General features: G+C 64.4%; 52 protein-coding genes and 5 tRNA genes (2 of these 57 running past the window's edge). 33 read left to right on the top strand and 24 right to left on the bottom strand.

Annotation, left to right across the window (positions count from 1 at the left end; translation table 11 throughout):
* Together HNP71_RS01700 and HNP71_RS01705 are read right to left on the bottom strand one after the other, a co-directional pair.
* On the bottom strand, nucleotides 1–82 hold the 5' end (the start) of the coding sequence (locus HNP71_RS01700; RefSeq protein WP_183265105.1) for an OmpA family protein. The gene continues 989 nt to the left of window position 1, outside the view; 82 of the gene's 1071 nt are visible here — the first part of the coding sequence; its start codon is at nucleotides 80–82; the stop codon falls past the left edge of the window.
* A gap of 342 nt (nucleotides 83–424) precedes the next feature.
* Nucleotides 425–706, bottom strand: a complete 282-nt coding sequence (locus HNP71_RS01705; RefSeq protein WP_183265106.1) for a PilZ domain-containing protein — start codon at nucleotides 704–706, stop codon at nucleotides 425–427.
* A 321-nt stretch (nucleotides 707–1027) separates the two neighbouring features.
* Here HNP71_RS01705 and HNP71_RS01710 point away from each other — a divergent pair, with 321 nt between their 5' ends.
* Nucleotides 1028–1348, top strand: a complete 321-nt coding sequence (locus HNP71_RS01710; RefSeq protein WP_183265107.1) for a hypothetical protein — start codon at nucleotides 1028–1030, stop codon at nucleotides 1346–1348.
* A gap of 426 nt (nucleotides 1349–1774) precedes the next feature.
* On the opposite strand, the gene HNP71_RS01715 is transcribed toward HNP71_RS01710, so the two are convergent.
* From HNP71_RS01715 to hrcA, 3 genes are all read right to left on the bottom strand, one after another.
* Nucleotides 1775–1850 (bottom strand) — tRNA-Thr (locus tag HNP71_RS01715).
* 50 nt (nucleotides 1851–1900) lie between these two features.
* Nucleotides 1901–2782: an NAD(P)-dependent oxidoreductase gene (locus HNP71_RS01720; RefSeq protein WP_183265108.1), complete on the bottom strand. Its 882-nt coding sequence runs from the start codon at nucleotides 2780–2782 to the stop codon at nucleotides 1901–1903.
* A gap of 47 nt (nucleotides 2783–2829) precedes the next feature.
* A complete protein-coding gene (hrcA, locus tag HNP71_RS01725) occupies nucleotides 2830–3897 on the bottom strand; it encodes a heat-inducible transcriptional repressor HrcA (RefSeq protein WP_183265109.1) in 1068 nt (355 codons plus the stop codon).
* A gap of 49 nt (nucleotides 3898–3946) precedes the next feature.
* On the opposite strand from hrcA, the gene rph reads away from it, so the two are divergent.
* Both rph and HNP71_RS01735 read left to right on the top strand, forming a co-directional pair.
* Nucleotides 3947–4660, top strand: coding sequence for a ribonuclease PH (rph, locus tag HNP71_RS01730; RefSeq protein WP_183265110.1), 714 nt, complete (start codon nucleotides 3947–3949; stop codon nucleotides 4658–4660).
* 109 nt (nucleotides 4661–4769) lie between these two features.
* Nucleotides 4770–4946 carry a hypothetical protein gene (locus tag HNP71_RS01735; RefSeq protein ID WP_183265111.1) on the top strand — a complete coding sequence of 59 codons (177 nt, stop codon included), beginning with the start codon at nucleotides 4770–4772 and terminating at the stop codon, nucleotides 4944–4946.
* On the opposite strand, the gene HNP71_RS01740 is transcribed toward HNP71_RS01735, so the two are convergent.
* Entirely contained in the window at nucleotides 4943–5347 is a 405-nt protein-coding gene (locus HNP71_RS01740; protein WP_183265112.1) for a CoA-binding protein, read from the bottom strand. The genes HNP71_RS01735 and HNP71_RS01740 overlap by 4 nt on opposite strands.
* 46 nt (nucleotides 5348–5393) lie before the next feature.
* On the opposite strand from HNP71_RS01740, the gene HNP71_RS01745 reads away from it, so the two are divergent.
* Nucleotides 5394–7016 (top strand): glycoside hydrolase family 17 protein, encoded by a 1623-nt coding sequence (locus HNP71_RS01745; RefSeq protein WP_183265113.1) that lies wholly within the window; start codon nucleotides 5394–5396, stop codon nucleotides 7014–7016.
* On the opposite strand, the gene HNP71_RS01750 is transcribed toward HNP71_RS01745, so the two are convergent.
* Together HNP71_RS01750 and HNP71_RS01755 are read right to left on the bottom strand one after the other, a co-directional pair.
* Nucleotides 7004–7414, bottom strand: coding sequence for a GFA family protein (locus HNP71_RS01750; protein WP_456304176.1), 411 nt, complete (start codon nucleotides 7412–7414; stop codon nucleotides 7004–7006). The genes HNP71_RS01745 and HNP71_RS01750 overlap by 13 nt on opposite strands.
* 2 nt (nucleotides 7415–7416) lie before the next feature.
* Nucleotides 7417–7995, bottom strand: a complete 579-nt coding sequence (locus tag HNP71_RS01755) for a cupin domain-containing protein (RefSeq protein ID WP_183265115.1) — start codon at nucleotides 7993–7995, stop codon at nucleotides 7417–7419.
* A 231-nt stretch (nucleotides 7996–8226) separates the two neighbouring features.
* Here HNP71_RS01755 and HNP71_RS01760 point away from each other — a divergent pair, with 231 nt between their 5' ends.
* The 8 genes from HNP71_RS01760 to HNP71_RS01795 all read left to right on the top strand — a co-directional run bounded on the left by HNP71_RS01760 (nucleotide 8227) and on the right by HNP71_RS01795 (nucleotide 17483).
* Nucleotides 8227–9339, top strand: a complete 1113-nt coding sequence (locus HNP71_RS01760) for an ABC transporter ATP-binding protein (RefSeq protein WP_183265116.1) — start codon at nucleotides 8227–8229, stop codon at nucleotides 9337–9339.
* On the top strand, nucleotides 9336–10253 hold the full coding sequence (locus HNP71_RS01765) for an ABC transporter permease (protein WP_183265117.1): 918 nt from the start codon (nucleotides 9336–9338) through the stop codon (nucleotides 10251–10253). Before HNP71_RS01760 ends, HNP71_RS01765 begins: the two co-directional genes overlap by 4 nt.
* Nucleotides 10250–11089 carry an ABC transporter permease gene (locus HNP71_RS01770; RefSeq protein ID WP_183265118.1) on the top strand — a complete coding sequence of 280 codons (840 nt, stop codon included), beginning with the start codon at nucleotides 10250–10252 and terminating at the stop codon, nucleotides 11087–11089. The genes HNP71_RS01765 and HNP71_RS01770 overlap by 4 nt, the downstream gene beginning before the upstream one ends.
* Complete coding sequence (locus tag HNP71_RS01775; protein ID WP_183265119.1) at nucleotides 11086–12144, top strand: polyamine ABC transporter substrate-binding protein; 1059 nt, start codon at nucleotides 11086–11088, stop codon at nucleotides 12142–12144. The genes HNP71_RS01770 and HNP71_RS01775 overlap by 4 nt, the downstream gene beginning before the upstream one ends.
* Before the next feature lie 54 nt (nucleotides 12145–12198).
* The gene (locus tag HNP71_RS01780; RefSeq protein WP_183265120.1) at nucleotides 12199–13551 is read left to right on the top strand and encodes a glutamine synthetase family protein; all 1353 of its coding nucleotides are present in this window, start codon (nucleotides 12199–12201) and stop codon (nucleotides 13549–13551) included.
* Between the two features lie 15 nt (nucleotides 13552–13566).
* Complete coding sequence (locus HNP71_RS01785) at nucleotides 13567–14823, top strand: NAD(P)/FAD-dependent oxidoreductase (protein ID WP_183265121.1); 1257 nt, start codon at nucleotides 13567–13569, stop codon at nucleotides 14821–14823.
* 69 nt (nucleotides 14824–14892) lie between these two features.
* Nucleotides 14893–15762, top strand: coding sequence for a universal stress protein (locus HNP71_RS01790; RefSeq protein ID WP_183265122.1), 870 nt, complete (start codon nucleotides 14893–14895; stop codon nucleotides 15760–15762).
* Nucleotides 15763–15926: 164 nt separating this feature from the next.
* Entirely contained in the window at nucleotides 15927–17483 is a 1557-nt protein-coding gene (locus HNP71_RS01795; RefSeq protein ID WP_183265123.1) for a Do family serine endopeptidase, read from the top strand.
* 155 nt (nucleotides 17484–17638) lie between these two features.
* Here the strand turns inward: HNP71_RS01795 and HNP71_RS01800 are convergent, their stop codons facing one another.
* The 3 genes from HNP71_RS01800 to HNP71_RS01810 are packed head-to-tail and all read right to left on the bottom strand — an operon-like array spanning nucleotide 17639 to nucleotide 21574.
* Entirely contained in the window at nucleotides 17639–19027 is a 1389-nt protein-coding gene (locus HNP71_RS01800; RefSeq protein WP_183265124.1) for an aldehyde dehydrogenase family protein, read from the bottom strand.
* A complete protein-coding gene (locus HNP71_RS01805) occupies nucleotides 19024–19983 on the bottom strand; it encodes a UPF0104 family protein (RefSeq protein ID WP_183265125.1) in 960 nt (319 codons plus the stop codon). Before HNP71_RS01805 ends, HNP71_RS01800 begins: the two co-directional genes overlap by 4 nt.
* Before the next feature lie 19 nt (nucleotides 19984–20002).
* Nucleotides 20003–21574 carry a lysine--tRNA ligase gene (locus HNP71_RS01810; RefSeq protein WP_183265126.1) on the bottom strand — a complete coding sequence of 524 codons (1572 nt, stop codon included), beginning with the start codon at nucleotides 21572–21574 and terminating at the stop codon, nucleotides 20003–20005.
* Nucleotides 21575–21670: 96 nt separating this feature from the next.
* On the opposite strand from HNP71_RS01810, the gene HNP71_RS01815 reads away from it, so the two are divergent.
* Complete coding sequence (locus HNP71_RS01815; RefSeq protein WP_183265127.1) at nucleotides 21671–24388, top strand: ATP-dependent DNA helicase; 2718 nt, start codon at nucleotides 21671–21673, stop codon at nucleotides 24386–24388.
* Nucleotides 24389–24456: 68 nt separating this feature from the next.
* On the opposite strand, the gene phbB is transcribed toward HNP71_RS01815, so the two are convergent.
* From phbB to HNP71_RS01855, 8 genes are all read right to left on the bottom strand, one after another.
* Nucleotides 24457–25179: an acetoacetyl-CoA reductase gene (gene phbB / locus HNP71_RS01820; protein ID WP_183265128.1), complete on the bottom strand. Its 723-nt coding sequence runs from the start codon at nucleotides 25177–25179 to the stop codon at nucleotides 24457–24459.
* A 176-nt stretch (nucleotides 25180–25355) separates the two neighbouring features.
* A complete protein-coding gene (locus HNP71_RS01825; RefSeq protein WP_343062175.1) occupies nucleotides 25356–26918 on the bottom strand; it encodes an MDR family MFS transporter in 1563 nt (520 codons plus the stop codon).
* Nucleotides 26915–27928 carry an efflux RND transporter periplasmic adaptor subunit gene (locus tag HNP71_RS01830; RefSeq protein ID WP_183265129.1) on the bottom strand — a complete coding sequence of 338 codons (1014 nt, stop codon included), beginning with the start codon at nucleotides 27926–27928 and terminating at the stop codon, nucleotides 26915–26917. Before HNP71_RS01830 ends, HNP71_RS01825 begins: the two co-directional genes overlap by 4 nt.
* A gap of 60 nt (nucleotides 27929–27988) precedes the next feature.
* Entirely contained in the window at nucleotides 27989–28519 is a 531-nt protein-coding gene (gene nusG / locus HNP71_RS01835; RefSeq protein ID WP_183265130.1) for a transcription termination/antitermination protein NusG, read from the bottom strand.
* A gap of 12 nt (nucleotides 28520–28531) precedes the next feature.
* On the bottom strand, nucleotides 28532–28726 hold the full coding sequence (secE, locus tag HNP71_RS01840; protein WP_183265131.1) for a preprotein translocase subunit SecE: 195 nt from the start codon (nucleotides 28724–28726) through the stop codon (nucleotides 28532–28534).
* Nucleotides 28727–28770: 44 nt separating this feature from the next.
* Nucleotides 28771–28847: transfer RNA gene (locus tag HNP71_RS01845), tRNA-Trp, on the bottom strand.
* 92 nt (nucleotides 28848–28939) lie between these two features.
* Nucleotides 28940–29013, bottom strand: a tRNA-Gly gene (locus HNP71_RS01850).
* A 107-nt stretch (nucleotides 29014–29120) separates the two neighbouring features.
* Nucleotides 29121–29206 (bottom strand) — tRNA-Tyr (locus HNP71_RS01855).
* Nucleotides 29207–29275: 69 nt separating this feature from the next.
* Between HNP71_RS01855 and HNP71_RS01860 the strand changes: the two genes are divergently transcribed.
* The 12 genes from HNP71_RS01860 (at nucleotide 29276) to HNP71_RS01915 (ending at nucleotide 42480) form a co-directional block, all read left to right on the top strand.
* A complete protein-coding gene (locus tag HNP71_RS01860) occupies nucleotides 29276–30196 on the top strand; it encodes a TrmH family RNA methyltransferase (RefSeq protein WP_246344014.1) in 921 nt (306 codons plus the stop codon).
* Nucleotides 30193–31113 carry a hypothetical protein gene (locus HNP71_RS01865; protein ID WP_183265132.1) on the top strand — a complete coding sequence of 307 codons (921 nt, stop codon included), beginning with the start codon at nucleotides 30193–30195 and terminating at the stop codon, nucleotides 31111–31113. The genes HNP71_RS01860 and HNP71_RS01865 overlap by 4 nt, the downstream gene beginning before the upstream one ends.
* Nucleotides 31114–31338: 225 nt before the next feature.
* Complete coding sequence (locus tag HNP71_RS01870; RefSeq protein WP_183265133.1) at nucleotides 31339–32916, top strand: 2-isopropylmalate synthase; 1578 nt, start codon at nucleotides 31339–31341, stop codon at nucleotides 32914–32916.
* A gap of 98 nt (nucleotides 32917–33014) precedes the next feature.
* Nucleotides 33015–34946 (top strand): molecular chaperone DnaK, encoded by a 1932-nt coding sequence (gene dnaK, locus HNP71_RS01875; RefSeq protein WP_281376862.1) that lies wholly within the window; start codon nucleotides 33015–33017, stop codon nucleotides 34944–34946.
* Nucleotides 34947–35032: 86 nt separating this feature from the next.
* Entirely contained in the window at nucleotides 35033–36157 is a 1125-nt protein-coding gene (dnaJ, locus tag HNP71_RS01880) for a molecular chaperone DnaJ (protein ID WP_183265135.1), read from the top strand.
* A 150-nt stretch (nucleotides 36158–36307) separates the two neighbouring features.
* A complete protein-coding gene (locus HNP71_RS01885; RefSeq protein ID WP_183265136.1) occupies nucleotides 36308–36838 on the top strand; it encodes a glycine zipper family protein in 531 nt (176 codons plus the stop codon).
* Nucleotides 36789–37724: an energy transducer TonB gene (locus HNP71_RS01890; protein WP_183265137.1), complete on the top strand. Its 936-nt coding sequence runs from the start codon at nucleotides 36789–36791 to the stop codon at nucleotides 37722–37724. Before HNP71_RS01885 ends, HNP71_RS01890 begins: the two co-directional genes overlap by 50 nt.
* 39 nt (nucleotides 37725–37763) lie before the next feature.
* Nucleotides 37764–39533 carry a single-stranded-DNA-specific exonuclease RecJ gene (gene recJ / locus HNP71_RS01895; protein WP_183265280.1) on the top strand — a complete coding sequence of 590 codons (1770 nt, stop codon included), beginning with the start codon at nucleotides 37764–37766 and terminating at the stop codon, nucleotides 39531–39533.
* Nucleotides 39534–39571: 38 nt separating this feature from the next.
* Nucleotides 39572–39647 (top strand) — tRNA-Glu (locus HNP71_RS01900).
* 564 nt (nucleotides 39648–40211) lie between these two features.
* Nucleotides 40212–40706, top strand: a complete 495-nt coding sequence (locus HNP71_RS01905; protein WP_183265138.1) for a hypothetical protein — start codon at nucleotides 40212–40214, stop codon at nucleotides 40704–40706.
* Nucleotides 40707–40796: 90 nt separating this feature from the next.
* Complete coding sequence (locus HNP71_RS01910) at nucleotides 40797–40988, top strand: YqaE/Pmp3 family membrane protein (RefSeq protein WP_183265281.1); 192 nt, start codon at nucleotides 40797–40799, stop codon at nucleotides 40986–40988.
* 535 nt (nucleotides 40989–41523) lie between these two features.
* A complete protein-coding gene (locus HNP71_RS01915; RefSeq protein ID WP_183265139.1) occupies nucleotides 41524–42480 on the top strand; it encodes an MYG1 family protein in 957 nt (318 codons plus the stop codon).
* 81 nt (nucleotides 42481–42561) lie between these two features.
* On the opposite strand, the gene HNP71_RS01920 is transcribed toward HNP71_RS01915, so the two are convergent.
* Nucleotides 42562–42975, bottom strand: coding sequence for a hypothetical protein (locus tag HNP71_RS01920; protein ID WP_183265140.1), 414 nt, complete (start codon nucleotides 42973–42975; stop codon nucleotides 42562–42564).
* Between the two features lie 488 nt (nucleotides 42976–43463).
* On the opposite strand from HNP71_RS01920, the gene HNP71_RS01925 reads away from it, so the two are divergent.
* From HNP71_RS01925 to HNP71_RS01945, 5 genes are all read left to right on the top strand, one after another.
* Entirely contained in the window at nucleotides 43464–46523 is a 3060-nt protein-coding gene (locus HNP71_RS01925; RefSeq protein ID WP_183265141.1) for a transglycosylase domain-containing protein, read from the top strand.
* A 228-nt stretch (nucleotides 46524–46751) separates the two neighbouring features.
* Nucleotides 46752–48815 carry an FUSC family protein gene (locus HNP71_RS01930; RefSeq protein WP_183265142.1) on the top strand — a complete coding sequence of 688 codons (2064 nt, stop codon included), beginning with the start codon at nucleotides 46752–46754 and terminating at the stop codon, nucleotides 48813–48815.
* The gene (locus tag HNP71_RS01935) at nucleotides 48812–49036 is read left to right on the top strand and encodes a DUF1656 domain-containing protein (RefSeq protein ID WP_183265143.1); all 225 of its coding nucleotides are present in this window, start codon (nucleotides 48812–48814) and stop codon (nucleotides 49034–49036) included. Before HNP71_RS01930 ends, HNP71_RS01935 begins: the two co-directional genes overlap by 4 nt.
* Nucleotides 49036–49935: an efflux RND transporter periplasmic adaptor subunit gene (locus tag HNP71_RS01940; protein ID WP_183265144.1), complete on the top strand. Its 900-nt coding sequence runs from the start codon at nucleotides 49036–49038 to the stop codon at nucleotides 49933–49935. The genes HNP71_RS01935 and HNP71_RS01940 overlap by 1 nt, the downstream gene beginning before the upstream one ends.
* Nucleotides 49929–51338, top strand: coding sequence for an efflux transporter outer membrane subunit (locus HNP71_RS01945; RefSeq protein ID WP_183265145.1), 1410 nt, complete (start codon nucleotides 49929–49931; stop codon nucleotides 51336–51338). Before HNP71_RS01940 ends, HNP71_RS01945 begins: the two co-directional genes overlap by 7 nt.
* Before the next feature lie 107 nt (nucleotides 51339–51445).
* On the opposite strand, the gene HNP71_RS01950 is transcribed toward HNP71_RS01945, so the two are convergent.
* Together HNP71_RS01950 and HNP71_RS14055 are read right to left on the bottom strand one after the other, a co-directional pair.
* The gene (locus HNP71_RS01950) at nucleotides 51446–52051 is read right to left on the bottom strand and encodes a LysR substrate-binding domain-containing protein (RefSeq protein WP_221246565.1); all 606 of its coding nucleotides are present in this window, start codon (nucleotides 52049–52051) and stop codon (nucleotides 51446–51448) included.
* 120 nt (nucleotides 52052–52171) lie between these two features.
* Complete coding sequence (locus HNP71_RS14055; protein ID WP_221246566.1) at nucleotides 52172–52294, bottom strand: LysR family transcriptional regulator; 123 nt, start codon at nucleotides 52292–52294, stop codon at nucleotides 52172–52174.
* 206 nt (nucleotides 52295–52500) lie between these two features.
* On the opposite strand from HNP71_RS14055, the gene HNP71_RS01955 reads away from it, so the two are divergent.
* The 3 genes from HNP71_RS01955 to HNP71_RS01965 all read left to right on the top strand — a co-directional run bounded on the left by HNP71_RS01955 (nucleotide 52501) and on the right by HNP71_RS01965 (nucleotide 55078).
* The gene (locus HNP71_RS01955; protein ID WP_183265146.1) at nucleotides 52501–52776 is read left to right on the top strand and encodes a hypothetical protein; all 276 of its coding nucleotides are present in this window, start codon (nucleotides 52501–52503) and stop codon (nucleotides 52774–52776) included.
* 132 nt (nucleotides 52777–52908) lie between these two features.
* A complete protein-coding gene (locus HNP71_RS01960) occupies nucleotides 52909–54063 on the top strand; it encodes a DUF47 family protein (protein ID WP_183265147.1) in 1155 nt (384 codons plus the stop codon).
* Nucleotides 54064–54073: 10 nt separating this feature from the next.
* The gene (locus HNP71_RS01965) at nucleotides 54074–55078 is read left to right on the top strand and encodes an inorganic phosphate transporter (protein ID WP_183265148.1); all 1005 of its coding nucleotides are present in this window, start codon (nucleotides 54074–54076) and stop codon (nucleotides 55076–55078) included.
* Here HNP71_RS01965 and eutC read toward each other — a convergent pair.
* Nucleotides 55075–55818, bottom strand: a complete 744-nt coding sequence (gene eutC, locus HNP71_RS01970) for an ethanolamine ammonia-lyase subunit EutC (RefSeq protein WP_183265149.1) — start codon at nucleotides 55816–55818, stop codon at nucleotides 55075–55077. The two genes, HNP71_RS01965 and eutC, sit on opposite strands and share 4 nt — an antisense overlap.
* On the bottom strand, nucleotides 55808–56460 hold the 3' portion of the coding sequence (locus HNP71_RS01975) for an ethanolamine ammonia-lyase subunit EutB (RefSeq protein ID WP_183265150.1). 748 nt of this gene lie beyond the right edge of the window; the window shows 653 of its 1401 coding nt (coding positions 749–1401); its start codon lies beyond the right edge, outside the window; it ends in the stop codon at nucleotides 55808–55810. The genes eutC and HNP71_RS01975 overlap by 11 nt, the downstream gene beginning before the upstream one ends.

Here is a 56460-nt window from a genome sequence, read left to right on the forward strand (position 1 = left end):
ACGGGCCCTTGACGGGCTGGGCCTGGGCGGCAAGCGGCAGGGCCAGGCAAGTGGCGGCGGCAAGCGCGAGACGGAGTTTCATTAATGGTATCCTTACCAAATTGGTTGCGCCGAGCAGTATAAGCTATTCCAAAACAAAAAGAACGCGCTCAGCGGGAAGCTGCCATGACACTCCGAGGACTGTAGTATTTCTGACATATTTGTTATCGGCGACCGTTTTGAGGTGTCGGAACCAGGCCTCAAATGCCAGATTTCCGCCAAAACAGCGCTCGCCGAAATGTTACCTTCAGCGCACCACCAAACCAGCGGGCATGCGGCCGCTGCAGTGCAGCATTGCACATTGCAGAAATGTGACAGGAGAGAAGGCTAGAGCGGCACTTTCACCCTCTTTGGGTGATCCCGGCAACCGCCAAAACAACTATCTTCAAGATATGAACTCGACGCCGATAAGATGCCCACGCGCCCAGCACCGCCGCACCTTACGCTGCGTATCGTCGGCAAAGCGCAAAACCAAAGTTTCCGGCACATCAACCATCACTTCTGTTTCGACACAGGCGCCCTTCGCCGACAGATCGCGAATAATGCAGTCCACCACAGTAGGACTGAACCCACCGTAAAACAGTTTTCCTGACTTTATCGCGCGCGTCCTATGCTCACTACGACGCTCCGGGTTGGTGGAATCGAATTGTGAGGTCATCGCACCCATGGCAAGCACCTCTTCCAAATTAAAAAACCTTATTAAAATCAAAGCATCAAATCAGAAAAAAATCCACATAATTCATTGTTAATTTGTAATACAGACTTTCCGTGCAGAAAAAATTTTCATTCTAAAAAGTTTATTAAAGCGGAAATTAAAATCCATCACTTTAGATCTTAATTGATATAATCAAAATATTTTAGAATGTTTTATACAAATAAATCTCGGTTGATATTTTTGCTGCGTTTGCGAAATACATATTAATGTCGTGATATTCTCATTCTCTTGTGATTATGTACGGTCATGTTTTCGTATTAGGCAGCGCATACCTTGGACAGCACAGATTCAAAATCCGAGCTTGGAAATACTGATGCCCCTTCCTCCACCTCTCCTGGCGGCGAGCAGCGTGGCGCGAAGCGGGAAAAGCTGTCTTCTTTAGGGCGCTTGGCCTATGGCGGCAATGAACCGCGTGTACTCAGTTGCGAAGTTCTCGACATGTCCAAAACCGGAGTGCGTATCGAGACTTATGTGCGCCCGTCTCAGGTGCCGGAACTCGTCTCGCTGGAGTTCGGTGGAATTTATTATCGCGCACGGCGTCGCTGGGTTGATGGCAACCAGATCGGCCTGGAATTGATCCAGGACGAAGCGTGAAGAATAGCCGCCTCCGAAAAAGGCAATCTAACCGTACAAGGGTCCGAAGCACACCTTCTGGGAAAGAAAGTGAAATTGTCAGAAATTTTAACTGAAAATTAAGTATTAACCGCTCTGTAATTCCAACTTTATTTGTTCTGATTAGCATTAGGGGCAATGCCAAGGTGGAATATTTCTGGCCGCAACCCATGCGCTATAGCCGCCGGCGCCAACCGAAGCGCCAACTAGCGCGGAACCAGCAACTCACGCCGCAACTGAACAAAAACATCCCGCCGGATTGCGGCTCCCTAAGTTACAAAGCAAGCAGCCCCACCAGGAATGGTATGGCCCACGTTGACCGGCGGCATCATCAGGTTCCGTTCAGGGCCATTGTGCCCTTCCAGAATCGACTTAAACTGCCGGAGGCGCATAAATGTTCGATTTTCCTGGTGCCGTCCGCCGGAATCGAACCGGCGACCTACTGATTACGAATCAGTTGCTCTACCAACTGAGCTAGGACGGCAAAGCCAGGGCGAGGGAGGCTATATCGAAGCCTGCGCCCCGCTGCAACCTCTATTGGCCGGAATCCCGCCTGGCGAGCGTGCTTATGGCCGACCAGTCCAACTCGGCGCCTTCCGGCTGGGCCAGCAGGGCCAGAAAACGGTCGCGCAGCAGGCTGGCCAGCGGCAGGGGCACGTTCAGCGTCTCGGCGGCGGCAAGCACCAAGCGGACATCCTTCTGCCCCAACGGGGCCGCGAACCCGGCCGGAGTGAATTTCTCGCCCACGATCAGCCCGCCATACGTTTTGTACACTGGGGCGGTGAACAGGGTGGAGGTTAGCAGTTCGAGATAAGCAGCCGGGTCGATACCGCCCTTGGCGACCAGGGCGATCGCCTCACTCAGCGATTCGATTACCGAGCCGATAAGGAAATTTCCCGAAAGCTTGACCAGATTGGCGCGTGACGGCGTCTCGGAGAGTACGAAGGTGCGCTGGCCCAGAACGTCGAAAACCGGCTGCAGCCGGGCGATCACCTCCGGCGCGCCAGCCGCCACGATGAACAGCTTGGCCGCCGCGGCGGCATCCGGCCGGCCGAACACGGGGGCCGAGACAAAATCCTGCCCGGCCTCGGCATGCGCCTGCGCCAGCCGCTCGGCCAACGCCACGCTGATGGTGCTGGCGGAAACATGCATTGCCCCGGGGGCAAGGGTGGAGATCAGGCCATCGGCGCCGAACACCACCGCCTCCAGCGCCTTGTCGTCGGCAAGCATGGTGAACACGGCCTCAACACCTTCCCCCGCTTCGGCGGGCGTGCGGGCCAGCTTTGCGCCTTGCGCCACCAGCGCGGCCGCCTTATCCGCTGAACGGTTATACACCGTGACATCATGCCCGGCCTTGACGAGATTGGCCGCCATGCCCTGGCCCATTTGGCCGAGGCCTATGAATGCGAGCTTCATGAAATCTCCCTGGAAAACTTCGCCCCAGAGATAGGCGCGCGGCGAGGCTATCCCAAGAGGCGGCCGATCACCCGCGCGGTGTAATCCACAACCGGAATGATACGGCCATAATTGATCCGCGTCGGCCCGATCACCCCAATTGCCCCGACGATCCGGTCCTGCGCGTTGCGTGCCGGGGCCACGACCATGGAGACGCCCGCCGCACCAAACAGCCCCGATTCCGCACCAATGAAGATCCGCACGCCATCCGACGTCTCCGCCAGCTCCAGCAGGCGCAGCATGGTCTCCTCGGCCTCAAGCCGCTCGAACAGCGCCTGGATAGCGGCGAGCTTCTCCAGCTGGTCCACATCCTCCAGCAGCCGCCCCTGGCCGCGCAGGATCAGCGAGCCGCCCCTGCCCTCGCTGCCCCAATCGGCCAGCCCGGCCTCGATGACGGCGCTGGTCAGCGCGTCCAGCTCCGTGCGGTCGAGGGCCATCTCGTCGCCCACCTGCTTGCGCAGCTCCGCGATGGTCAGCCCCGAGAGCCGGGCGTTAAGGTAATTGCTCGCCTGTTGCAGCGCGCTGGGCGGCAGGCCGGGCGGGGTTTCGATGATCCGGTTCTCCACCTGGCCGTCAGCCGAGACCAGCACCACCAGCGCCCGCCCCGGGGAGAGCGGCACGAACTCGATATGCTTCACCGCCCCCTCGCCCTTGGGCGCCAGCACGAGGCCCGCGGCGGCGGAGAGGCCCGAGAGCATGGAGCTGGCCTGGGCCAGCGTGTCCTGCAAGGATCGCCCGGAACCCGCCAGCGCCATGTTGATCGTCGCGCGTTCCTCCTCGGCCAGTTCGCCGAATTGCAGCAATCCGTCCACGAACAAGCGCAGGCCGCGCTCGGTGGGCAGGCGCCCGGCCGAGGTATGTGGCGAGAACAACAGCCCGGCATCGGTGAGGTCCGCCATCACATTGCGGATGGTTGCGGGGGAGAGCTTCTGCGGCAGCAAGCGCGAGAGTGTGCGGCTACCCACCGGCTCGCCGGTCTCCACGTATTGCTCCACGATCTCGCGCAGCACGGCGGCTGAGCGGATATCGAGCCCTGGCGGCAGGCGGGGCGGGGGAGATTTGCCTCTATGGTCCATTGTCACAGTCTCGGATAATAGCACCGAAGATCGATCAGGAGAGACTATCATGCGCCCCTCAGGCAGAAATTTTAACGAACTCCGGAAAGTCTCCATTGAGACCGGGTTCTCCCACCACGCCGAGGGCTCGGCGCTGATCCGCATGGGCGGCACCGAGGTACTGTGCACCGCCAGCGTGGAGGGCAAGGTGCCGGGTTTCATGCGCGGCCAGGGTGAGGGTTGGATCACCGCCGAATACGGCATGCTGCCTCGTGCCACCCATACCCGCGGCGACCGCGAGGCCGCGCGCGGCAAGCAGTCCGGCCGCACGCAGGAGATCCAGCGTCTGATCGGGCGTGCCTTGCGCGCCGTGGTGGACCGCAAGGCCATGGGCGAGATCACCGTCACCCTGGACTGCGACGTGCTGAACGCCGATGGCGGCACGCGCTGCGCCGCCATCACCGGGGCCTACGTGGCGCTGGCGCTGGCCTTCCGCAAGCTGCGGAGCAATAACGTCATCAAGGCCATCCCGTTCACCGGCCAGGTAGCAGCCGTCTCCTGCGGCATCTTCCAGGGCAACCCGGTGCTGGACCTCGACTATACCGAGGATTCCGCCGCCGATGCCGATGCCAATTTCATCCTCACCCAGGGCGGCGGCATTGTGGAGATCCAGGCCACGGCGGAGAAATCCACCTTCGACGACGCCTCCTTCCAGGCGCTGCTGAGCCTTGCCCGCCAGGGCACGGCGGAGTTGTTCGCGGCGCAGAAGGCGGCTCTGGGCTAAAATTCCGGCAGGGCCGCCTCAAGGCGGCCCATTTTACACTTATAGGCTGGCCCAAGCCCCCCGCTTCGTCCCCACCGCCACGGTGACACCAGATTGCGCAGTGCCCTCCGTGTTCGGAACCTCGGTGGAACGCCTGGCCCTGACACTGCTGACCCTTGCCGAACGGTTTGAGGTGGAGCCAGGCGTGGAGTTGCTCATCACTCCGCCCGTCACGCTTGACGAACTCGCCCCCCTGGCCGGCGGCACAAGCCACACCGCCGGGCTAGCCCTGGGACAGCCCGCCTAAAGCCCCAGACGCGGCATCTCGATCGCGGGGCAGCGGTCCATCACCACGGCGAGCCCGGCGGTGCGGGCCTTGGCCGCCGCGGCCTCATTGACCACCCCGAGTTGCATCCAAATCGTCTTCGCGCCCAGGCGGATCGCCTCCTCCACCGGAGCCTCCACCTCTTCCGCCCGGCGGAACAGATCCACCATCTCCAACGGGGTGGCTTCGGCCAAGCTCGCCACCACCTTGCGGCCCAGAATCTCCCGCCCTGCGAGGCCCGGATTCACCGGCGTTACGTCGAAGCCCTTCTCCAGCAAAAATTCCATGACATGGTAGGAAGCACGCTCCGTCTTGGCCGAGGCGCCTACCAGGGCGATGCGCTTCGTCTGCGTGAGGATGCGGCCGATCTCTTCGTCATTCATTTCGCGTCTCTTCCCCAAAAATCGCCGCCCGGCTAAGCCTGCGGCCATGATCAAAACGTTTCTGGCCTGCGTGCTGCTGAGCCTGCTGACCTTCGCCATGTGGGCGAATCCGAACCAGCCGCAGGCAGGGGATGTGACCATGCCGCCCGGCAAGTTCAACAGCCTCTCCTACGGGCCGTACCAGCGCTGGCAGAGCCCCTTCTCTACCGACTACCCCACAGGCGCCGAGGTAGCCAAGGACCTGAAGCTCATCGCCACCGAATCCAATGGCATCCGCACCTATTCCTCCAGCCATGGGGATTACGATATCGGCGCGCTGGCCAAGCAGGCGGGGCTGAAGGTTTGGCTCGGCATCTGGCTGAGCGGCAACACCGCCGACAACGCCAAGGAGATCGCCGCCGGGATCGCCGAGGCCAACGCGCACCCGGATGTCATCACCCGCGTCATCGTCGGTAACGAAGTGCTCCTGCGCCGCGACCTCTCGGTGGATGATCTGATCAAGAACATCGACTATGTGCGCGCCAGGGTAAAGCAGCCCGTGGCCTATGCCGATGTCACCGATTTCTGGAAGAAATTCCCCCAGGTGGCGCCGCATGTGGATGTGGTGATGATCCATTTCCTACCCTACTGGGAGGATACCCCGCTCAGCGTGGATGGCGCCCTGGCCGCAATCCAGTCCACCATCGAGCAGTTCAAAACCATGTTCCCCGGCAAGCAGATTTCCATCGGCGAGACGGGCTGGCCCTCGGCCGGACGCTGGCGCGGCCCCGCCGCCACGGGACGCGTGCAGGAGGCCGTGTTCCTGCGCCGCTTCGCCACGCTCGCGGCGCGCGATGGGGTGGATTACAACCTGATCGAGGCATTCGACCAGAATTGGAAGACCTCCGAGGGCGTGGCCGGGGCGAATTGGGGCATCTGGACCGCCGGACGTCAACCGAAATTCCCTCTCAACGGCCCGGTGGTGGAGAACCCGCAATGGCCCTGGTACGCGGGCTTCGCGGCTTTAGCCGGGGTGCTGCTGTTCGCCGCCGTGGGATTTCGCGATCTGCGCCTCGTTCTGCCCGCCTTCGCGCTGGGTAACGGCCTTGCCGTGGCCTGCGTGGGCACCCTGCCCTACCTGAATGTGTACTGGCATCATCTGGGCGTGCTGTTCACCCCCAGGGAAGCCAGCCTGCCCTACGAGACATGGATGCTGCTCGACGCGCTGGTGAACCTACCCTTGCAGGCCTTGTTCGCGCTGCTGGCCATCCGCCGGGTTGACGCCCTTCTGGCTGGGCGGGCGCTGCCGCCCGTGACCACCGGAGCCGCCGTGCTGGCGGGCCTTCGCCGGTTCCGTCTGGCCGTGAATTATGACAGCCTATGGTTCATTTTCCTCGTCTCCGCCGCTGTGTTCCAGTCACTGCTGGTGTTCGATGGCCGCTACCGCGACGCGCCGACGCCGGTTTTCATTGTTCCGGTCATCGCCGCCGTGCTGCGCTTCTGGAGCAAAGACAAGCCGCAGCAGATGGGTTGGGAGGAAATCGCCGCCGCGGCGTTCCTGGCCGTGCTGGCCCTGGCCGACATGGTGGTGGAAGGGCCGAGCAATCTCGTCTTCATCATCTGGAATATCGAAGCACTGGTGATCGCCGCCCCGGTGCTTGCCGCGCTCCGGCAGGCTCATAGGTCGTAAGGCGGGGCTTTGTCGTAAGCGGGCAGCGTTTCATCCTGCGCCTGCCAGGAGACGCGCTCGCAAACCCAGCCCTGCACGGTGGGGCGGATGGCCTCCGGGGCGTCAAGCGAGCCGAGGGTGACGCCGACCGACCGGCCTTCATCGTCGGTCATGTAAAGCGGGCCGCCGCAATCGGGGCAAAACCAGCGGGTGGCGTGTACGGATGAGGCGTAGCCCCTCGCCTGCCCCTTGGTGACGTGAAACCGCGATGGCGCCACTTGCACCCAGGGCAGCGATGCCGCGCCGCTCGCCTTGCGGCATGCGCCGCAGAAGCAGATATCGGCGACGTCTCCCGGCTCGTAATCCAGCCTGTAGGTCACGGCGCCGCAGAGGCACCCACCGGAGAGCCGCACCGCCACGGCTAGAACGAGGGCGGCGAGTTGGCGCTGATCAGCACACAGGGCTCCGGTCCCGGGTTGCGGAAGCGGTGCGGGATGTCGGAGCGGAAATAATAGGCATCGCCGGGGCTGAGCACGCGCTCCTGCACGCCCACGGTTAGTATCACACTGCCCGAGACCACGATGCCGCATTCCTCGCCATCGTGGCGGAGCATGGCATCGCCAGTATCGGCCCCAGGCTGATAGGTCTCACGCAACATCTGTAGCGAGCGGTCCTTCACCTTGCGGCCGATCATGCGCATCGAAATCGCCGGATCGTAGGAGATCTCAGTCAGTTCGTCGGCGGTGAAGAACACATTGTCCGACGGCGAGAAGTTGAGCGTGAAGAAATCGGCCAGAGAGAGCGGAATACCGTCCAAAATCTTCTTCAACGAGGAAATGGACGGGCTGACCCGGTTTTGCTCGATCAGCGAGATCGCCCCGTTCGTCACCCCCGCACGGCGTGCCAGCTCGCGCTGCGTCAGCCCGAAAATCTGGCGCACCAGCTTCAGCCTGGTGCCGATATCGTCCAACGTGTCATCGTTCTGGAGGGCTGCAGACATGATCTTCTTATGATCCGCACGTTTAGGATTTTCAACAATGCTACGCGGGCAATACTCTCACGCGCAACGAAAAAGGTGAATCCTCCGCAAAACATCATCCAATTATTCTTGACGGCCCAACGGGGCCTAAGCCACAATCCAGAAAGCAACAATTTTGGGGTTTTGCGTGCTGTGGATCGTCGAGCCGCCCGGAACTGACATCCTTAGCCAGACCACTCAGGCAGGCCCATAATGTCTGCCTCAGCCAGCCCCGCGGCCGCAGCAGCCGCTCCCTCCCCCAAGCGTGGCGCCATTTCCATTCGCGGTATCACCCGGATTTTCGCCGGCTCCGTGCCTGCCGTGGACCATGTGGACCTCGAAATCCACGCCGGTGAATTCTTTACCCTGCTAGGCCCCTCGGGCTGCGGCAAGACCACGCTGCTGCGCATGATCGCCGGGTTCGAAACACCCGACGAGGGCAAGATCCTGATCTCCGGCAGGGATATGGAAGACGTGCCCGCGCATAAGCGCGCGGTGAACACCGTGTTCCAGTCCTACGCGCTGTTTCCGCACCTGAACGTGGAACAGAATATCGGCTTCGGCCTGCGCATGAAGGGCGTGAAGACCCCCGAGCGCAAGAAGCGCGTCGATGCCATCATGGAGATGCTGCAGATCGGCCAGTTCGCCACCCGCAGCGCCGCCCAGCTTTCGGGCGGGCAGCGCCAGCGCGTGGCCCTGGCCCGCGCGCTCGTGAACGAACCGGAGGTGGTGCTGCTCGATGAGCCGCTCTCCGCGCTGGACGCCAAGCTGCGCAACGAGTTGCAGATCGAACTGCTGCGCATGCAGAAGCGCCTGGGCATGACCTTCATCTTCGTCACCCACGACCAGCACGAGGCGTTGGTGATGTCCGACCGCATCGGCGTGATGAGCAAGGGCAAGCTGGAGCAGGTCGGCCCGGTGCTGGATGTATACGAGAAACCAAAAAACGTGTTCGTGGCGGAATTCCTCGGCCTGTCCAATATCTGGCCGATCACCTCCTCCGGCGCGCACAGCGCCGCCTCGCCCATCGGCGAACTCAGCATCGACGCACCGCTGAACGGCGCCAACATGGCGATGATCCGCCCCGAAAAAATTTGGATCTACAACGACACGGCAGCGCCCAAGGACCGCGCCAACCTGTTCTTCGGCACAGTGCGCGAGGCCATCTACATGGGTGCCGCCACCCAGTACCGTATCGAGCTGGCGGGCGGGCATTCCGTGCTAGCCTTTGATACCAACAACCAGGCCACCGAGCGCAGCTGGCGCCCCGGCGAAAAGGTGGCCGTGGAGCTGAAGCCCGACAACATCATGCTGATCTCACCATGAGCGCCACGGCGCAAACCGAACAGGAGATCGAGGCCGGGCGGCAGCGCCTGCGGCTCTGGGTCACCTCCGGGCCGGGGCTGGTCTGGATCATGATCTTCCTGCTGATCCCCAGCGCCGTGTTGCTGGGCATCGCGTTCTTCTCGGCCGATGATTACGGCGCCCCGGTGCTGCCATTCTCCGTGCAGCCCTTCCAGCAGGTGGCCGGGTACTCGCTGCTCGGCTGGGATCCGGGCAATATCACCATCTTCCTGCGCTCGCTGGGGCAGGCCGGCATCGCCACGCTGGTTTCGGCCGCGCTCTCCTACCCGCTGGTGTTCTTCATCCTCAGCCGGCCGGAGGCTCTGCGCCCGCTGCTGCTGCTGTTCATCGTGCTGCCCAGCTGGACCAACCAGGTGGTGCGCACCTATGCCTGGCTGGAGCTGCTCGGCCCCAACGCGCCGGTCTCCTGGGTGGCGCATCTGCTGCACGCCGTGCCGCCCGATCTCGGCCTCGCCCCCGGCAGCTTCGCCGTCACCACCGGGCTTGCCTATAACTACCTGCCCTACATGATCGTGCCGCTCTACGCATCGGCGGAGAAGCTGGACTGGACGCTGGTGGAAGCCGGGCGCGACCTTTACGCCTCCGGCGTGCGACTGTTCTGGCATGCGGTGTTCCCGCAAACCCTGCCCGGCCTGCTCTCGGGCATCATCTTCGTCGCCATCCCGGCCTTCGGCGACTACGTGGTGCCGCAGTTGCTGGGCGGCGACAAGGCGCTGATGATCGGCTCGCTGATCGCCAACCAGTTCACCGAAACACCGGACTGGCCCTATGGCGCGGCGCTGACCATTATCATGCTCGTCTTCACCGGCATGGGTCTGGTGGGCTTCCGCATCCTCACCCGCAAGCTGGGCGGCGCCGAGGAGGCCACGATATGATCCCGCGCGGCGTACGCTACGCCCTCTCGGGCATTTCCTGGCCGCTTTACGCGTTGCTCTACACACCGCTGGCGCTGGTGGCGTATTACTCCTTCGCCCCCGCGCCGAATGAAGCCGGGCATTCGCTGCATGCCTATAACGTGCTGCTGCACGACGGCGCCGCATTCACCGCCCTGCGCCGCTCGCTGATCCTCGCCATCGGTTCGGCCATCACCTCCACCGCACTCGGCACATTGCTGGGCTACGGGCTGTGCCGCTTCCGCTCGCCCAACGCCAAGGGCGTGCTCGCGCATCTGCCCAGCCTGATCATCTACACGCCCATTATCATGCCGAGCCTCGTGTTTGGCATCTCGGAGCTGATTTTCTTCAATCTCGTCCACAACGCCACGGGCTTTCTCAGCGCCGGGCTGGAGACGATGATCATCGCGCATATCACCTTCCAGGTACCGTATGTCGCTCTCACGGTGTATGCACGCCTCGCCGGGCTCGACCCGTATCTGTTCGACGCCGCCAACGATCTTTACGCCAACGGGCTCAAGAGCTTTCTCTATCTCATCATCCCGGTGGTGCAGCCGGCGATTATCGGCGGCTTCCTCCTCGGCATCACCCTCTCCATCGACGATTTCACCATCAGCTTCTTCACCGCGGGGCCGGGCAGCGTTACGCTGCCGATCTATATCTACGGCGCCATCGCGCGAAAGGGCATCTCGCCCGAGATCAACGCGCTCGGCACGCTGATGATCGGCACCATCATCACGCTGGCGCTGGTGCATTTCTTCATCACACGGCACCGCGACCGCGCGGGCCAGTTCGCAGCAAGAGGAAATATAACATGAGGTTCCTGTCCTTCATCGCCGCGGGCGCGATCGCGCTTGGCCTCGCGGCCCCCGCCGCCCATGCCGAACAGCCGACGCTCAACCTGTTCATCTGGTCCGACTATATCGACCCCGGCCTAATCAAATCCTTCGAGGCACAGTGCAACTGCAAGGTCGTGGAGACCGATTACGAGAGCAACGCCGAGCTGGAAGCCAAGCTGCGCGCGGGCGGTGATTCGCAGTACGACGTGGTGGTGCCCTCCTCCTACTACGTGCCGGAGCTGCAGGATGAAGGGCTGATCCAAAAACTCGACCATTCCAAGCTGCCTAACTTCACCAATCTGGCGGCCAAGTTCCAGAACCCGGATTACGACCCGGCCGACGCCTACTCCATCCCCTATCAATGGGGCACCACGGGCATCGTATACGACCCAGCCAAGATCAAGGACCCCGGCACCGGCTGGGGCCTGCTGTTCGACCCGAAGATGAACCCGAACTATCCGTTCGTGATCCCCAAGGGCGAAGGGCGTGACCAGATCGGCGCCGCCTGCGCTTATCTGGGCTACGGCTTCAACTGCTCCGAGAAGAGCCAGTGGATCGCCGCGGCCAAGCTGATCGAGCAGACCAAGAAGCGCTCGAATTTCGCCGGGTTTGTCGATGAAACCCCGGCGCGCGACCAGATGAAGAGCGGGCTGATCGCCGCCGCCATGGCTTATAACGGCGATATCGGCCAGTGCTACAGCGATGGCTCCTGCAAAACCCTGAAGTTCTTCCTGCCCAAGGAAGGCGCCGAGATCTGGGTGGATACGATGGCCATCCCCACCCATGCGCCGCACCCCGAGCTGGCGCTACAGTTCATAAACTTCATCCTGGACGCGAATAACGGCGCGACCCTCTCCAACTTCAACCAGTACGCCAGCCCCAACCAGGCATCGCAGAAGCAGCTGACCGGCATTCTCGCCAGCCCGCTGCTCAACCCCAGCCCCGAGGAGATGCAGCATCTCGTCTTCCTCGCCCCGCTGCGCGGCGCCCAGTACAAGCTGTTCAACCAGATCTGGACCAGCGTGCTCCAGTAAAAACGAGGCCAGGCGGCGCTCAATTCCGGGCGCCGCCCGCTTATCGAGGACAACATGAGCAATGAACAAGTGGATTTAAAAGAGTGGTTCGACGAGCATCGGATTACTGAAGTTGAATGCCTGGTGCCGGATATCACCGGCATCCCGCGCGGCAAGATCATGCCCGCGCAGAAATTCTTCCAAAGCGGCGCGCCCCGCCTGCCGGAGGCGATCTTCATCCAGTCCGTGACCGGTGAGTACCCCGAGGACCCCGAGGACAAGCTCACCGATCCGGCGATCATCGACATCAAGCTGGTGCCGGATGCGAGCACAGTCCGCCTCGTGCCCTGGGCGCATGAGCCAACCGCGCAGATCATCCATGATTGCCAATACGCGAACGGCACGCCGGTGCCGATGGCGCCTCGGCAAGTCCTGCAGCGTGTGCTCAAGCTGTACGAAGAAAAAGGCTGGAAACCGGTGCTGGCGCCGGAGCTGGAATTCTACCTCGTCGCCCGCAATACCGACCCCGATTACCCGCTGGTCCCGCCCGTTGGCCGCTCCGGCCGCCAGGAAACCGGGCGGCAATCCTACTCCGTGGACGCGGTGAACGAGTTCGACCCGCTCTTCGAGGAAATGTACGATTTCTGCGATTTGCAGGAGATGGATCTCGACACGTTGATCCATGAGGAAGGTGCTGCACAGGTGGAGATCAACTTCCTCCACGGCGACCCGATGAGCCTTGCCGACCAGGTGTTCCTGTTCAAGCGCACGGTGCGCGAGGTGGCGCTGCGCCACAACATCTATGCCACCTTCATGTCCAAGCCGATGGGCGGCGAGCCCGGCTCGGCCATGCATGTGCACCAAAGCATCGTGAACCCGAAGACGGGCGAGAACCTGTTCGCCGGACCGGATGGCAAGGCCAGCCCGCTGTTCAAGAGCTACCTCGCGGGCTTGCAGAAATACATCCCCACGGTGATGCCGATCTTCGCGCCGAACGTGAACTCCTACCGCCGGCTCACGCGCTTCTCCAACGCGCCGATCAACCTGCAATGGGGCTACGACAACCGCACCTGCGGCCTGCGCGTGCCGTTTGGCGAACCCAACGCCATGCGCGTGGAAAACCGCGTGCCGGGGGCGGACGCCAACCCGTATCTCGCCTTCGCGGCGACGCTGGCCTGCGGCTATCTCGGCATGGTCGAAGGGCTGGCACCGACGGAACCGCAAATCGGCTCGGCCTATTCCGGCCAGTACACCCTGCCGCGCGAACTCTCCCATGCGCTGGACCTGATGGCGGCCAGCCAGCCGATGCGCGACGTGCTGGGCGAGAAGATGGTGGACGTGCTAGTGGCGGTGAAGCGCCTGGAATACGAGACGTATCTGCGCGTCATCTCCTCCTGGGAGCGTGAACACCTGCTGCTCAACGTTTAACCGGAGCGGCGGATCATGTTGAACAATTACTACCACGCCACGCGGCGTGTGGGTTTTGCCGCCGATAGTTTGGCGGGGGACGTAACCGTGGATGCCGCCATCATCGGCGGCGGCATCACCGGCGTTTCGGCGGCGCTGCATCTGGCCGAGCGGGGCTATTCCGTGGCCCTGCTCGAGGCGCAGGACATCGGCTGGGGTGCTTCCGGGCGCAATGGCGGGCAGGTGCTTCCCGGTTTCGGCTGCTCGTTGCACAAGCTCAAGCACCTCACTGGCGCCGCGACCACCAAGCAGCTCTGGGACATGTCCTTGGAAGCCGTGGACCTGCTGCACACGCAGATCGCACGCTTCGCCATCCCCGCTGATCCGGTGCGCGGTTATCTGCACGCAGCTATCAAGCCGCGCCAGGTGCGGGATTTGCGGCAGGAGCAGGAGGAGCTGGCGAGCCTCGGCGCCCCGGTGGGGCGGCTGCTGGAGGGGGCGGAGTTGCGCGCGCGCCTCAACAGCCCGCGCTATCTGGCGGCGCTGGAGGACAACATCTCCGGCCATATCCACCCGCTGAACTACACGCTGGGGCTGGCAAAGGCCGCGCAGGCGGCGGGTGCCAAACTCTATGCGGGCGCCAAGGTCTCGAACGTCGAGCAAGGCAGCACGCTCACCCTACAGGTGGGGGCGCATAAGGTACGGGCGAAATATCTGCTGGTGGCGGGCGGAGCGTATCTCAACGGGCTGCTGGAGGGGCTGGCAGGCTATATCATGCCGGTCGGCACTTACATCATGGCCACGGAGCCGCGCGCGGACGTGCCGGGCCTGATCCCCGGCAACGAGGCAGTGGCGGATCTCAACTTCGTGCTCGATTATTTCCGCCGCTCGCCCGACAACCGCATGCTGTTCGGCGGGCGCGTCTCCTACTCCACTTTGCCGCCGCCGAGCCTTGGGGCCTCCATGCTGCGCCGGGCCGTCCGGGTGTTTCCGCAACTCAAGGACGCCAAGGTGGAGTTCGTCTGGGGCGGGAATGTGGACATCACCGTCAACCGTGCCCCACATTTCGGGCGGCTCGCGCCGAACATATTGTTCACGCACGGCTTCTCGGGGCATGGCGTGGCGCTCACGGGGCTGGCTGGCAAGCTGGCGGCCGAAGCCATCTCAGGGCAGGCGGAGCGGTTTGACGTGTTCACCCGCATCCCGCATGCGCGCTTCCCCGGCGGACGGGCCTTGCGCACCCCTGCTTTGCTGGCCGCCACCACGTGGTTCCGCCTGCGGGACATGCTGTAGCGGGCAGACATTGCATTCCAACAGCAGGGCGCGCCAATATCAGGCAACCGAACCCAGGAGGGGGTAAAGATGTCGGTGCGCAAATTCCTGCTCCCGGTCAGCAGCCCGGCCTCGGCCCATGCCGCCCTACAGACCGGGCTGATGCTGGCCAGGATGTGGAGCGCCCATCTGCACGTGCTGCACATCCAGGCCGATGCGCGCGACATTGCCCCCTTCGCCGGAGAGGGGCTTTCCGGCGCGCTGATTGAGGACATGCTCACCGCCACCGAGCGCGAGGGCGGCGCGAGGGCGAAGCTGCTGCGCGAGATGTTCGAGCAGGCGACAGAAGAGGTCGGCATCCCCGTGGGCACCGCCCAGCGCGGGCGCGACGAGCCGAGCGCCTGCTTCACCAGCATCACCGGGCGGGAGGAGCAGGTCATCGCCCACAAGGCGCGACTCTCCGACCTCACCATCGTGCCGCATCCGCAGGTGGGCGAGGACGTCGCCTCGGCCGACGCCCTGCACGCCGTGCTGTTTGATTCCGGCCGCCCGGTGCTGCTAGCCCCCACCACGCCGCCGCAAACCATCGGCAAGCGCGTGGCCATCGCCTGGAACGGCACCGCCAATGCCGCCTCGGCCCTGGCCTCGGTGATGCCCTTCGTGCGCCAAGCGGAGGCCGTGCGCATCCTGGTCTCGGATGATTACGCCAAGCCCGGCCCCAACGGGGCGGAGGTGGCGGAATATATCTCGCACCACGGCGTCACCGCCGATGTGGCCCGCTTCTCCCCCATCAACCGCATTACCGGCGCGGGGCTGCTGGCGGCGGCGGCGGCGTTCGGGGCGGATCTGATGTCCATGGGCGCGTATTCCACCGCCTCGCGGCTGCGCCAGCTCATCCTGGGCGGCACCACCCGCCACGTGCTGGAAAACGCCCAACTACCAGTACTGATGAACCGTTGATTAAGCTCCAATCCGTCATCTTCGCTGGATTTTGCAGCCGGTGAAGAAATGTAACCCCTAGCTCCCAGAGATTGAGAGCCCATTTTTATTGTGGCATTTATGTCACAGTAAAAAATTTATACCGCGATAAGCTAAAGATTTTTCCGCAGGAGACAACACAAGATATGCGTACAACCTTCATCCGTGGCACCGCGCTCACGCTGGCCCTTTTCGGCGCTACCGCCCTGGCCGGCCTGCCCGCCTCCCCGGCACACGCGGCGGACGCATCGCTGGACGAAACCTCAGCCGTGCAGCAGGGCTTTACCCCAGTGCCGGATTTCTCCGGCCTCGTGAAGCATGTGGCTCCGGCGGTGGTGTCCGTCGATGTGCATCTGAAGCTCAGCCAGACCTCCGACGACCAGGCCGATAATGGCGGCGGCCAGGGCCAGCCCGGCCTGCCGCCCGGCTTCCCGCAGATCCCGGGCTTCCCCGGTTTTCCCTTCGCGTTCGGTACGCCGCAGCAGCCGCAGGCGGTGGAGGCCAAGGGCTCCGGCTTCCTCATCGACCAGAACGGCACCATCGTCACCAACAACCATGTGGTGAAGGATGCGCGCACGGTCACCGTCACCCTCTCGGACGGCAACACCTATCCGGCCAAGATCCTGGGCACCGACGCCAAGACCGACCTAGCCGTGCTAAAGATCAATGCCGGGCACCCACTGCCTTATGTCGATCTCGGCCCCTCCTCCTCGGTGCAGCCGGGCGAATGGGTGGTGGCCATGGGCAACCCCTTCGGGCTGGATGGCACGGTGACGGCGGGCATCGTCTCCGCCCTTGGGCGCGATATCGGCGATGGCCCGTATGACAAGTTCATCCAGATCGACGCACCCATCAACGAGGGAAATTCCGGGGGCCCGCTCTTCGACCAGAAGGGCGAGGTCATCGGCGTGAACACCGCCATCCTCTCGCCCTCCGGTGGCTCGGTGGGCATCGGTTTCGCCATCCCGTCGGACATGATCAAGCGCGTGGTCACCCAGCTCATAAGCAACGGCAAGGTGGTGCGCGGCTATCTCGGCGTCGCGGCGCAGCAAATCTCGCCGCAGATGGCCCAGGCGCTCGGCCTGCCTTCCGACAACCCGGCCAAGGACGGCGCGCTCGTGGCCGCCGTCTCGCCGGGCAGCCCCGCCGAGAAGGCCGGGCTGAAGCCGGGCGACGTGATCACCAGCGTCAACGGCCAAGCCGTCACCAGCCCGGGCGATCTCGCCAGCGACATCGCCAATGTGGACCCTAACCACAAGGCCGATATCGTGTATCTGCGTAACGGCAAGCAGAACACGGTCTCCATTTCGGTGACGACGATGCCGGCCAACCCGGATGCGGGCTTCCAGCAGAACGGCAGCGGCAACTCCGGCGCCGCGCAGCAGCAGGGCGCGCTGGGGCTTACCCTGGCGCCGCTGACACCGGATGCGCGCAACCAGCTCAACCTGCCCGACAGCGCAAACGGCGCCGTAATTACCGCAGTGAAGCCGAACTCGCTGGCGGATCAGGCTGGGTTGCAGCCGGGCGACCTGCTGGTGGGCGTGGGCGCCACCAACGTGAACACGCCCGACGATGCGGTGGCCGCCATCGCCGCCGCGCGCAAGAGCGGCAGCGGCGCGCTGGCGCTGCGCATCATCCGCCAGGGGCAGGCGCTGTTCGTCGGCATCGGGCTGAGCAATAACGGCGGCAATTCCGGCAACTGATCTGCCGGGCGTGTCCCATTAAAAAAGGCCGGAGGAAAATCCTCCGGCCTTTTGTTTTGAAAGTTTCTGCGTTCTTCACGGCTTTTCAAAGATTGCTGCCAAGCACGCTTAAACCAGCGGCACGCGCTGAGCAGACCAAAAACTTCTGTTAGTTGTTAAGCAGGCAAACGCAGGTGGTAGCTCTTGGGCCGCGTCAGCGTCTCATAGCCCCAGCGCGAGAGCGTGTAGCCTCGTCCGGTATCCTTCACACCAACCCAGGGGAGTGCGGGGTCCAGCGCGTCGCAACGGTTGAGAAACACGGTGCCGGTTTCCACGCGGTCGCCGATGCGCTCGGCGGCTTCCACGTCGCGCGTGAAGATCGCGGCGGTGAGGCCGTATTCGCTGTCGTTCATCAGTCGGATGGCTTCCTCGTCATCCTTCACCTTCATGATGCCAACCACCGGGCCGAAGGTCTCCTCGGTCATCACACGCATCGAGTGGTCAACGTTGATGAGGATCTGCGGCGCCATATAGGCCGTGCCGATCTTATCCGCCGCGAAGGCGGCCGGGTCGATGAGTGCGCGCGCCCCCTGGCTCACGGCTTCCTCCACCTGGCCCCGGATGAACGCCGCCGCCTTGGCCGACACCACCGGGCCGATATTGGTCTCAGGTAGTGTCGGGTCGCCCAGGCGATAGGTGTTGGTGAAGGCCACGGCACGTTCCACGAACTCGTCGAACACGCTCTCATGCGCGTAGATGCGCTCGATGCCGCAGCAGGACTGGCCGGAGTTGAAGAAGGCGCCGTCGATGAGATTGTCCACCGCGAAACCGACATCGGCATCGGCGCGGACATAGGCGGGGTCCTTGCCGCCCAGCTCCAGCCCCACACCGATAAACCGGTCCGCCGCCGCGCGGGAGACGGCATGGCCCACCGGCACCGAGCCGGTGAAGTTCACATGCGCGATGCGGCCATCCTTCACCAGCCTCTCCGCCGTGGAGCCGGCCACATGGAGGTGCTGGAACACACCCTGCGGCAGCCCGGCTTCGTCGAACGCCTGCTGGAAGCGCTCGGCGACCAGCTGCGTCTGCGCCGCGTGCTTCAGCACCACGGTATTGCCCGCCATGATGGCGGGGATGATGGAGTTGACGGCGGTGAGCAGCGGATAGTTCCACGGCGCGATGACGAAGATCACCCCGAGCGGCGTGCGCTTCACGTAGCGTTTGAAGCCGTCCTTCGGGCCGGGGTCGAGATTGGCGAGACCAGCCGGGGCCTCGGTGATCATGTAACGGGCGCGGTCAACGCAGGTGCGGACCTCATTGGGCGCCTGGGAGACAGGGCGGCCCATCTGCCAGGCCAGTTCCAGGGCGATCTCGTCGATATGCGTCAGCAGCGCGTCACAGAACTTGGAGCAGAGGGCGGCGCGCTGTTCCAGCGTGGTCAGCGCCCATTGCGCCTGCGCCTTCACCGCATTGTCCAGCACCGCGTTGATGTGGTTCTCGCCCGCGAAGGGACGCTCGGCATAGACCCGGCCATCCACGGGCGTGATCGTCTGTTGCATGCTCATTTTGTTTCTCCCGGCGCTTGTGTGTGCGCCCACAGCTCATGTGCGGCGTAGCAGAGTCCGCCTATGCACGCCGGCGCCAGAAAATACATGACCCTGAACAACAAAATAGCCCCCAGCGCGTCGGCGGTGGGCAGATAGGCGGAAAGGCCGAGCAGCAGCACGGAATCGAACACCCCCACCCCGCCCGGCAGGCCGGAATAAGCGCCGGAGGCAAAGGCTGCGAGGTAGAGGCTGAGTACCAGCGGGTAACTCAAGCCCGGCGTGGCGGGCAGCACGGCGTAGAGTACGGCGCTGGTGGTGGCGATGTCAGCGCAGGACAGGACGATCTGGATCGCGGCGAGACGCGATCCGGGCAGCGCGATCTCGCGCCCCAGCAGCCGCACCGAACTGCGCCCATGCGCCGCCGTGACATAGGCCACGGGAATAGAGATGAGGACCAGCCCAGCCAAGCGCAGCAGCCCCGGCGCGGTATTGCCGAAAACCGGCATGGCATCGGGCCACAGCAGCAGGAAGCCCCCCAGCAGAGAGGCCAAGCCGAGGGTGAAATTCGTTGCCGAGAGCGCGACGATGCGCGTGATGCCCGGCCCCGGCACGCTCCATTGCGCATAGAGCCGCACCCGGATGGCGGCGGCGGAGATGGCCGGGGCGCCAAGCACATGACTCAGCGAATAGGCGCAGAACGAGGCCAACCCGATACGCCGCAGCCCGAGCGGGGGAAATTTCGCCACCCGCCGCGCGAAGAGCACGCCCGGCAGGTCGTAGGCGCACATGATGCAGCAGCTCGCCCCCAGCGCCAGTACCGCGTGCAGGATATGCTCGCGCGGCGTAGCCTCCAGGGCGGCGAGGATATCCCCCAGGCTCAGCTTCTTCAGCGCGCCACGCAGCCCCACCACGGCACCGGCCAGCACCAGCAGGCCGAGTACCGGTGGCAGGTATTTCAGCGCCTTGCGCCGCATGGCCGCCTCGGAAGCTGGTTTAGTCTCGCGCCAAGGAGGTTTCGATCAGCGCGACGGTGCGCTCCACGCCGTACAGGGCGATGAAACCGCCGAAGCGCGGGCCCTCCGTGGTGCCGAGCAGCACTTGGTACAGGCAGTCGAACCACGCTTTCAGCGGCGCGAACGGGTGGCGCTTGCCAATCGCATAGACGAGGTTTTGCAGCTTCTCCGCCGCCGTCTCGCCCGGATACTGCGCCTGCTCGCCCGATTTCAGGCTCTCGGCCAGATCCACCAGCGCGCCGCGCTCCACCTCGGTGGGTGCACGGTACTGCTTGGTGGGCTGCACGAAGTCGCGGTTATAGGCGATGGCGTGGTGCACCAGCTTGGCCAGGAACGGATAGGTCTCGGCATCCGCGCCGGGGATATAGGCACGGATGAAGCCCCAGAGCATCTCCGGGCTGTCGGCATTAATGACCGAGGCCAAGTTGAGCAGCATGGTGAAGCCGATCGGCGAGCCCGCATGCTCGGGCAGCTTGCCGGCATGGATATGCCAAGCCGGATTGTCATGCGGCTTCTCGGCCGTGGGCAGGGCGGCAACGGCATTGATATAATCATCCGTGGCGCGCGGGATGACATCAAAGAACAGGCGCTTGGCGCGCTGCGGCGCGTGATACATGAATTGCGCCAGCGATTCCTTGGGCGCGTAGGTCAGCCATTCGTCGATGGACAGGCCGTTGCCCTTGGACTTGGAAATCTTCTGCCCCTTCTCGTCGAGGAACAGCTCGTAGGTGAGATTGAGCGGCGGCTCCTTGCCCAAAGCGCGCACGATGGACGAGGACAGCTTCACGCTGTCGATCAGGTCCTTGCCGGACATCTCGTAATCCACGTCCAGCGCGTACCAGCGCATGGCCCAGTCGGCCTTCCACTGGAGCTTGGCGGCGCCGCCGGTCACGGCGGTCTCGTACTTGGTGCCGGTGTCCGGGTCGGCCCAGAACACGGTGCCGTGGTCCACGTCCACCTTGTCGATGGGCACCTGCATCACCACGCCGGTGCGCGGGTGGATGGGCAGGATGGGCGAATACGTAGCCTTACGCTCGGCGCCCAGCGTAGGCAGGATGATGCTCACGATCTCGTCGTGATGCGCAAGCACGTGCAGCAGCGCATCGTCGAACCGGCCGGACATGTAATAATCGGAGGCGGAGGCGAACTCGAACTCGAAGCCGAAGGCGCGCAGGAAGTCCTGCAGCATGTTGTTGTTGTGCTCGCCGAAGCTCTCGAACTTGCCGAACGGGTCCGGGATGCGGGTCAGCGGCTTGCCGAGATGCTGGCGCAGCATGTCCTTGTTCGGCACGTTCTCCGGCACCTTGCGCAGGCCGTCCATATCGTCCGAGAAGGCGAGCAGGCGCGAGGGCAGCCCGGTGAGATCGGTGAACGCCTTGCGCACCCAGGTGGTGCGCGCCACCTCGCCGAACGTGCCGATATGCGGCAGGCCGGAGGGACCGTACCCAGTCTCGAACAGCGCGTGGTCCTTGCCTTTCTGTTTCAGGCGCTCGGCGATACGTTCAGCTTCACGGAAGGGCCAGGACAGAGAGGTTTGTGTATTTTCGCTCATGGTGCGCCTGCTCTAGAACCGGAACGGCAGCCCCGCAACAGGGCATGCGTCCAACGTGCGAGACAAACCGTGAACAAACCCGTATAACAGCCGGGCATGCCGATTCTTCCCCCCCTGCCCGCTCTGGTGGCCGGACATGGCCGCGCCGTCATCCTGGGCACGGATGGCGTGGTGGCGCCGCTGAAGCTCGGCACCGTGGCGCGCCAGCTTGGGCAGGACGCCGCCTTGGTGGTGCATGGGCCGGTAACGCTCAAGCGTCTTGGCAATCCTTCGATTCACTTACTGGACCTGCTGGAACTCTTCGCCTTCGTCTGCCCGGCGCAAACGCTCGCCCCCACCCCCGCCGGCCTCGCCCGCGCGCTGGAGATGGACGTGCCGCAGAGCCTCGACTCCGCAGCACTGGCGCTCTCGGAAATGGCCGAGGCGCTGCTCACCCGGCTGGCGGCGGGCAAGGACACGCCCGCCAACCGAGATGCCCCAGGCTTGGCAGCGCGCATGGGAGAATTTGGCTGGGGCTGGGCGCCTTACGTGCTTGCGGCGCTCGGCCAGCCCCACGCCCGGCCGGACGGCATGGCCATGCGCCTGGGCAAGCGGCTGCCGAAATGGGAGGAAGTCGCCCCCCGGCCGCCGCCATCGTCTTTCCCCGTCACCTCCGCCCAGGCCCGCGCGCGGCTCGCGACACTGCTGGGGCCGGGGGCCGAACAGCGCCCGGCGCAGGCGGATTTTGCCTCGGCAGCGACGGAGGCCTTCGCCCCGCGCCTGATTGAGGGCAGCCCACATGTGGTCATCGCCGAGGCCGGGACCGGCACGGGCAAGACGCTGGGGTATCTCGCCCCCGCCTCGCTCTGGGCCGAGCAGAACAAGGGCGCGGTGTGGGTCTCCACCTATACGCGGCATCTGCAACGGCAGATCGAGCAGGAGGCCAGCCGCCTGCCCGGCGCGTTGAAGGTGGTGCTGCGCAAGGGGCGGGAGAATTATCTCTGCCTGCTGAATTTCGAGGACGCTTCCGGCGTGGAGCGTTACGCCACGCCGCTGGGGCTGATCGCCCGCTGGGCCATGGCCAGCGCCGATGGCGATCTCTTCGGCGGCGACCTGCCCGGCTGGTTCGCCGAACTCTTCGGCGGCGGGTTGCTGGCGCAGATCGCCGACCGGCGCGGCGAGTGCATCCATGCCGCCTGCCCGCATTTCTCCACCTGCGTCATCGAGCGCGTGGTGCGTGACGCACGCCAGGCCGATCTTGTCATCGCCAACCATGCGCTGGTGATGGCCCAGGCCGTCTGGGGCGGGCTGGACGACGACTACGTGCCCACGCGCTACGTGTTCGACGAAGGGCATCATATCTTCGACGCGGCGGACAGCGCCTTCTCTGTGGAACTGTCCGGCGCCGCCATGGCCGAGTTGCGACGCTGGCTGCTAGGGGCCGAGGGCACACGCTCGCGTGCCCGGGGTCTCGCTCGGCGGCTTGAAGATCTCGCCGCCACGGACGACACCACGAAGAAACATGTGGAAGCCGCGCTGAAGGCGGCAAGAGCCCTGCCCGCGCCGATGTTCTCCACCCGGCTCGACCCGGAGCTGGAGCCGGACAACAACCCGGCCGAGGCGCTGCTCCGGGCCTTGCGCGAACAGCTCCGCGCCCGCGCCAAGGAGAACGAACTGAACGGCGCCGTGGGGTTCGAAGGAGATCTGCACCCGCTAAATCCGGATATCTTGCCCGCAGCGCAAACCCTCTCCCGCGCGCTGGCTGAGTTGCGCGCCCCGCTGGAGGCCCTGCGCGAGCATATGCTGGACCGGCTGGAGACTGACCCGGAACTGGAGGAGAGCGTGCGCCAGCGGCTGGAGGGCATCGCCCGCGGGCTGAAGCGCCGGGGCATGGACCCTCTCGCCGCCTGGATGCGCATCCTCGACGGCCTTGGCAACGAACCCGCCCCCGGCCAGCGTCCAGCGCGCATCGAGTTCCTGCGGCTGGACCGCGAGGCCGGGACCGACCGCGATATCGCCTTGCTCTCGCACATGCTCGACCCGACGGAGGCGTTTATCCAGAGCATCGCCATCCCGGCGCATGGGTTGCTCATCACCTCCGCCACGCTGCGCGACGGCAGCGACAATGAAACCGCCTGGGAAAACGCCAAGGCGCGTACTGGGGCGGTACACCTCGCCACACCGGCGATTCGCGCCGCGTTCGAGTCGCCCTTCGACTATGCGGACCGCACGCGCATCGTGCTGATCTCTGATGTGAACACGCAGGATATCGGGCAGCTTGCCGGGGCGTATCAGGCGCTGTTCCAAGCGGCGGGCGGCGGCGGGCTGGGGCTGTTCACCGCTATCTCGCGGCTGAAGGCGGTGCAAGCACGAATCGCGCCGAAGCTGGAGGAGGCGGGCATCCCGCTCTACGCCCAGCACGTGGACGCGATGGATAACGCGACGCTGGTGGATATCTTCCGCGCGGAGGAACATTCCTGCCTGCTCGGCACCGATGCAATGCGCGACGGCGTGGATATTCCCGGCAACGCGCTGCGCCTCGTGGTGTTCGAACGCACGCCCTGGCCGCGCCCGGATATATTGCACCGTACAAGGCGCACGCATCTCTCGCACGGTGCGCCTAAGGATTACGACGACGCGATCGTGCGGTTGCGGCTGCGCCAAGCCTTCGGGCGGCTGATCCGCCGCGCCGATGACCGGGGCGTGTTCGTGTTGCTCGATAAGCAGGTTCCATCACGGCTGTTCAGCGCCTTCCCCGAGCACGCGCCCATCATCCGCTCCGGCCTTGCCGAAGCCATCACCGGCATCCGCAGGTTCCTGACCCAGCAGGAATAGCAGACAATAAAAAAGGCCAGGGGGCAGAACCCTCCTGGCCTTTCGTCAATCCCTGGCCGTGCCTGGGATTAGTACATGTGCTGGCCGCCGTTGATGGACAGCGTCGACCCGGTGACGAAATCGGCATCGTCGGCGGTGAGGAACGCGACACCACGGGCGATATCATGCGCGGTGCCGAGGCGCCCGCGGGGGATCTTGGCGATGATCTTCTCCAGCACGTCGGGCGGCACGGCGCGCACCATATCGGTATCGACATAACCAGGCGCCACGGCATTGACGGTGATGTTGTAACGCGCACCTTCCTGCGCCAGGGCCTTGGTGAAGCCGTGGATGCCGGATTTGGCAGCGGCGTAGTTCACCTGGCCATACTGGCCAGCCTGGCCGTTGATGGAGCCGATATTCACCACGCGGCCGAACTTCTTGGCCTTCATGCCGTCGAACGTGGCTTTGCAGAGGTTGAAGCAGGAGCCGAGATTGGTGTCGATCACCGCATCCCACATCTCGCGGGTGAGCTTGCCCATCACCGCATCGCGGGTGATGCCCGCATTGTTCACCAGGATTTCGACGGCACCATGACGGGCGGCGATGTCATTCACTGCCGCAACAGTTTCTTCATAATTCCCGGCATCGAATTTGATCGCCTCGATGCCTGTTTCCTTGCTGAAAGCTTCCGCCGCGGCGGTGTTTCCCGCATAGCTCGCAACAACCGTTCTGCCCGCCTCTTTAAGGGCAACGCTGATAGCCGCGCCGATTCCACGAGTTCCGCCAGTAACCAATGCTACGCGAGACATATGTATAGTTCCTCCGGTATTTTCATAACGCTAGACCAAATCGCAGCCGGTGATAAGCTGCCAAATGCAGAGTTCCACACCTGCCGCGTTTGATCCAGTGCGTTCTTTTTCAAGTCGAAACTGTTTCATGGACATGACATAAATCAAGCCATGCCACCAATATCGCCTGTCGGAGGTCAATGCCCTCCGGATGCTCCAGCACCTACGACCTTTTTTAGGCACATCGTGGCGGCAATCGAAACAAGCATGACCGCGCCTAGCAAAGCGAAAGCGTCCCCATAAGCGAAATAATCCGCCTGCAAACGCACCGTAACGCCAAGCAGATGAATCGCTTGTTGCTGCGCCGCAGCAGGATCATTCATGCCATGCGCCATGAAATAGTTCCGCAACATTTGTAGGCGTTGTTGCGTCGCAGCATTAAGCAAACTTACATTCGGCGTAATGATCGCGGAGTGGAATTTCTCGCGGTTGGTGATGAATGTCTGCACCACGGCGATGCCGATGGCCCCGCCCAGATTGCGCAGCATGTTGAACAGCACCGAGGCGGAACCGGCATCCTTCATCGGGATACCAGCCGTGGCGATGAACGTCATGGACGGGAACACCAGCGCCTGGCCAACGGCGCGGATGAGGTTGGGCAGCAGCATCTGCGGCCCACTGTCATCGGGGCCAAGGTTCATGTTCATGAACGAACTGATGGTGAACAGCATGAGCCCGGCCAGGAGCAGCAGGCGTGGGTCGATCCGGCGCATCAGATACGGGCTAAACGGGATAATGAGCAACTGCGGCAGGCCGATCCAGGCCATCACCAGCCCGGCTTGCTCGGCGCTATAGCCATGCGCCACCGCGAGGTAGAGCGGGATGAGATACACCGCCGAGTACAGCACAAAACCCAGCGTGGTGTTGGTGATGCTGGAAAAGGCGAAATTACGCAGGGCCAGCAGGCGCAGATTCACCAGCGGCGTCTTGTTGCCCGGGCGCAGCTCCTGCACCAGAAACGCAATGAGCGAGATGGCTGAGATAACGGAGAGGCGCTGGATGAACACCGAGCCAAACCAGTCGTCCTTATTGCCCTCCTCCAGCACCGTCTGCAGCGTGCCCAGACCCACCGCCATGGTGATGACGCCGACCCAGTCGCCCTGGCGGAATTTCTCCAGTTGCATGGGAGCTGGCTGCAAGCCCCAAACCAGGGCGCTCAACATCAGCACGCCCGGCACCAGATTAAGGAAGAAGATGTAGCGCCAGCCATAAATATCGGTGATCGCACCACCGATGGTTGGGCCGATGGCCGGGGCGAAGGTGGCCGAGAGCGCGAATACCGCGAATCCGGTGGGGCGGACGCGGTTGGGCAGCAGGGTCATGACGCAGAGCAGCCCGAGCGGGATAAGCACCCCGCCCGAGAAGCCCTGCAAGGCGCGCAGGGTCACCATCTCGGGGAAGTTGCCGGCAAGGCCGCAAGCGGCCGAGAAGAACAGGAACAGCACCGTGTTGGTGATAAGGTAGCGGCGCAACGAGAACACCGAGGTCAGCCAGCCCGAGAGTGGGATGACGATGATCTCGCCGATTAGATAGGCGGTCGAGATCCAGCCCCCGTCATCGAGCCCGGCACCGATGCCACCCTGGATATCGGGCAGCGAGGTGTTCACCACCTGGATGTTAAGCACCGCCATGAACGCGCCGATCAGCCCGCCCGCGACGGCGGCCAGATTGCGCGGCGAAACCTTCTCCGGCGTGCTCACTTCTGGCCGCTTGTATCGACTTCTGGTTCCACCGACATGCCCGGCCGCAGCTTGCCGATCTGCTCCGGCGTCAGGTCGAGCAGGATCTTCACCGGCACGCGCTGCACGATCTTGGTGAAATTTCCGGTGGCGTTATCAGGCGGCAGCAGCGCGAAAGTCTGCCCCGAGGCGGGGTAGATAGCATCGACATGCCCGCGCACGTCCAGGTCCGGGAAGCCATCGACATGCACCCTCACCTTCTGGCCGGGAACCATGTTGGTGATCTGTGTTTCCTTATAATTGGCGAGCACATACACCTGGGCGAGCGGCACCACGGCCATGATCTGCGTTCCCGGCTGCAAATAGTCACCCACCGAGACGTTCTTATTGCCGACAATACCGGCCACCGGAGCGCGAATCTCGGTATGCTCCAGATCCAGCCCCGCCTGCGCTGCCTGGGCCTTGGCGCGGGCCAGGGCGGCGGTCAGCACGTCCACCTGGGCGATGGCCGCCTGCAGATTCGCATTGTCGGCATCGAGCTGGGCGCGGATGGCGGCAACATCGGTATTCGCTTGTTCAGCCTGCTGCACTGTGCTGGCCCCCTTGGCGGAGAGGCCCGTATAGCGCGTCTGGTTCTGCTCGGCGAAAATCTTGCGGGCCTGATCACCCTCCAGCGCCGCCTTCGCCGCCCCAACCTTCGCCTGCTGCAGAATCAGCCCCGCCTGCGCCGCCACCGCCGCCGCCTTGGCCTCGGCCTCGGCGTTCTGGTAGTCGCGCTGGTCGATAACCGCGAGCAACTGGCCGGGCTGCACCGAATCGCCGTTATCGACCGCGACTTCAGTGACATAGCCGCTGACCTTGGCGGCAATCAGGCTCGAATCGGCGGCGAGATAGGCGTCGTCGGTGCTGACGAGATATTGGCCCACCAGCAGATAATGGGTGAGCCAGACCAAAAGGGCGGCCACAATAAAAATAGCCGCGCCGAACAAAGCCCAGCGCGGCATAATCTTGGAAGCGTTCGCGTCAGCCACTTTGTCCCTCTTGCCTTATTGAGGCCGACATAAGGGACATGGCCGAGATTACAAGCCTGTTTAGACTTTCTCCACCTGGGCGTATTCGAGGTCCACCGGGGTGGGGCGGCCGAAAATGGAGACCATAACCTTCACGCGGCCCTTCTCCTCGTCCACTTCCTCGACCACGCCGTTGAAGCTGGTGAATGGGCCGTCGGACACGCGCACCTGCTCGCCGATCTCGAAGGTCACGGCGGGTCGGCGTGTTTCCGTGCCTTCCTGCTGCTGCTTCATGATCCGCTCAGCCTCGGCGTCGCTGATCGGGGTGGGCTTGTGGCGGTTGCCAAGGAAGCCGGTCACCTTGGGCACATCCTTCACCAAGTGCCAGGCGTCATCCGTCATGTCCATGTGGATGAGCACGTAGCCGGGGAAGAACTTGCGTTCGGTGTTCACCTTCTGGGCACGGCGGACCTCGGTCACTTCCTCGGTCGGCACCACGATCTCACCAATATGGTCGGCCAGCCCCTTCAGCTCGGCCTGCTCCTTGATCTGCTGCGAGATCTTTTTCTCGAAACCCGAATAGACGTGGAGAACGTACCAGCGCTTGGCCATCAAAAAAATTCCTTAACTTCCGACGCCGAAGAGCGCGCGCATGACAGCGCCGATGATCTGATCGACGGTCAGGAAAAATAGGGCCGTGACGATCACCATGGCAAGCACGAGCCCCGTGGTCTGCAGGGTCTCCTTGCGCGAGGGCCAGGTGGTCTTCGCCGCCTCGGCACGCACGTCGCGCGCAAATTTAACCAGGTTTAACGCCAAAACCGAACTCCGAGAAACAGCGAATGAAACGTGCTGGGAAGGGATGGCAGGGGCGGAGGGTCTCGAACTCTCAACCTCCGGTTTTGGAGACCGGCGCTCTAACCAATTGAGCTACGCCCCTATCCGTACCAGCACGGAGAGCGCCTTCCACACTGTGGCGCGTCCGCTGTCAAGTGTCTGCTCCTTTAGCCCGACGTTTTGCGCCTGGCAAATTGGAGCGGGTGACGGGAATCGAACCCGCACAACCAGCTTGGAAGGCTGGGACTCTACCGTTGAGCTACACCCGCGTGCAAACACTCGCCCGTTGCCGGGCAACGCATGGTTAAGCCAAGACCGGCGGGCAAGTAAACCCCGCGGGCAAAAACTTTGAAACCAGATGAAATTTTTGAGGAAATGGTGGAAGGGGTTGGATTCGAACCAACGTAGGCGCACGCCAACGGATTTACAGTCCGTCCCCTTTAGCCACTCGGGCACCCTTCCGCGTGGGCCGCTCCTTGCCCCGAAACCGGCTTGGTTGTCAACGCACCAGGGGAGAGATAGTGAAACTCCATGACACAAAATCGCCCGCCCCGTGGCAAATCCGGCCGCCAAGGCGACCAAAACCGCCCCTCTTCCGGCCGCCAGCAAGGCGCCGAGACTCGCCCGAGCCCGGCCGGACGCGCCGACCCCAAGCCCGAGCGGACGCATGGCCGGGGCGAGCGCGGGCGCGGTGAACACGGGCGCGGCCAAGCGGCGGCGGTGCCGCCGGGAGCGGTGTGGCTGTACGGCACCCATGCGGTGGCGGCGGCCCTGAAGAATCCACAGCGGCGCTTGCGCCGCCTCGTGATCACCGAGGAGGCCCAAGCCTCGCTCGCGGCGGAATGCCCGCAGCCCTGGCCGATCCAGTCCGAGACAACCCCGCGCGAACGAATCGACCAGATCCTCGGCGCGCGGCCCGGTTCGGGCATCGTGCACCAGGGCATCGCCCTGCTCACCGACCAACTCGCCGCCCCGGCCCTGCTGGACGCGCTCAAGCGCCCCGGCCCGATTCTGGTGCTCGACCAGATTTTCGACCCCCGCAATGTCGGCGCTCTGATGCGCACGGCCCAGGCCTTCGGCGCCTGCGCCGTCATCGCGCAGGATCGCAACGCGCCCGAGGAAACCGGCGCGCTGGCCAAGGCCGCCTCCGGCGCGCTGGAGACGATTCCGCTGCTGCGAATCGTTAACATCGCGCGGGCGCTGATCGCGTTGAAATCCGCCGATGTCTGGGTGGTGGGGCTGGATGGCCATTCCTCCACCCGGCTGCGCGGCGGAGATTTCGCCGGGCGGCGCGTGGCGCTGGTGCTGGGCAGCGAGGGCGAGGGCATGCGCCGGCTTACACGCGAGACCTGCGACGAAGTCTGCGCCCTGGCCATGCCGGGCGGGATGGAGAGTCTCAACGTCTCCGCCGCCGGGGCGGTGGCGCTGTACGAACTAACCCGCGCGCCGTGAACGTCCTGTTCCTGCAAACCGCCGATTCGACCCGCTACGCGCCGATGCTGCGCCTCACGGGCCAGACGGTGCAGGCCTACGCCAGCCGCCACGGCCATAGCTACAACAGCTTTCTCGGCATCAAGCGCGGGTTTCATCCGTGGCATGCGGTGTATAACCGCATCGAGATGCTCACCAGCCTGATGGTGGAGGGCTATACCGGCTGGGCCGTGTATCTGGATGCTGATTCCTACATCCACGGTCAGGATTTCGACCTGCGCGCCTATCTGGCGGGCAAGGAGCACCTTGCCTTCATCGCCGCGCCGGACCTCGTCGATCCACCGCTGTGGTGGCGCATCAACGACGGCGTCTTCGCCATCAACCTCGCCCATCCCATGGCCGTGCGAATCCTGCTGCGCTGGCGCGCCGCGTTCCACGCCATCAGTGACGATGAGCTGCGCCGGGCGGAAAAATGGGCCGACGTGCCCTGCGACCAGATGCTGCTGCACGAATGTCTGCGCCATATGCCGGAGGCTGAGAACGCCTGCCTGACCACCCGCGACGTGTGCGGCGTGCTGAATTACGCCCATGCCGCGTTTATCCGCCAGGTTCTGCGCGCGGTGACGAATGACGACATGGCCCAGCGCATGAAGATCATCGAGGCCGCCGTGGCCGAGACCCTGGGCGGGCCCTTGACCCCGACCACCGTCCCCACCAGCCGCAAGCAGGAGGCTGAGGATTACGTGAATGCGCTCTACCAGCTCCTGCTGCTGCGCGCGCCGGACCCCGAAGGCTTCGCCCATGCGGTGGCGCAGTGCAGCGCACCCGGCCATAACTGGGCCGACGAGCTGCGCGCCGTGCTGGGTTCGGGCGAATTCCGCGCCAAGACCCAGACCTTTCTTGCACACTACGCGCAAGGCGGGCCGAATCGGGGCTGACACGCACGGCGCTCATGGGACGGCACGGCAAAACGCTTGCGCCCTACGGCAAAACCCCTTAACTCTTTGGCCATGGCTTACGCCCCCACCCTTTTCGGGCTGCTTCTTCGACTTACCCGCCCCTGAGCGGCTAGGTCACTTTGCGTGCGCCCGGTGCGGCACGCCATCGCTCAGGGGAATGCCTCACAACTCAACCAACGGCATTTTAAGCGGAAGAGCAGAGATATGAGCACAATTAATCACCCGAATTTCGGCGCCATGAACGACAAGCGCGTCATCATCTTCGACACCACGCTGCGCGACGGCGAGCAGTCCCCCGGCTTCTCGATGAATATCGACGAGAAGATCCGCATGGCCGAGGCCCTGGCCGCCCTGGGCGTGGACGTGATGGAGGCAGGCTTTCCCGCCGCATCGCCCGGCGATTTCGAGTCGGTCAGCCGCATCGCGGAGAACGTGAAGGGCGTAGTTATCGCCGGTCTGGCCCGCGCCGCCGTCAATGACATCACCCGCGCCGCCGAAGCCATCCGCGCCGCCGAGCGCAAGCGCATCCACACCTTCATCAGCACCTCGCCGCTGCACATGAAGTACAAGTTGCGCAAGGAGCCCGAGCAGGTGCTGGAGGCCGTGACCTCCTCCGTCACCCTGGCGCGCAGCTTCACCGATGACGTCGAGTGGTCCGCCGAGGACGGCACCCGCACGGATATCGACTTCCTGTGCCGCTGCGTGGAAGCCGCCATCAAGGCCGGCGCCACCACCATCAACATCCCCGACACCGTGGGCTACGCGGTGCCAGAGGATATGCTGCGCATCTTCTCCACCGTGCGCGAGCGCGTGCCAGGGGCGGACCAAGTGATCCTGTCCGCGCATTGCCATAACGATCTGGGCCTGGCGGTCGCCAACACGCTGGCAGCCGTGCATGGCGGCGCGCGGCAGATCGAGTGCACCATCAACGGCATCGGCGAGCGCGCGGGCAATGCCTCGCTGGAAGAGGTGGTGATGGCCATCCGCACCCGGCCCGACGCCAACCCGTATCACCATAATATCGATACCACGCGGATCCTGCGCACCTCCAAGCTACTGTCCACCATCACCGGGTTCGACGTGCAGCCGAACAAAGCCATCGTGGGCCGAAACGCCTTCGCGCACGAATCGGGCATCCACCAGGACGGCATGCTGAAGAACGCCGCCACCTACGAGATCATGACCCCCGAATCGGTGGGCTGGCAGAAGACCTCGCTGGTGATGGGTAAGCATTCCGGCCGCGCCGCCTTCCGCGACAAGCTGAACACGCTGGGTTATGGTGACCTGGGCGAGAACGCGCTGAACGACGCCTTCAACCGCTTCAAGGATTTGGCCGACCGCAAGAAGATCGTCTACGACGAGGACATCGTCGCCCTGGTCGATGACGAGGTGGTTCGCGGCAACCAGCGTATCAAGTTCGGCTCGCTGGAAGTCTGGGCCGGCTCCAAGGCCAAGCCCCGTGCCCTGCTGGAGTTGGAAGTGGACGGCGAAAAGAAGATCGCCGACGAGCGCGGCGACGGCCCGGTGGATGCGGCCTTCAACGCCATCCACGCTATCTTCCCGCATCAGGCCGCGCTGCAACTGTTCTCCGTGGGCGCCGTGACCGAAGGCACCGACGCCCAGGCCCGCTGCACCGTGCGGCTGGAGGAAGAGGGCAAGAGCGTGGATGGCCAGGGCGCGGATACCGACACCATCGTCGCCGCCGTGCGCGCCTATATCCATGCGTTGAACAAGCTGATCACCAAGCGCGCCCGCACCGCGCCGGAAGCCCTGTCCGCATAGCGGATCTCCTCTGCCGGGCACACAAAACGCTTGTGTCCGGCAGAGCATTTGATTAAATAATAGTCGTTAGTTCAAAGGGATCGCCCCGGTGCTTCGGGCTGGCGCGGTCCGCTGCAAAGGAGCAAAACATGAGTAAAGTTATTGGTATCGACCTTGGTACCACCAATTCCTGCGTCGCCGTCATGGAAGGCAAGGACGTCCGCGTCATCGAGAACGCCGAAGGCGCGCGCACCACGCCGTCCATGGTCGCGTTCTCCGATTCCGGCGAACTGCTGGTCGGCCAGAGCGCCAAGCGCCAAGCCGTCACCAACCCGACCAACACGCTGTTCGCCGTCAAGCGCCTGATCGGCCGCCGTTACGACGACCCGACCGTGACCAAGGACAAGGGCCTTGTTCCCTACACCATAACCAAGGGCGACAATGGCGATGCCTGGGTCGAGGTGAAGGGGGAAAAACACTCCCCGAGCAAGATCAGCTCCGACATCCTCATCAAGATGAAGCAGACCGCCGAAGCCTATCTCGGCGAGAGCGTGACGCAGGCTGTCATCACCGTGCCCGCCTACTTCAACGATGCCCAGCGCCAAGCGACCAAGGACGCCGGCAAGATCGCGGGCCTTGAGGTGCTGCGTATCATCAACGAGCCAACCGCCGCGGCCCTCGCCTATGGCATGGACAAGAAGAACGCTGGCACCATCGCGGTGTACGACCTCGGCGGCGGCACCTTCGACGTCTCCATCCTGGAGCTGGGCGATGGCGTGTTCGAGGTAAAGTCCACCAATGGCGACACCTTCCTCGGCGGTGAGGACTTCGACGCCCGCATCATCGATTACCTGGCCGACGAGTTCAAGAAGGACCAGGGCATTGACCTGCGCAAGGACAAGCTGGCCCTGCAGCGCCTGAAGGAAGCTGCCGAAAAGGCGAAGATCGAGCTGTCCTCCTCCAAGGAGACCGAGATCAACCTGCCCTTCATCACCGCCGACGCCTCCGGGCCGAAGCATCTCGTGCTGAAGCTAACCCGCGCCAAGCTGGAAAGCTTGGTGGACGACCTGATCGAGCGCACCCTGGCCCCCTGCCGCGCCGCGCTGAAGGATGCCGGTGTGACCGCCGGTGAGATCAACGAAGTGATCCTGGTCGGCGGCATGACCCGCATGCCCAAGGTCATCGAGGCGGTGAAGAACTTCTTCGGCAAGGAGCCGGCCCGCAACGTGAACCCGGACGAGGTCGTCGCCATCGGCGCCGCCATTCAGGGCGCCGTGCTGCGCGGCGACGTGAAGGACGTGCTGCTGCTCGACGTGACCCCGCTCTCCCTGGGCATCGAGACCCTGGGCGGCGTGTTCACCCGCCTGATCGACCGCAACACCACCATCCCGACCAAGAAGAGCCAAACCTTCTCCACCGCCGAGGACGGCCAGACGGCCGTGACCATCAAGGTCTTCCAGGGCGAGCGCGAGATGGCCGCGGACAACAAGCTGCTCGGCAATTTCGACCTGCAGGGCATCCCCGCCGCCCCGCGCGGCGTGCCGCAGATCGAGGTGACCTTCGACATTGACGCCAACGGCATCGTGTCGGTCTCCGCCAAGGACAAGGCCACCGGCAAGGAACAGCAGATCCGCATCCAGGCTTCCGGCGGTCTGTCCGACGCCGATATCGAGCGCATGGTGCGCGAGGCCGAGGAAAACGCGGCGGCCGACAAGGCCCGTCGCGAGGCGGTGGAAACCCGCAACCACACCGAAGGGCTGGTCAATCAGGTCGAGAAGACCCTGAAGGACGCGGAGGGCAAAGTGGCCCCCGCCGATAAGACCGAGGCCGAGGCGGCGATCGCCGAAGCCAAGACCGCGCTGGAAAGCGGCACCGCCGAGGCCGTGAAGGCCGCGGGCGAGAAGCTGACCCAGGTGGCGATGAAGATCGGCGAGGCGCTTTACAAGGCCGAGCAGGCCGGAGCGGCGCCGGGCGCCGAGGCCGGGCCGAACGGCGAAAAAGTTGTCGACGCGGACTTCGAGGACGTCGACGACAAGAACAAATCCGCTTGATCCCGGGTTTAAAATCAACAAATGGAAATCCCGGGGTTCGCCCCGGGATTTTTTTCGATTCGCAGAGTTAGGAACACAGCGCCGCCATGGCCAAACAGGACTACTACGCCACGCTGGGGGTTGAGCGCGGCGCCAGCGCCGACGAGTTGAAGAAGGCTTACCGCAAACTGGCCATGCAGTATCACCCGGACCGCAACCCGGGCGACGCAAGCGCGGAAGCGAAATTCAAGGAAATCAACGAGGCTTACGACATCCTCAAGGACGACCAGAAGCGCTCGGCCTATGACCGCTTCGGCCATGATGCCTTCGAGAATGGCGGCATGGGCGGCGGCGGCATGGGCGGCGGGTTCGGCTTCGAGGGCGGCCTCGGCGACATCTTCGAGCAGATGTTCGGCGGCGGGCGCCGCAGCGGCGGCACGCAATCAGGCTCCGACATCAAGGCCGGAGTCGAGATCGACCTGAAGGACGCCTTCGCCGGGACCAAGGTGAATGTGCGCGTGGCCACCCGCATGACCTGCGATGCCTGCAACGGCTCCGGCTCGGCCGACAAGAGTGGGTCGGAAACCTGCGGCACCTGCGCCGGAGCCGGGCGCATCCGCGCGCAGCAGGGCTTCTTCCTAGTCGAACGCACCTGCCCCACCTGCGGCGGCTCGGGCAAAGTGGTGCGCAACCCGTGCAAAGTGTGCGCTGGCAGTGGCACCGTGGCGCGCGAGAAGACACTTTCCGTGCAGATCCCGGCCGGTGTGGAGGATGGAACGCGCATCCGCCTAACCGGCGAGGGCGAGGCCGGCAGCCGCGGCGCGCCACCGGGCGATCTGTACGTGCATGTCTCCGTGCGTCCGCACCCCATCTTCCAGCGCGATGGCGCGAATATCTTCTGCCGCGTGCCGCTGCTGATGACCCAGGCGGCGCTGGGCGGCGAGATCGAGGTGCCGACCATCGACGGCTCCGCCGCCAAGGTGAAGATCCCGGCGGGTACACAGTCGGGCGACCAGTTCCGCCTTCGCAACAAGGGCTTCTCTGTACTGCGCAGCACCCAGCGCGGGGACATGTATATCCAGGTCGCGGTGGAAACACCGCAGCACCTCACCCGCCGCCAGCGCGAGTTGCTGGAGGAGTTCGCGCGCGAGGAAAGCGGCCACAAGGCCGGCAGCCCGGAGCATGAGGGCTTCTTCGCCAAGGTGAAGGATTTCTTCGAAGGCCGGAGCTGAGACACGGCATCTTGTTGCCGTAATCGGGCGTTACTTCGGTTTTGGATACGAATTGTAAGACCCGGGACGGTTTGCGTTGCGGCGCACCGCTCCGGGGCTTAAATTCTAAACTGGAACAATGCCGTGCGCACAGCACGCAGGAGTACGCCAATGAGGAAACAGATTCTGGGCCTGGCCATGCTGCCGCTTTTGGCGCTCGGCGCCTGCTCCGTGGCGCCGCCGAGCGGCCCGACCGTGGTTGCAATGCCCGGCCAAGGCAAAAGCTGGCCGCAGTTCCAAGAGGACGACTACAACTGCCGTAATTACGCGCAGTCCAAGGTCTCCAATTCCGGCCAGGTGGCCGCCAATACGCAGAACAACTCCGTGGCCACCGCGGCGACAGGCACGCTGATCGGCGCTGGCGTTGGCGCCGCGCTGGGCTCCCTGGCTGGCAATGTTGGCGCCGGGGCCGCCGTGGGGGCCGGAGCCGGGCTGCTTGCGGGCTCCTCCGTGGCGGGTAATAACGCGCAGGCTACTGCGAATTCCCTCCAGGGCCGCTATGACGTGGCCTATGCGCAGTGCATGGTGGGAAATGGTGAGACGATTCAGCAAGGTCCTGCGCCCGCGGGCTATGCGCCAGCCATGGGATATTATGCAGCCCCTCCACCGCCGCCTGTTTACTACGCCCCTTACGGCTACTGAGGCCGCTGCCGCATCCGGCATAGCGGCCTTCGCGGCGCAGGACCGTCTGGCCGCTCCCGAGGGACGGCCACGCTGGCACCCCTGGGCCTGGGGTGCAGCATTGCTTTTGCATGTCCTGGCCATCGCCATTGTTCTCTTGGTGCGCTCCCGCCCGCCGGTGCAGGAGGGGCAAAGCCCGCCCGCCGTCTCCGTGGTGTTCGACAATGGCGGCACAGCCAGCCAACCCACCGCCCCGCCCGTGATGCGCCAAGGCCCGCCGCAGCCAGCCGAGGCCCCGCCCGCCGCTGCCCCGCCGCCGCCACCGCCTCCCCAGACGCAGGCCGAGGTGAACCTGAACATGCCGCAGAACCCGCTGGCCGAACTGCCCAGCACGCCACAGACGCAGCCCAAGCCCGTACCGCGGCAGAGACAGGCGGCCCATCCGAATCCGCACCCCACTTTACCGCAGCATTATGTGATGATGGACGGCATGTCCTATGGCACGCCCTCGACCAGTACGGCCTCGCCCTCGGCCTCGCGCGGCAAGGGGATGAATCTCAGCCTGCCGCAGAATGACACCCAAGCCGTCACCGGCGCCGATTTCGCCGTGCATGGCGATGCCGGGGCGGATTGGGATGCCGCCCTGACGAAATGGGTGAGCGAGCACGCCTATTACCCGCAGGCGGCCATAGAGCAACACCAGCAGGGCACCGCCGAGGTGGAGTTCACCGTGGACCGCCACGGCCATGTGACCGGGCTGCGCCTGCTGCGCTCAGCCGATTCCACCTTCCTCGACCAAGCCTGGGAGTTGCTGTTCGCCGATAACCAGCTCCCCCCCTTCCCGGCCGACGCCAAGGACGACCATGTGACCGTGGACTACACGGTGCACTACCAGCTTGTCCCGTAAAGCTTGCTCCGACTCGCCATCTCCGTTTGAACGGACATGATGGATGATCATGCGTTAGGAATAACCCAGAGCCTCACCGGCCGGCGCTGGGTGTGGCGCTCCAGCCATGATGAGCGGCTGGGACAAGGGCTGGCGCAACAATTCGGCATGCCGGAGTTGATGGGCCGCCTGCTGGCCGCGCGCGGCGTGAGCGCCGAACATGTGCCGGACTTCCTCGACCCCACGCTGCGGGCCATGCTGCCCAACCCGTCGAGCATCGTGGACATGGACCTCGCCGCCGCGCGCCTCGCCACCGCTGTCATGGATGGCGAGACCATTGGCGTATTCGGCGACTACGACGTGGATGGCGCCTGCAGCGCCGCCCTGCTTGTCACCCTGCTGCGCCAGATGGGCTGCACCGTGGTGTACCATGTGCCGGACCGCATGCTGGAGGGTTACGGCCCCAACACCAACGCCCTGCGCGGCATGGTGGAGCGCGGAGCCAGCCTGCTCATCTGCGTGGATTGCGGCACTTCGGCGCATGCCGCCTTCGCCCCACTGCACAACGCCGCCGACATCGTGGTGTTCGACCACCATAAATCCGAGGGCCCTCCCCCGCCGATCCGCGCCCTGGTCAACCCCAACCGGCTCGACTGCACCTCCGGCCTGCATAATATCTGCGCCGCCGCCGTCACCTTCATCGCCTGCGTGGCGCTGCTGCGTACCCTACGCCAGCGCGGCTTCTTCGACTCGCGCCCGGAGCCGGATCTGCGCGAGTGTCTCGACCTCGTGGCGCTGGCGACGATCTGCGACGTGATGCCCTTGACCGGGCTGAACCGCGCCTTCGTGACGCAGGGGCTGCGGGTGATGGCTCGGCGCTCGCGCCCCGGCATTGCCGCGCTGCTGGATGTCGCCAAGCTCACCGAGGCCCCCAACGCCATGCATTGCGGCTTCGCGCTGGGGCCACGCATCAACGCCTCCGGGCGCATCGCCGAGGCCGATATGGGGTTGCGCCTGCTGCTGGCCGAGGACGAGTCGCTCGCCGCCGAGCTGGCCCAGGCGCTGGACGGCGTGAACCGCCAGCGCCAAGCCGTGGAGGCGGGCATCACCGCCGAAGCCATGGCCCAGGCCCAGGCCCAGGTGGAGGCCGGGCATAACGTGATCCTGCTGGCGCAGGAGGGCTGGCATCCCGGCGTGGTTGGCATCGTCGCGGGCCGGGTGAAGGAGAAATTCAACCGCCCTGCCCTGGTCGCCGGCATTACCGAGGGCATGGCCAAGGGCTCCGGCCGTTCGGTGCCGGGCATCGACCTCGGCGCCGCGGTGATCGCCGCACGCCAGAGCGGGCTGCTGGCCACCGGCGGCGGCCATGCCATGGCGGCGGGGTTCTCCGCTCCGCACACGGCGCTGGACGAACTGCATGAGTTCCTGAACGCCCGTCTGGCCAAGGCCGCCGAACTCCCCCCAACCGCCGAGCTGATGTTGGACGGCGTGCTGGGCGTAGCGGGCGCCGACGCCTCGCTGGCGCAGATGGTGGCCAAGCTCGGCCCGTTCGGCACCGGCAATGCTGAGCCGCTTTTCGTGCTGCCCCGCGCTCGCGTGGTGAAGGCCGACCGCATCGGCAAGGACGGTGGCACGATTCGCGCCATGGTCGAGGGCGAAGGGGGCGGGCGGCTGAAAGCCCTGCTGTTCCGCGCCAAGGACAGCCCTCTGGCCCAAGCCCTGGAGCGCACTGGCGGCGCGCCACTGCATCTGGCTGGCTACCTGCGCGCGGAAAGCTGGCAAGGGCGGGTCTCGGCAGGTTTTTTCATTACCGACGCCGCCCCCGCTTGACGGGCCTCTCCCGGCAGAGTACGAGGCCTCCACCTTTAGTCCCCATCGTCTAGAGGCCTAGGACACCGCCCTCTCACGGCGGTAACAGGGGTTCGAATCCCCTTGGGGACGCCATTGATTATCATATATAATCTGGCGTTTTGAGAAGGCTTAAAAGCAGCCTTACTTACATTTTACTCACAATACGGTGCGGGACGCACCCGGATTTCTGCCCTGGGCAGTGACACCATGTAGTCCTACAGGCCGGTCATCCGTAGCAGTGTCCGGCTCCCAGCCTTCACAGCTTAGATTCGGTTTTCTTCGATCAGTCCATGGATGCGGGTTTGGCTCATACCAGTGAGCCTGGCCCCTTCCCCAATTGTGACCGTCAGAATGGTTGGCATTTCGCGGTTGGTCATGTGCGGTATCCTTGCGGGTCGCCGCGCTTGCGCGGAAAAGTACCCGAGGACCATGCAAGAGAGACTAGGGGAAACGATAAGCCTGCTAACGTTCGGCGTGGGCGCTGAGCGGCAGGCGCATGAGCGGGGTACACGACTACCAGATGCCTAATTCCCCCGCTTGCCGCTCAACTGAAATACGCATACGGCACGTTTCGTCATCGGCACACGACGCTGATGACAACCGACTTCATGAAACGCCCGCCATAAGGTTGCGCGGCGTTACCGCAGGAGAGACCAAATGAAGATCACCAAGCATCTGCCGGCGCTTACCGTTGCGTGCGCCCTGGGCTTCGCCCCGGCCGCCTTCGCGCAAACCGGCATCATGTCCCAGATGCCGGGCATGGCCCCGATCACCAAAGCGCCGGCCGCCGCTGCTTCCGCTGTAACCTCCAGCGTCACCAACAGCGCCAACAACGCCGCCAGCGCCGCCACCAGCAGCGTAACGAACGCAGCCAACAACGCGGCCAATAACGCCACCTCGGCCGTGACCGACAAGGTCAACTCCGCCACCTCCGCCGTGAAGTCTGTTTCCCAGCTGACCAAGGCCAGCGAGTTCAAGACCGAGGCCGAAGCCACCGCCGCCTGCCCGGGCGACACCGCGGTGTGGACCACGCTCGGGAAGAGCAAGACCTATTACCCGAGTTCCTCCAAGCTGTACGGCAAGACCAAGCACGGCGCTTATGTCTGCAAGGCAGCCGCAGCAGCAGCCGGTTACCATCAAGCCAAAAACTAAGTATAGCACGCCGGGGAGGTCGCACGGTCTCCCCGAACATAAAAATAGCGGCTTTGAGCGTTTAAACGGCTTTTTGTGGAGGTCATCACCTTGCGTTTGATCCTGGCCATTTTTCTACCCTGGCTTCTGTTCTTCACCATAGGACGCCCATTCTCCGGCATCATATGCCTGATCTTACAAATCACGCTCATCGGTTGGATTCCTGCCGCGTTGTGGGCCGTTTATTCGCTCTCGCAATACAAGACGGACCAGAAAATCGCGGCGTCACGTAACGCGCTATAGAGGTCAAGAGGGTACCCGCCGTGCGCGGGTGGACGATCATTTGCGCGATGCCGTCGCGCCGGTCATTCAGCAGATTCCGCCGCCCTCGAAGCGCACGGTTGGCCCAGTACCGGGCAGCGATGGACCGCATGCTCAACCAGGGCAAGACACCCGAGCTAATTGGCGCGAGGTCCCGCAACTCATTCAACCTTTACCGCGCGGCGGCGGTGTACTGCATCGTGGAGAACATCCGGGAGAGCTGGGCTCTCCCGCTTGAGTAAGGCGCCGCAATGCCAGCCTGCGAATTAGAGCGCCCCACGCAGAAGATCAGGATCAGCCTGGGCACGCTGAAGCGCCACCCACCAAGTGAACGCAATACCCACAGCCGCTGGAACCGCCCTGCCTCGGACGTTGTCCGCCGCGGCAAACGCCGCGGTCTTTCCAGGCTACTCAGGACATGGCGCCAGCAGCTCAACCTCTGGACGCCCGCCTTACAACGGACTAGGCCATTGCCGCCCGCCGATGGCAGGTTTCACAATATCACTTGGATACCCGGATGCACCCCACACCCCCCCGCCCGCTTCTCGTCACCCATAGCGGTAAGTTTCATTGCGACGAGGTGTTCGCCTATGCCGTGCTGCGTCTGGCGCTTGGGTTGCAAAAGCCCGGGGAAGACCACACGCTGCTGCGCACCCGCAAGCCCGAGCTGATCGAGAACGGCGACATCGTCTGGGACGTCGGCAGCCGGTTCGATGCCGCCGCCAACCGCTTCGACCATCACCAGCGCGGCGCCCCGCTGCGCCCGGATGAGACGCCATTCTCCTCCGCCGGACTCGTTTGGCAGGTTTACGGCGAGCGCGCCGTGTCGGCATTGCTGGAACGCGGCGGTGCGGCGCATTTTGCCCCCGCCATCGCCGCGGAGCTGGATGACGGGCTGGTCCGGCGCATCGATGAGATCGATAACGGCGTTTCCGCCAACGGGCCGGTGGTGCGGGATTCCCTGAACCTCGCCGCCCTGGTCAGCGAGTTCAATCCGCCCTGGGACAGCCCGGAAGCCAATGGCCCCACCGCAGGCGATGCCGCCTTCCTGGAAGCCTCCACCATGGTCGAGGCCATGCTGGCCCGGCGGGTGGAGGGCCTGCGCGCGCGGCTGCTGGCGGAGGAGAAAGTCCTGGCCGCGCATGCGGCGTCCGAGGATCAACGCCTGCTGGTGCTGGAAACCGGGATGCCCTGGAAGAATGCCGCATTCAGCCATGAACTTCCGGTGATCTTCTGCGTTTCCCCGGCCTCCAACGGCAACTGGATGATCGATACCATGCCGCCGGAGCCCGGCTCCTTCGAGCAGCGCCTACCCTTGCCCGAGGCCTGGGCCGGGCTGCAGGCGGAGGAGCTGGCGGCGGCCAGCGGCGTGAACGATGCGGTCTTCGTGCATCTGCGCCGTTTCGTCGGCGCGGCGAAATCGCGGGAAGGCGCCATCTCCATGGCACTCAAGGCGCTGGCCGCAGCCTCCTGAGCATGGCGCAGCGCAAGCTGCGCGGTACATAAATCTGCTGGCTTGGCGTCGTCAGAAAGCCGCCAAGCCAGCATTGACCCTCTATTTTTGAATATTCGCACGTAGAACATCAAAAATTCGCGGATCGACGGATTGGGCGGCATTGAAGCGCAAGACGCGCCCGACCCTCTGCGCCGGGCTGAACACATTGCCGGGGGCGAGCACGATTAAACTCAAATCGCTGTAGATAAAGCTGCTCCCGGGCGCAGGCCGGAGCTCTGGGTCAGCAGCTGGCGGATCGTGATCTGCCCCCTTACCGTTGGCGGCGATGGCATCGGGGCGCAACAGCGCCGAATCAGCGCCGTAGCCAAAGGCCGCCCGATAGACGATGCGGCCACGATGCCCGACCTCGATAACCGTGCCCGGAATGTCACCACGGGCGATCTCATTCTGCGCGATGGCCGCGATATTGTTGAGCAACGCCGGGTTTTCCGCCGCAACGCGGTGGGACGGCACATTCTGGCATCCGCTTAAGGCAAGCCAAGATCAGCCGAAAGCCTATGGCAAGGCGTGTGCCGGACCGGCATGCAATGTGGTTGGTCAATTAGCGCTCTATGTCGTTACCGATGTCATCGGTGACAAATTTGGCCGGCGGGAGGCCCAGAGTGCTACCCCAGCGCCATCAATGCCCATAGCCTGTCCGCATCCGTCATCCGGCAGGTGCTTATAGCGCGTTTTTAAAGATATGCTGCGTGACAACAACCGTTTCGCCTGAACAGATCATCCTGGGATGGGCCCCGCCTTAATTTTCAGCAAGGGGACTGGAAAGCCACCCTCCCCCCTCCACATTGCGTTAATAAGTTGGTGGCTGTTCTGGCGGGAGCGCGAAGCAGGCGTCATCCCGAGACAAAAATGCGCGACGATGCAAGGGCCGTCTCATACTTGCCCGGCGTGTTCTGGCTCTCCCGCAGGTAAGGCCGTCCATAACAAAAAGAGGGCAGCGCATGAGCGGGGTGGCATGGGGGCAGCTTTTCCATGGCAGTCACAAGCCAGGAGGAGACGAGAAGCGAACACACGGGATTTTATTCGGCGTCATCCGCGCGCTCTGGTGGGTGGCCTGGGCGGTTGTGCTGGTCCTGCTCGGCTGGGCAGGCAGCATCGAGGCGCGGACGTCTTATTTGCAGTCGCGCTTCTTCACCTGGTTCGATAGCGGGATCAGCTACCAGCCAAAACCAGGGGCAAGCCACTCCATCCACTTTCCGCAATTCGGCCCGCACGACATCCGGCTCGGCTACGCGGCACTCCCTGACATCATCCCCTCGCTGGAAGCGCATCAATTCCAAATCGCCAGCCAGGCGCAATGGTCGCCAAGGCTCGACTGGTTCGTCACCCATGGCGGCTACGCGCTCTACACACCGAAACCGCAAACCGGACTGCGCCTTTACGACCGCAACGGCGTACCTCTCATCGCGACCGCTTACCCAGAGCATGTCTACGCGAATTTCAGCGACGTGCCGCCCTTGGTGGCCAGCACCCTGACATCCATCGAAGACCGCGACCTGCTCGACACGCAAAACCCGCTCCATAATCCGGCCGTCTCATGGGGCCGCTTCCTCCTGGCCTCGGGCGGGCGCGTCGCGGGCATGCTCAACCACCATTGGCAGCGGGGCGGGGCCAGCACTCTGGCAACCCAGATCGTGAAGTTCAGCGATTCACCCGGCGGCCGCACCGGAGGCGTGGAGGAGAAGCTGCTGCAAATGGCAACCGCCGCCGCCGCCGCCTACATGAACGGACCGGACACCACGGCGGCCAGCCGCGCGATCCTCGTGACATATCTGAACTCGACACCGCTTGCCTCAAGCCCCGGCTATGGCGAGGTCATCGGCATCCCCGAGGCGCTCTCGGTCTGGTACGGCACAGACCCTGCCGAGGCCAACAAGGTTCTGACACAGCCGGACGTGACCGCCCGCCAGGGGCTGATCTACCGCGAGGTGTTGAGCCTGATCCTGGCCGGTCAACGTCCCGCGTATTACCTGGTCCAGAACCGCCTGGCGCTGGAAAACCTGACCAACGCCTATCTCCACCAACTCGCCAAGGAGGGGATCATCTCCCCTGCCCTGCGGGACGCCGCCCTTGCGGCTAAGCTGCCATTCACCCCCCCATTGCCTCCATCCCCACAACTACCCTTCACTGGCGACAAGGCCACAGCCTGGCTGCAAACCGAGCTGCTCTCCATGCTGCATTTGCAGGACCTTTGGAGCCTCGACCACTATGACCTCACCGCCTACTCGACCATCGACGAAGCAGCCCAGCAGCGCGTCACAAATGTGCTGACGCATCTTGGCGACCCAGCTTACGACCAATCGCTGGGGCTATACGGCAAGCTGATGCTGGCCAGCGGCAACAAGCCGGCGTTGATCAATTGGAGTTTCGTGCTCTACGAGCACGGCACCAACGCCAATTATGTGCGCATCCACACCGACAGCCTGAACCAACCCTTCGACATCAATTCCGGCGTCAAGCTGCAACTGGGCTCAACCGCCAAGCTGCGCACATTGATCACCTATCTGAACATCCTGCTTGCTCTGCATGACAAACTGGCCGCGCTACCCGCACCCGACCTCCTGCACATCGCGGCAACGGCGCCGGACAACCTCACCCGCTGGGCCGCGGGCTATCTTGCCACCAGCACAGGCCGTGGCTTGCAGCCGATGCTCGATGCCGCGATGCAGCGCAAATATTCGGCCTCGCCTGTCACCTTATTCACCGGCGGCGGCGAGAATTCCTTTGGCAATTTCCAACCCTGGGAAAACACCCTGAACCCGACCGTGGAATACGCATTCGAGAACTCGATCAATTGCGTCTTCATACGGGTGATGCGCGACGTCCGCGACTACTACGTGGCGCAAAGCGGCATCGATAAGGCACAGCTTCTCTCCAACCCGCACGACCCGGCAAGGCTGGCCTATCTGCAACGCTTCGCGGCGCAGGAGGGGAGTGGCTACCTCTACAACTTCTACAACGGCTATCGCGGCCTCACCGCATCGCAGGCGTTGGAGCGTCTGGCGGGGCGCACCCAGCCCATGGCCAGCCACCTCGCGGACATCTTCCTCGCCGTCCATCCCAATGCCGGGCTCGCGGATATGACGGCATTTTTGCAAGCCCATATGCCCAAACAGGCCTTCGCGCAGGTTACTGGCGACAGGCTCGCCCAGCTTTACGGCGAATTCGCCAACGGCAGGCTATCGCTCAACGACGAAGGCTATATCGCCAATGTCCACCCGCTGGAGATCTGGCTCGTCCTCTATTTGCAGGCGCATCCCAACGCCACATGGAATGACATCTCGGCGGCAAGCCCCAGCGTGATCCAGCAATCCTATGCCTGGCTGTTCAAGCCGGACAAAACCTTCCAGCAAAATGTCCGTATCACCACCTTGCTGGAGCAGGATGCCTTCAAGGCCATCTGGCAGGATTGGCGGCGCCAGGGCTATCCGTTCGACCACCTCGTACCCTCGCTGGGTACTGCCATCGGCGCCTCGGGCGACAAGCCGGATACACTGGCCGAGCTGATGGGCATCATCCTCGCCAATGGCGCGCAACTGCCGAGCGTCGATTTCAATCGTCTTAACTTCGCCGACGGCACGCCCTACCAGACCGACTTCACCAACCAACCCGCGCCGCACCAGGTGCTGGACCCAGCGGTGGCACAGACCGTGCGCCAAGCCTTGCTGGGGGTGGTGCAGAACGGCACGGCCAGTGCGGTCGCCGGGGCCTACCGCGCGCCGGATGGGAACGTACTCCAGATTGGCGGCAAGACCGGCAGCGGCGACAACCGCTACCACATCTACGGTCCTGGTGGAGCGTTGAAAGGCGAGCGCGTGGTGGACCGCACCGCAACCTTCGTGTTCTTCCTCGGCGACCGCTTCTTCGGCACGGTGACGGCCTATGTGCCTGGTCAGGCGGCGGCGGGCTTCAGCTTCGACAGCGCCATGGCCGTACAACTCCTGAAGGATCTGCAACCGCAGCTCGCCCCGCTGTTCCAAGCCCCAGCCGAGCCGGAATAACAAACACCATCCTGCAAAAAATTTGTTCCATGCCGACAAAAATATGAATTTGTCCTTATTTCCTCGCCGTGCCAGATAACCAATCGGCGAAGGAGCTTGAAACATCCACGCCATGGGAGTGGCTGACGATATGAGGGTAGTGGTGGCAGGCAAGCGGCGCGGGCACGGGGACGCATATATGTTTCCTGAGCAATACCGCACCGTGCGTGATACTGTCCGCTAACCCCGATGAGCAGCACTGTGCATACCCGCGCGGCCTCGTCGCCGTGGCCGATCGACCGGCAAAAATTCCTCTTTACGCTGAGCAGCTACACGGCGGCGGCGATCACGCTCGGGATCGCGTTCGCGGTCAGCCTGCCACGCCCATGGTGGGCGCTGCTGACCATCTATGTCACGGCGCAGCCGATGTCCGGCGCGTTCCGGCCCAAGGTGCTCTACCGGCTGGCGGGCATCGCCATTGGCGGGTTTGTCGCCATCCTCACCGTTCCCAACCTGCAAAACGCCCCCGTGCTGCTGGTCCCGCTCCTCGCGGGCTGGATCGGGCTGTGCCTGTACTTCGCGGTGCTGGACCGCACCCCCCGCGCCTTCCTGTTCCAGATGGCCGGGTTCAGTTCCGCCGTGCTCACCTTCCCGTATCTCGACGATCCGGGGAACATCTTCTTTACCACCGTCTCGCGGGTGGAGGAGATGGCGGTCGCCATCGTGGCGGTTACCCTCACCCATGCCGTGATCAAGCCCTGGCCGGTCGGGCGGATGGTACAAAAACGCGCCGAGACCTTCCTGCGCGATGCCGCCTTATGGGCATCCGATGTCCTGGGCACCGATCACGGCAAGTTGGAGCAGACGCATCTGAAGCGCCTAGCCACCGACATCACAGAGTTGGGCATGATCGCGCTGCATTTGCCCTACGACGCCAATAGCGCCACGCTCAGCCGCCGCCTCGTCTGGGCCGTGCAGGAGCGTCTGGCGCGACTGCTGCCCTTGGCCTCCGCGGCGGCCAACCGGCTCGCCCTTTTGCGCCGTGCCGATGCGCTGGGCGATGACGTGTCGGCGCTGCTCGCCGCCGTATCGGATTGGCTCGCGGCCCCGGATGACACAGACGCCGCCCCACCCCTGGCCGCCAAATTCCGTGCCCTGGCCCACCACCACGCCCACGCCGCCGGCTGGACCGCGCTGCTCACCGCCAGCCTGTGCGAACGCATGGCCGAATGCGTCGAGGCCCTGCGGGAGGCCCGCCTGCTCGTCCGCTCCATGGGCGGCGCGCCCGCCGACGAGAACCATCGCCTGGCACTGATGGGCACCGCGCCGCGCCGGTTGCATATCGAGCGCGACCACACCCTGGCCATCCTCTCCGGCCTTGCCACGGCGGCGGCACTGGTCCTGTACTGCATTTTCTGGATCATGCTGAACTGGCCATCCGGCTCCACCACCGCCGCCTTCGCCGCCATCATCACCTGCTCCTTCGCGGTGCAGGAGGACCCGGCCCCGCAGCTGCGGCGCTATCTCACAGCCACCCTCCTCACCTACCCGCTCGCGGCTTTGTATAATTTCGTCATCCTGCCCTGTATCGACGGCTATATGCTGCTCATCGCCTTCCTGGCCCCGGCCTTTCTGTGGCTGGGCTATTTGCAGGCCGACCCGGCCCGCGCCGCCTTCGCCCTGCCCATGTTCTCCTGCCTTATCGTCGGGCTGGACCTGCTGGACCGCTACCAGGCGGATTTCGGCATCTTCATGAACACCTCCTGCAACCAGCTCCTGGGCATCGTCATGGCGGTGGTGGTCACGCGGCTGTTCCGCTCGGTGGGCACAAGCTGGGTTGCACGGCGGATGATCCGCAATAGCTGGCGGGATCTGGCCGCGCTGGCCGCCAGCCCCTCGCGGCAGGAGGCCGGGGCCTGGACCTCCCGCGCCGTGGACCGGCTGGGGCAGATCGCCGCGCGCATCACCCTGGCCGAGCCGGGCGACCCGCTGCGCAGCTTCCAGGGCCTCGCCGAGCTGCGCCTCGGGCGCAACCTGCTGCATCTGCGCCGGGCACTCGGCGCGGCCAAGGGCGGGGCGCATACGGCCTTCGGGCAAGTGCTGGAGGAAACCGCCGCCTTCTTCCGCGCCCGCTACAGCACCGGCGCCATCATCCCGCCGGCCTCCTCATTCCTGCACGCCATAGATCACGCCCTGGGCCACGCCGGCAGCGTCGATGACGCCCGGTTGCGCCACCAAGCCGTGTTGGCGCTGGTGGGCATGCGCTGCAACCTGTTCCCCGCCGCCCCCGCTTACGTGGCAGGTGCCACATGATCGACGAACTCAACATCTTCGGCGTGTTCATGCCCGCCGCCCTGGTCTGGGCCATCATTGGCGGCGTGCTCGCTTATGGCACGCGCCTTGCGTTGCAGCGCCTGCCGCTCGAGCGCTACCTCTGGCAGACCGGCCTGCTCGACCTCGCCTTGTTCTTCCTGTTCTGGTGGGGCGTTTCCGCCCTGGCCGACATCTTCCTGCCGTTCGCGATGGCCCATTGATGATGATCTCCGAAAGCTTCCGCAAAACCTTCTTCAGCGCGCTGCTGCTGGCCGTGGCGCTGCTGGCCCTGTACGCCCTTTGGGTCCGCTACGAGGTCGAGCCCACGACCCGCGACGGCAAGGTGAAGGCCGATATCGTCCAGGTCTCGCCGGATGTCAGCGGCTGGGTCACCGATGTACTGGTGCGCGACAACGAGGCGGTGAAGAAGGGCGATGTGCTGCTGGTTATCGACCAGTCGCGCTACCAGCTCGCCCGCGACGAAGCCGAGGAGAACCTGGAAACGCAGCAGACCTCACTCGCCCAGGCCATCCGCGAGGATAACCGCAACCACGCCCTCTCCGCCGAGGTGGACACGGAAACCATGGAACGCGGCACGGAGAAGGTGGAGCTGCTGAAACTCGCCGTGGCCCAGGCCAAAACCGCTCTCGGCGTGGCGCAGCTCAACCTGGACCGCACCGTGCTACGCGCGCCGGTCAACGGCATCGTCTCCAACATGACCCTCCAACCCGGCGATTACCTGACCGCGGGCCACGGCGTGATGGCGATGGTGGATACGGATTCCCTGCGCGTGGAAGGCTATTTCGAGGAAACCAAGATCCCTGCCGTGCATGTGGGGGACAAGGCGCAAGTCCGGCTGATGGGTGTCGCCGACCCCATAGAGGGGCATGTAGAGAGCATCGCCGCCGGCGTGGTGGACCGCGAGCGCGAGGACGCCCCCAACACGCTCGACAACGTCAACCCCTCCTTCACCTGGGTGCGCCTTGCCCAGCGCATCCCTGTGCGCATCGCCATCGACCATGTGCCGGATAATCTGCCCCTGATCGTCGGCACCACCGCGACCATCGACATCAAGCCCCGCTCGGGCGAACCCAGCGTACACCGGAGCTGGCCATGGTAAGCCGCCGCATCGTCCCTGGCTTGGCGCTGCTGCTGGCAGGCTGCACCGTGGGGCCGGACTACAAGGTGCCGGACAACGCCCTGGTGAAATCGCCCGAGGCGCAGCTCGCCTTCTCCACCACTGGGCAGGCCGCCAATATCGGCCAGCCGCCCGCCGATTGGTGGCAACTCTACGACAACCCGACCCTGAACGCGCTCGTGCCGCGCGCCCTGGCCAACAACACCAATATCCGGGAAGCGCAGGCAAACCTGGAGCGCGCCTATGCCTTCATCAAGGTGGAGCGCGATGCCAGCACACTCTCCGCCGGTGCAGATGGCGCCGCCGTCTACGCCCATGATTCCGCCCAGGCCGTGCTGCAAGACACCGAGGCCCCTCGCCAGGAGGAATACAACGCCGGCATCGCCGTGAGCTACGATCTCGACCTGTTCGGCGGCATCCGCCGCGGGGTGGAGGCGGCCAGCGACACCAGCGAGGCCGCCGAGGCCGCGCGCGACCTGGTACGCGTGAACGTGGCCGCCGAAACCACCCGCGCCTATGCCGAAATCTGCGACGACGGCAACGAGATCGCGGCACTGCAACAAGTCATCGCGCTCGCGCAGCGGCAGGTGGGATATGTCAACCTGTTGCGCCAAAACGGGCGGGCGGTGGATTTCGATGTCAGCGCCCAACAGGAACAGGTGAGCACACTGCAATCCGAACTGCCACCGCTCCAGGCTCGGCAACTCAACGCCGCCTATCGCCTGAGCACATTGCTCGGCCAACCCCCCGCCGCGTACGATCCCGCCTGGCTCACCTGCCATGAACCGCTGCGGCTGGCCCAGCCGATTCCCGTGGGCGATGGCCGCAGCCTGCTACGCCGCCGCCCGGACGTGCGCGAGGCCGAGCGCGAACTCGCCGCCGCCACCGCGCGCATCGGCGTGGAGACGGCAAATCTTTACCCCGATATCCGGCTTGGCGTTTCGGTCGGCTCCACGGGCGCGGCGGCCAGCGCCTTCTCCGCCGTCACCAACCGCTTCGCCGCCGGGCCGATGGTCAGCTGGGACCTCAACCAGGGGGCCACGCGCGCGCGCATCGAGGCGGCCAAGGCCGCAACCCGCGCCCGCCTCGCCGCCTTCGACGGCACGGTGCTGAATGCCCTGCTGGAAACACAGACCTCGCTCAAAGCCTATGGCGCGCAACTGGACCGGATGGATGAGTTGACCGCCACCCGCGACAGCGCCGCGAAAGTGGCGGCGGACACCACCGCCATGTACCAGGGCGGCCGGGTGAACGCGCTGACCGCCCTGGCGGCGCAGCAGAAGCTGGCCTCGGCCGACATGACCGTGGCCGATGCCGAGGCGGATGTGACCGAAAGCCAGATCGCCGTGTTCCTGGCGCTCGGCGGCGGCTGGCAGACGCAGTAGCCTGGAAATTATTCCACAAGCCTAATCCGGAGGCCGTCACGGCGCGGTTTTCTGTGCTCCGGCGCCCGCCCCGTGACTCCTCTCCAAAGCGGCTTCTTAAACAATCTCTATTCGCACAATCTGGCCGCAGCGCGTAAGCCCGTGCGGATCTGCGCCAGCACGTCCTCATCGGCCTTGGATGAGTGGACCATATAAACCGAATAGGAGAAAACTGGGCTGTGGGGCACCAGCTCCAGCAGCCCCTGGGCAATGAACGGGCGTACCACGCTCATGCGAAAATAGCCGCTGCCGCCCACGGCCAGGATATAATCCAGCGCCAGCGGCCCGTGGCTGACGCTGATGCCAGCATGGGCCAGTTCGGGGTAGGCGGCCTCATACCCCGCCAGGAAATCCTCGCCCCACTCCACGCGCACATGCGTTTCGGGCGAGATCTCGCCCTCCGCCCCCGTGTTACGCACGAACACCAGTTTCTCGTCGATCAGCAGATCGTTGATCAGCCCCTGCTTCTGCTGTGTTGCGTAGACAACCGCGATATCCAGCGACCCGTTCTGCACCTGCTCCACCAGCCGAGGCGCGGAGTCTACCCGCACATTGGCGGCGATACGCGGGCATTCATCGTGCATCCACACCAGCCAGTGACGCATCAGCGGGTTCCACACGCTGAACTCCGCCCCCACGGTCACGGCCAGTTCCCTCCCCGGCGGCAGCGCCACGGACTGGCATGCCCTGTCCCACACCTGCACCAGCGTGGTGGCGAAGCGCAGGAACTTCCGCCCCTCCCGCGTCAGCTGCGCCCCTGTCTTGTTGCGGATGAATAGCGGGCGGTTGAGCTGCTACTCCAGCACGCGGATGCGCGCGCTCACGGCGGTCTGCGTCAGGTGCAGATTGGCCGCCGCGTTCACGAAACTGCCAGTCCTTACAATCTCAAGAAAAGTCCGCGCCGCGTTGATGTCCATGCCCCAACTCCTTCCTTTCCTATCCCAGGCCAAAGGGCGCGCAAGTTGGCGTACAGACCAGGTTGATTAGGCCATACATGAAAATTTTTCATCGTTATAATGCATAGAATGAATTTTACCGCTGCGGGGCGCGGGAGTAGACATTCCAGTGTCTTCTAACTGTAACACTTCAAGCCTCCGAGAACGGGGAAGAAGGAATAGAGAACATGAACAAGCATATTGTCGCTGCATGCACTGCCCTTGCCCTGGCTGGGTTTGGTCTTCCGGCTTATGCGGCGCCTAGCGTTGCCCTGTCGTCCAGCATCACGGCACACGCGGTCGCCTCGCCTGAACCCCTGACGCAAATGCGCCATGAGATCGCGGTTTTGCAGAACGAGGTAAAGGCGCTGCAAGGCAGTGGCGAGGCTTCGGACCTGACCACCCCCCGCGACGCCGCCTATAATTGGTATTATGGCAGCCGCGCTTACCTGGGCGCCGCATAAACCGCCTTCTCCCGAATTGTGAACGCAAACGTGCCGGCGCGGTTTCGCGCCGGCACGTTTGCGTTTGCGCCTTGCCCATGTGTGACGTTGACGTGACAAGGGATCGCTCCGATAAGCCGCCCGGTTCCGTTCATGTCTTCATCCAACCTCCAGAGGTGTGCCGTTCGCCAGATCGCCGTTCTGCCCTACCGCTCAATCGGCCCCTCGCTGGACGCGCCGATCGAAGTGATGCTCGTCACCTCCCGGCGCACGCGCCGCTGGGTGCTGCCCAAGGGCAACCGCATGAAGGGCCTGCCGCCCCATAGCGCCGCCGCGCGCGAGGCGTTCGAAGAAGCCGGGATCGAGGGCTCCACCTGCCCCACCCCGCTGGGCAGCTACCGCTACCGCAAATTGCTGAACACCGGCGCCTCGCTCCTAGTGGACGTGGATGTCTATCCCTTCGCGGTGACGAACGAACTGGCTGACTGGCCCGAGCAGGCTGAGCGCGAGCGGCGCTGGTTTCCTCTGGCCGAGGCGGCGAAGGCTGTGGATGAGGGGGATCTTGGCAACCTCATGCGCAGCTTTCGCAAGAGCGAGTTCGCCAACCTGAACAGAAAAACAGACCTGCGCGAGCGGATGCGGGCGGTCAAAGAAGGATTGCGTATGTTTCACTGGTTCCAGGCGCTGCTGCCCCAGCAGGGCCGCTTCTTCGAGCTGTTTGAGGCCCATGCCAAGACTCTGGTGGCGGGCAGCGGCGCGCTCACCCGCCTGCTCCAGGGCGGACAGGCGATGGACCAGCATATCCGCGAGATCCGCGAGCGCGAGGAAGAAGCCGACATCATCACCCGCGAGGTGCTGCAATCCGTGCGCCGCACCTTCCTCACGCCGTTCGACCGCGGCTCGATCACCAGCCTGATCTCGGCCATGGACGACGCCATCGACGAGATGCTGCAAACCTCCCGCGCCACCAGCCTCTACGAGGTCAGCGCCTTCGAGCCGGAGATGCGCGACATGGCGGCGATCATCGTCGACTCCGCCCGCCTGCTGGCCGAGGCTCTGCCCCTGCTGCGCAACATCCACGCCAACGCCGCCCGGCTGCACGAGCTGACCGAGCGTCTCGTGCGCCTGGAAGGCCAAGCCGACGACATCCACGCCAAGGGCCTCAAGCGCGCCTTCAAGACCCACGGCGCCACCAACCCGATGGGCTTCATCGTGGCGCGCGAGCTGTATAACCATCTAGAGAAGGTGGTCGACCGCTTCGAGGACGTGGCCAACGAGATCGACGGTCTCGTCATCGACCACGCCTGAAGAGCCTCCCATGCAGCATATGACGCTCGCTTTGCCCCTGCTGATCGGGCTGGTGGCCATGGCCCTGGCCTTCGATTACCTCAACGGCGTGCACGATGCGGCGAACTCCATCGCCACCGCCGTCTCCACCAAGCTGCTCAGCCCCGTGCAGGCGGTATTGTTCGCCGCCGTCTTCAACTTCGCCGCCTACTGGCTGTTCGGGCTCAAGGTGGCCGAAACCGTGGGCAAGGGCATCATCAGCAAGGATGTCATCACCCCCGAGGTCATCTTCGGCACGCTGGTGGGGGCGATGGTATGGAACGTCATCACCTGGTGGAAGGGCATTCCCTCCTCCTCCTCGCATGCGCTCATCGGCGGGCTGCTGGGGGCGGGCGTGACCCATGCCGGACCCAAAGCCATCGTCTGGGCCGGGGTAACCAAGACCACCACCGCCATCGTGCTCTCGCCGGTGGTCGGTTTGGTGGTCTCCATGCTGCTGATGCTGCTCACGAGCTGGCTGTTCCTGCGCGCCTCCGCCGCAGGGGCTGAGGCCATCTTCAAGAAGCTGCATCTGCTCTCGGCTGCGGCCTATTCCGTGGGCCATGGCGCCAATGACGCGCAGAAGACCATGGGCATCATCGCCGTGCTACTCTACTCGCAGGGGCTGCTTGGGCAGCATTTCCATGTTCCGGGCTGGGTGGTGCTGGGCTGCTACACGGCCATGGCCCTGGGCACGCTTACCGGCGGGTGGAAGATCATCGAGACCATGGGCAGCCGCATCACCAAGCTCGACCAGCACCAGGGCTTCTGCGCCTCGGCGGGCGGCTCGATCATGCTGTTCGCCGCCTCCACTTTCGGCATCCCGGTCTCCACCACCCATACCATCACCGGCTGCGTGGTGGGCGTCGGGGCGGCGCGCCGGGCCTCGGCCGTACGCTGGGGGGTTGCGCACCGCGTGGTTATCGCCTGGCTCATCACCATCCCCGCCTCGGCGGCGGTGGGGGCGGCGTTCTATCTGCTCGCGGCGGCGTTCTAGCCCGCCAGAGCCGCCTGGGTCTCTCCGCCCAGCAGCCCGCTCGCCTCTTTCAGCCCCACCCCGGTCAGGCCGCGGCGCAGCGCCTCGCGCATCAGCCAGGCCAGCATGTCCGCCGCCGTGGTGTAGGAGAGCCCGCCATGGGTGTGAATGTTGGAGATGCAGTTGCGCGCCGAATCCAGCGTGCCGCGCTTGGGGTTATAGGTGAGGTAAACGCCCAGGCTGTCCGACACGGTCAGCCCCGGCCGCTCGCCGATGAGCACGGCGCACAGCTTCGCGCCCAGCGCCTCGCCGATATCATCGCCCAGCGCCACGCGGGCCTGGGTGGCGATGACCGGCGGCGCGATGCGGAAGCCGGACAGCCGCTCCATCACGGCCTCGACCATCGGCACGGCGTTGTGCATCACCGCCGTGGCGGAAAGCCCGTCGGCGATCACCAACACGGCGTCGTACTCGCCACGCGGCAATTGCTCGAAACACTCAGGGGCCAGACGGCGGCCTAGATCCGGGCGGCGCAGATACTGCTCGCGCCCCTCGGCCTCGCTATGCACGCAGACAGCGCCGGGCAGCGCCGTTTTCAGCCTGGCGATGTCCAGCTTGGCGTGCACGGCATCGCGCGCCATGGCGTGGGCGAACTGGAAATCCAGCACATCCTCCACCTTCATCGCATCGCCCGCGCGGCCCAGCCCGATGCGCGCGCGGGTGGCGAGGCGCAGCTGCTCCCAGGGGTCTTCAGGCGGCATTGCGGCTATCTCCGATCAGGCGTTGCAGCACGGCGTTGGAGGGCGTGGGCAGCTTCATCCGCCCCGCCCGGTCCACCATGTCCATCTTCTCCAGCCAGACCTCGAATTCCGGGGCCGGGCGGGCGTTGAACACCGAGCGCAAATACAGAATGTCGTGGTAGGCGAGCGACTGGTAGTTCAGCATCACGTCATCCGCCCCCGGCACGGCGATGACGAAGCTCACCCCGGCGGCGGTCAGCAGCGTCATCAGCGTGTCCATGTCGTCCTGGTCGGCCTCGGCATGGTTGGTGTAGCAAACATCGCAGCCCATCGGCACGCCGAGCAGCTTGGCGCAGAAATGGTCCTCCAGCCCGGCGCGGATGATCTGCTTGCCATCGTAGAGGTACTCCGGCCCGATGAACCCGACCACGGTATTCACCAGCAGCGGCTTAAAGGCGCGGGCCACGGCATAGGCGCGGGTCTCGATGGTCTGCTGGTCCAGCCCCCAATGCGCGTCCGCCGAGAGGGCGGCGCCCTGCCCGGTCTCGAAATACATCACATCGCTGCCAATGGTGCCGCGCTTGAGGGAGAGCGCCGCGTCCTGCGCCTCGCGCAAGACGGAAAGGGTAACGCCGAACCCCTCATTGGCCTTCTGGCTACCGG

It is taken from the genome of Acidocella aromatica, assembly GCF_014201825.1.
In the GTDB taxonomy this organism is placed as follows: Bacteria; Pseudomonadota; Alphaproteobacteria; order Acetobacterales; family Acetobacteraceae; genus Acidocella; species Acidocella aromatica.

What these genes read in the sequence shown, in the direction of transcription:
- HNP71_RS01705 (WP_183265106.1), bottom strand. Translation starts at nt 706, where the DNA reads ATGGGTGCGATGACCTCACAATTCGATTCCACCAACCCGGAGCGTCGT.
- HNP71_RS01720 (WP_183265108.1), bottom strand. Translation starts at nt 2,782, where the DNA reads ATGAAGCTCGCATTCATAGGCCTCGGCCAAATGGGCCAGGGCATGGCG.
- hrcA (WP_183265109.1), bottom strand. Translation starts at nt 3,897, where the DNA reads ATGGACCATAGAGGCAAATCTCCCCCGCCCCGCCTGCCGCCAGGGCTC.
- rph (WP_183265110.1), top strand. Translation starts at nt 3,947, where the DNA reads ATGCGCCCCTCAGGCAGAAATTTTAACGAACTCCGGAAAGTCTCCATT.
- HNP71_RS01740 (WP_183265112.1), bottom strand. Translation starts at nt 5,347, where the DNA reads ATGAATGACGAAGAGATCGGCCGCATCCTCACGCAGACGAAGCGCATC.
- HNP71_RS01745 (WP_183265113.1), top strand. Translation starts at nt 5,394, where the DNA reads ATGATCAAAACGTTTCTGGCCTGCGTGCTGCTGAGCCTGCTGACCTTC.
- HNP71_RS01755 (WP_183265115.1), bottom strand. Translation starts at nt 7,995, where the DNA reads ATGTCTGCAGCCCTCCAGAACGATGACACGTTGGACGATATCGGCACC.
- HNP71_RS01760 (WP_183265116.1), top strand. Translation starts at nt 8,227, where the DNA reads ATGTCTGCCTCAGCCAGCCCCGCGGCCGCAGCAGCCGCTCCCTCCCCC.
- HNP71_RS01765 (WP_183265117.1), top strand. Translation starts at nt 9,336, where the DNA reads ATGAGCGCCACGGCGCAAACCGAACAGGAGATCGAGGCCGGGCGGCAG.
- HNP71_RS01770 (WP_183265118.1), top strand. Translation starts at nt 10,250, where the DNA reads ATGATCCCGCGCGGCGTACGCTACGCCCTCTCGGGCATTTCCTGGCCG.
- HNP71_RS01775 (WP_183265119.1), top strand. Translation starts at nt 11,086, where the DNA reads ATGAGGTTCCTGTCCTTCATCGCCGCGGGCGCGATCGCGCTTGGCCTC.
- HNP71_RS01780 (WP_183265120.1), top strand. Translation starts at nt 12,199, where the DNA reads ATGAGCAATGAACAAGTGGATTTAAAAGAGTGGTTCGACGAGCATCGG.
- HNP71_RS01785 (WP_183265121.1), top strand. Translation starts at nt 13,567, where the DNA reads ATGTTGAACAATTACTACCACGCCACGCGGCGTGTGGGTTTTGCCGCC.
- HNP71_RS01790 (WP_183265122.1), top strand. Translation starts at nt 14,893, where the DNA reads ATGTCGGTGCGCAAATTCCTGCTCCCGGTCAGCAGCCCGGCCTCGGCC.
- HNP71_RS01795 (WP_183265123.1), top strand. Translation starts at nt 15,927, where the DNA reads ATGCGTACAACCTTCATCCGTGGCACCGCGCTCACGCTGGCCCTTTTC.
- HNP71_RS01800 (WP_183265124.1), bottom strand. Translation starts at nt 19,027, where the DNA reads ATGAGCATGCAACAGACGATCACGCCCGTGGATGGCCGGGTCTATGCC.
- HNP71_RS01805 (WP_183265125.1), bottom strand. Translation starts at nt 19,983, where the DNA reads ATGCGGCGCAAGGCGCTGAAATACCTGCCACCGGTACTCGGCCTGCTG.
- HNP71_RS01810 (WP_183265126.1), bottom strand. Translation starts at nt 21,574, where the DNA reads ATGAGCGAAAATACACAAACCTCTCTGTCCTGGCCCTTCCGTGAAGCT.
- HNP71_RS01815 (WP_183265127.1), top strand. Translation starts at nt 21,671, where the DNA reads ATGCCGATTCTTCCCCCCCTGCCCGCTCTGGTGGCCGGACATGGCCGC.
- phbB (WP_183265128.1), bottom strand. Translation starts at nt 25,179, where the DNA reads ATGTCTCGCGTAGCATTGGTTACTGGCGGAACTCGTGGAATCGGCGCG.
- nusG (WP_183265130.1), bottom strand. Translation starts at nt 28,519, where the DNA reads ATGGCCAAGCGCTGGTACGTTCTCCACGTCTATTCGGGTTTCGAGAAA.
- HNP71_RS01860 (WP_246344014.1), top strand. Translation starts at nt 29,276, where the DNA reads ATGACACAAAATCGCCCGCCCCGTGGCAAATCCGGCCGCCAAGGCGAC.
- HNP71_RS01870 (WP_183265133.1), top strand. Translation starts at nt 31,339, where the DNA reads ATGAGCACAATTAATCACCCGAATTTCGGCGCCATGAACGACAAGCGC.
- dnaJ (WP_183265135.1), top strand. Translation starts at nt 35,033, where the DNA reads ATGGCCAAACAGGACTACTACGCCACGCTGGGGGTTGAGCGCGGCGCC.
- HNP71_RS01885 (WP_183265136.1), top strand. Translation starts at nt 36,308, where the DNA reads ATGAGGAAACAGATTCTGGGCCTGGCCATGCTGCCGCTTTTGGCGCTC.
- HNP71_RS01890 (WP_183265137.1), top strand. Translation starts at nt 36,789, where the DNA reads ATGCAGCCCCTCCACCGCCGCCTGTTTACTACGCCCCTTACGGCTACT.
- recJ (WP_183265280.1), top strand. Translation starts at nt 37,764, where the DNA reads ATGGATGATCATGCGTTAGGAATAACCCAGAGCCTCACCGGCCGGCGC.
- HNP71_RS01905 (WP_183265138.1), top strand. Translation starts at nt 40,212, where the DNA reads ATGAAGATCACCAAGCATCTGCCGGCGCTTACCGTTGCGTGCGCCCTG.
- HNP71_RS01915 (WP_183265139.1), top strand. Translation starts at nt 41,524, where the DNA reads ATGCACCCCACACCCCCCCGCCCGCTTCTCGTCACCCATAGCGGTAAG.
- HNP71_RS01925 (WP_183265141.1), top strand. Translation starts at nt 43,464, where the DNA reads ATGAGCGGGGTGGCATGGGGGCAGCTTTTCCATGGCAGTCACAAGCCA.
- HNP71_RS01930 (WP_183265142.1), top strand. Translation starts at nt 46,752, where the DNA reads ATGAGCAGCACTGTGCATACCCGCGCGGCCTCGTCGCCGTGGCCGATC.
- HNP71_RS01935 (WP_183265143.1), top strand. Translation starts at nt 48,812, where the DNA reads ATGATCGACGAACTCAACATCTTCGGCGTGTTCATGCCCGCCGCCCTG.
- HNP71_RS01940 (WP_183265144.1), top strand. Translation starts at nt 49,036, where the DNA reads ATGATGATCTCCGAAAGCTTCCGCAAAACCTTCTTCAGCGCGCTGCTG.
- HNP71_RS01945 (WP_183265145.1), top strand. Translation starts at nt 49,929, where the DNA reads ATGGTAAGCCGCCGCATCGTCCCTGGCTTGGCGCTGCTGCTGGCAGGC.
- HNP71_RS14055 (WP_221246566.1), bottom strand. Translation starts at nt 52,294, where the DNA reads ATGGACATCAACGCGGCGCGGACTTTTCTTGAGATTGTAAGGACTGGC.
- HNP71_RS01955 (WP_183265146.1), top strand. Translation starts at nt 52,501, where the DNA reads ATGAACAAGCATATTGTCGCTGCATGCACTGCCCTTGCCCTGGCTGGG.
- HNP71_RS01960 (WP_183265147.1), top strand. Translation starts at nt 52,909, where the DNA reads ATGTCTTCATCCAACCTCCAGAGGTGTGCCGTTCGCCAGATCGCCGTT.
- HNP71_RS01965 (WP_183265148.1), top strand. Translation starts at nt 54,074, where the DNA reads ATGCAGCATATGACGCTCGCTTTGCCCCTGCTGATCGGGCTGGTGGCC.
- eutC (WP_183265149.1), bottom strand. Translation starts at nt 55,818, where the DNA reads ATGCCGCCTGAAGACCCCTGGGAGCAGCTGCGCCTCGCCACCCGCGCG.